This is a genomic window from Chloroflexus sp. (assembly GCF_056331925.1).
Genome location: NZ_JBWGQH010000017.1, coordinates 15,445 through 71,423, shown reverse-complemented (window position 1 = coordinate 71,423; position 55,979 = coordinate 15,445). Strand labels below are relative to the sequence as shown.

The following is a 55,979-nucleotide window of genomic DNA, read 5'->3' as shown; positions in this document are numbered from 1 at the left end:
TTGGCGGCACGTTTGACGGAATTGCATGTACCGTTGTCACCGCGCACAACGTTTAATATCGGGACCATCAGCGGCGGTACGTCGGTTAATACGATTGCCCAACATGCCAGTATGTTGCTCGATCTGCGTTCGGTATCGTCGGCGGCGCTGACCGAGCTGGTGGACGAGGTTTATCGGTTGGTCGAGGAGGCTGCGCTCGAATATCCCGACATCCACGTGCAATTGGTGAAAGTTGGTGACCGACCTTCCGGTGCTATTCCGCGTGAACATCCTTTGGTACAAGCTGCTGTTGCGGCTTACCAGATGGTTGGTGCGCAGGTTTCGTTCCAGCAGAGTAGTACCGATGCGAATATTCCGCTCAGCATGGGTATTCCGGCGGTGTGTGTTGGCTTAACCGATGGCGGTAATGCGCATCGCACCGATGAATATATCATACCGGTGAATCTGAGTCGCGGGTTACAGGCATTGTTGTTGTTACTGCTGGCGGCTGAAGCCATTGAAGATAGGTGATTGCTTTCGTACACTGCTAGGGTTCCGTCTATTCCGTGACACGTGGTCGTTCTGATTAAGGTAAATACGCTACAATACACGTATGCGGCGATTACTTATCCTTTGTCTGATAATATTGCTTCTTAGCCCGTTACCGGTCGCTGCCAATACGGCTGCCGGTCAACCGACCATCTTCCGTGAGACCAGTCATACGTTGGCGTATGCCTTTCGTGAATTCTACGACCGGCAAGGTGGTCTACCGATTTTTGGCTATCCACTCACCGAGGTGTTTATTGAAGATGGCCGTCCGGTGCAGTATTTCGAGCGTGCCCGCTTCGAGTGGCACGCCGATTTGGCGTTGGTGCAGGTCGGGCATCTTGGGCGATGGGCGGCAACGATGTATGCCGATCATCCGGCGTTTGTACCATTGCCGACAGCTCCGGCACATGCCGATTTCTTTCCCGAAACCGGTCATAGTCTGAGCGGGGCTTTTCGTACTTTCTGGTGGCAAAACGGTGGGTTGCCGACGTTCGGTTTCCCGCTATCAGAACCGTTTGAGACCATCGATGAGAATAGTCAGCCGCGTGTGGTCCAGTTCTTTGAGCGGGCACGCTTTGAGTGGCATCCGCAGAACCAACCCCGCTACCAGGTGTTGCTCGGACATTTGGGACGGGCATGGTTGGCTGCACATCCGGCGCCGGAATGGTCACTACAACCGGTGACAAGTGGCGATGCTGCGTGGGCTGCGGTTCGTCCGACGCGCGTGCGGGTACCGCGCATCGGTGTCGATACCGAGGTTGTCAGTGCGGGATTTTCGTTTGGGGTGTGGGACGTTCCACGCTATACGGCCGTCCATTACTGGCCGATCAGTGGCTATCCCGGCACAACCGGCAATATCGTGATTGCCGGCCATGTTGGGTATCGTGGAATTATTTTTAATCAGCTACCGGCAATTACAGTCGGCGATGAAGTATTGGTCACGGCGAACGGTAACGATCGTCGCTATGTGGTGCGTGAGGTTTTGACAGTGCTCCCCGATGCGACGTGGGTGCTCGCACCGACAAGCAGTGAAACGCTCACGCTGATTACCTGTGTCCCGATTGGAGTCTATTCCCATCGGCTCATTGTGCGTGCCGCACCGGTGACCGATTCGTAAGAGAGGGAATGCAATGGAAGGACGCCGTAGTAGATCGGGCTGGATCGGCTGGTTGGTCTTCTTGCTCTTCATTCTAGGGCCCTCAATCTTGCCACCACTGGCCCGCTGGCTGAGCCAGCAGACAGGTTTGGTGATCGGGACGACTGACCTGTTTATTGCGTTGATTGTCCTGATGGTGGTCATTTCTATTGGGAGTAGTATTTTTGGCGCGTTGCGTCGTTCGAGTGAAGACACCAACACCACACGCTTGCCGGAGAATCAACCATTCGATACACCGTCCGCGCAGGGTGAAGTCGTCCGTCAACCAACAACAAAGCTCGAAGACGTGTTTCGTACCCCACCACTACCGCCAGAACCACCCCGAATGCCGGCTTCATCGGCAAATCTGCCCGGTGCACCGCGTTTTGAGCCGATTATCGATCCCCGTATTTTGACTATCGGGATGATCGGGGCTATTGTGATTTTGTTTGTCTTTGGAGTGTTATTTTTACTTTTAAATCCATGAATTTATACGACCCATTTGCCCGTTATTACGATGCTGACTTTCGTCATTTTCACGACGACATCCCCTTTTATCGTGAGTGGGCGCGCCGTACCGGTGATCCGATTCTCGAGCTGATGTGTGGCACCGGACGGGTGTTACTGCCGTTGGCCGCAGCCGGTTATCGTCTCACCGGTGTTGATCTTTCGCCGGCGATGTTGGCGATTGCACGCGAACGGCTGGCTGCCGAGGGCTTGACCGATCAGGTGACACTCATCGAAGCTGATGTACGCGAGGTGGTGTTACCTGAAAACCATTTTACGCTCGCCTTTGTAGCAGTCAATTCATTTATGCATTTAACAACAATTGAAGATCAACTTGCTACCTTGGCAGCGGTACGTCGAACACTGATCCGTAAAGGGATCTTGATTATCGACCTCTTCAATCCCGATCCGTTAACGATAACTCGTGAAGATGGTCGCCTGCAACTGGAACGGAGCTATGAACTCGATGGTTGCCGTGTCCAGAAGTTTGTCGTGATCGAGAGTGATCCCGCCGAACAGATGAGCCACGTGACCTTTATCTACGACGAGACTGCCGGCGATGGGGTGGTCACCCGACGCACAATGCAATTTACAATGCGTTGGCTGTACCGCTTCGAGCTAGAGCATTTACTAGCACGAGCGGGGTTTACGCTGCGTGCAGTCTACGGTAGTTACGATTTAGAGCCGTATACGACGGCAAGCCCGCGCTTGATCGCGGTCGCTGCGCCGCGTCGCTGAGTGCCATTGTTGTGACAGGAGCAATATCCATGCTGTCGATCCAAGAGATTATGGCGCTGATCCCACATCGCTATCCGTTCTTGCTAGTGGACCGGATTGTCGAACTCGAACCGGGGGTGCGCGCAGTCGGCGAGAAGTTGGTATCGGCCAACGAACCCTATTTTCAAGGTCATTTTCCCGGCAACCCGATCATGCCCGGCGTGTTGATACTCGAAGCACTTGCGCAGACCGGTGCAGTTGCAGCGCTCAGTCTCCCCGAACATGCCGGCAAGCTGGTGCTCTTCGCCGGAATTGACGGCGCACGGTTCAAGCGGGTGGTGCGTCCCGGTGATCCCTTACGGCTTGAAGTACAACTCGAGCGTATGCGACGTGGGATTGGGAAGGGTCAGGCACGGGCGACAGTTGCCGATCAATTGGCGTGTGAGGCGGAATTGCTCTTTGCCGTGACCGATCCGACCAAGTAGGTGTTGGGCCGAGCCGCATTATCGACGGCTCGGCGCCGGTTATAGTTTCTGGTCGTCGGCTTGCTCAAAGCCGATGTCGGGTGGCAGATTGGGTTGTTGGGCTGCGGCAGTAGCTAACTGATGGCACCGCTCGTTATCGGGCACGCCGCTGTGGCCCGGTACCCACACGAATTGTACCTGATGGATCGTACATAGCTGCAATAGTTCAGCCCACAGATCGGCATTCTTTGCCGGTTCGGTGGCAGTACGCATCCAATGCTTGGCTTGCCAACGCTGCACCCACCCTTCTTGTACCGCGTCCACCACATACTTCGAGTCACTGTAGATGATAACCCGCATCGGTCGTTTGAGTGCGCGTAGCCCGGCAACACACGCCATCAGTTCCATCCGATTGTTGGTGGTACGCCGAAATCCGCCGGACAGCTCTTTGTAATGCTGATTGTAGCGTAATACCACGCCATATCCACCCGGACCCGGATTGCCGAGCGCACTCCCGTCAGTATACATGACCACAGTATCAGGCGATACCGCCGCTTCCGGTTCGTGATCAAGCTGTGCGGCTAACCACGCCTCCGCCGACAATCGCTCTGATTCCGGCAACGTGGCAACCCACGCTTTCGCGTCAGCAAGGGTAGCAAACCCTTTATAGAGCGCGTTGGAAAAACCTTGTACTTGTTTCGCCGCACCTTCCTCGCCATGCCATTGGCGATATACGCCTGGCCGGCGTCCGCGTATCACGAGATAGTATTGTTTGTGATTACTCATGCCATTGTACTTACCAATACGATCAAAGTGGAGAGTATTGTACCACTTCTGGATCGCGTTAGCATTAAACGACATCTAAAGATCTTGCCAACAACCCTTGACTTTGCTATCAAACTTCGGTATAGTACCAATGTCGGCACTCAAACAGCATAATTGCCGGTCAGGCACGAAGGAGGTGATGCCCATGAGTAGTAAGCGTATGGGTGTCACCGCTGGTGAGGCCCGCTAGGTCTTACCGAACCGGTGACCCCTTCTCCAAACCAGAATCCCCGCCGTAACGGCGGGGATTTTGCTTTATCCTACGTGGTATTGTGGACTAACCGAAACGAACCGGTAGTCTTATCGCAAGCCCGTCTGCTATAATGTAAAGATGATATGCCTACTGCTCACGCGACGTGATTGCCGGTCATACGAAGCAATGCCCGCGCGTCCATGCTATCGGTCAGTCTGCCTGCGGGCGCAAAGGGAGCTGCTATGAATAATTCCCACTCTGTTGCATCATTACGTCGTCGGCAGACGAGCACTGCCGGCGAACCAACCGCGAAAGAACGCGAATACCTTGAGGTTATTTACTATCTCGCTGCGCGTAACGAACCGGTCATTGCGGCCCGTTTGGCGCGCTGGATGAAGGTGCAGCCGCCAACAGTTACTCATATTGTTGCCCGCCTGCTTGAAAAAGGATTCATTGAACGCAATGCCCATGGCGAGATTACCCTGACCCCTACCGGTCTCAAACTAGCCGAAGAGATGGTCCGTCGGCATCGAATCCTCGAACGATTCCTCGTTGATGTTATGGGATTACCGTGGCACCTGATTCACGAGGAAGCAGTGCGACTCGAGCACGCTCTTTCGCCGGTGATGGAAGAACGCATTATGGCACTGGTTGGGCATGCCACGACGTGTCCGCACGGTAATCCGATTCCTGGCCAGTGTGATGTCTACACCGGCGCAGCCCGGCTCGACACGACCCAAGCCGGGCAGTCATTTGTGATTCGGCGCATTGCTGAAGAGGCTGAGGAAGAGACACCGATTGTCGCCTTTCTCGAAGCGAATGGGTTGGTACCGGGGGCCGAATTCGTCATTGTCGATAATATCCCCTCTATTGGTGTGACGTTGCAACGACCGGGTTTGTCGATCACCGTACCGGCTCATATCGCCGAACTGATTTGGGGAGACATCGCCGGTTAGCCGGTAGGTCGGGAGAACATGTATGGCACGGATCACGGTCACTATTCACGGCGAGCAACGCTCGTTCCCAGTTACTGAGCAGGGTATCACCATTGGCCGTCAACTCGATAATGAAATAGTGCTGAACCATGCGATTGTTTCGCGGAAGCATGCCCGTATCGAACTGCGTGGTCGGCGGGCGTGGGTCATCGACTTGAACAGTCGCAATGGTGTGACGGTCAATCGCTTGCGGGTGAAAGAAGAGCTGCTCAACGATGGTGATGTCATCGGGATCGGCCCTTTTGAGCTGATCTTTGAAGACCGTGCCGCCCAGAGTGTCGTACTCGACGATAATCGCTACTTCCCTGTTACCTCGGAGTCGCAGTCAGTTGCAGCCCACGCCCTCCAATTACAGCCATCTGATCTGCAAGCGTTTTATCAGATCAGCATGCGGATCAATCAAGCACTCGATTACCGCGAGCTGCTCGATGTGGTGATGGAGGAGATTATCCGATTGGTGCCGGCACAACGTGGGTTTTTGCTGCTGCGTAAAGGTGATGAGTTAGTACCGCGCGTGATTTTTCCGCCGAGTACCGGTGATGTAGTGATTGCCGGCAGTATTGTGCGCAAAGCCATCGAGCGTGGTGAAGCCGTTCTGACCCACGATGCGCGCCTCGAATTTGCCGGTTCTAAGAGTATTATCGCCGCTAACATCCGTTCGGCACTCTGTGCGCCTTTATTGACCCAAGTCGGTGCGATTGGTGTGATCTTGCTCGATTCGCCCGGTCGTGAGCAGTTTACGGCGCGCGACCGCGATCTCGTGGTGGCAATCGCCAATCTCGCAGCAGTCGCAATCGAGCGGGCACGCCTTACCGAGGAGTTGCGCGTGCAGGGCCAGGTACGACAAAACCTCGAACGCTTCCTTTCGCCGAACGTAGCCCATGCTCTGGCACGCTACGTCGCCCAACACGGAAAGCTATGGGAAGCACAAGAGCAGATCGTTACCGTTCTTTTTGCCGATGTGAAAGGCTTCACCTCCCTCTCCGAACTGTTGTCGCCGCGCGAGGTGCAAGATTTGCTCAATGAGTATTTGCACGAAATGACCGAGGTGATTTTCCGTTACAATGGCACCGTCGATAAGTATATCGGCGATGGGATTATGGCTATCTTTGGTGCACCGCGCTTGCCCGATGACCCACTTGATGAGCAACATGCCTTACGTGCTGTGGCTGCGGCTGTGGAGATGTTGCAAGCCCAACAGCGATTGGTCAGTCGCCTCGAACCTGATAAGGCGTTCACCATTCGGATAGGCGTCAATACCGGACCGGCGTATACCGGCTTTTTCGGCACACGTCACCGGTTGGAATACACGGCTATCGGCGATACCGTCAATACTGCGTCACGGCTGGAGACGGCTGCCGAACCGGGGACGGTGTTTATCGGTGAAGATACGGCCCGACTGGTCGGTGATCAGTTTGAATTGCAAGAGATGGGGGAGCTCCAGTTGAAGGGCAAGCAACAGCGAGTGCGCGCATATAAGGTGCTTGGCCCACGTACTAAATCTAATGGGGCAGCAACGATTGTGTACACCGGACCGTAATCATCTGCCCTTCCTTCGCGCTGTATTCCAGAAAGAGACGTTATGCCTACAGTTGTTGGCATTCGCTTTAAAGATAGTGGGAAAATCTACTACTTTGATCCTGGTGATCTTGACCTGAAGATAGGTGAGCCGGTTATTGTCGAGACAGTTCGCGGGCTAGAACTGGCGAAAGTAGCCCTCGAACGACGTGACGTGAGTGAGGATGCGATCGTCGGTGAGTTGAAGCCGGTGGTACGACGTGCTGAAGATGCCGATTTGGCGCGGATGGCTGAGTTGCAGCAGTACCACGATGAGGCGCTCGCTCGTTGCGCCGAGAAGGTGAAAGAGCACGGGCTGCCGATGAAGTTGGTCAAGGCCGAGTATTCATTCGATGGCTCGCGGCTAACGTTTTACTTTACCGCCGATCAGCGAGTCGATTTTCGCCAGTTAGTGCGTGACTTAGCCCGCACGTTTAAAACACGGATCGAGCTACGCCAGATTGGGCCGCGTGATGAGGCAAAGATGCTCGGCGGCATCGGTCCCTGTGGCCGGATTCTCTGTTGTACCTCATTCTTGCCCGATTATGCCCGCGTCTCGATCAAGATGGCAAAAGACCAAGACCTGCCGCTCAATCCGAGCAAAATTAGTGGGGTCTGTGGTCGCTTGCTCTGCTGTCTTGCGTATGAACACGAACAGTACCTCGAGATGCGCAGCCAGTTGCCCAAACGTGGGACGTGGGTGGTAACGCCGGACGGGCCGGGCGAAGTAGTTGGGCAGAACGTGCTGAAACAGCAAATACTGGTGCAGTTGGCTAGTAGCGGGATGATCGAAACCTACGATCTACCGCAGATCACCCTCGCGACTGAACAGGTGATTGCGTTGGCTAGGGAACGGGCGGCAGAAGGGATTACCCCGGCGCGTTCGGAGAAAACCGAACGTGGCGAACGCCGTATGCTGCGTGATGAGATCGATGCTTTTGCCTGGAACGATGATCTTAGTCTGCTAGAAGATGAAGAACCTTCGGTAGGGTTGATGATACCGGTGTTACCGCCGCCGCTAGAATCAAACCGTGACCCAGAGCAGAAACCGGCAGCACAGCCACGTGTACGTCAACGGAATCGGAACGACAGGAAAGAGGCATCGGCAAAGCAGGTACCGGCGAAGCAGAAGCAGCCACCCGCAGCGAAGGCGAAGTCACCAACGGCACCATCGCCAGCCAAACAACCAGCCTCAGAATCGCCTTCAGCTCCTACCGATGCCAAACGCCGCCGTCGTCGCCGTAATACCGGTAAATAGGACTACTACCGGCTGTGCACTCAGGGTCGCACATGTGCGATAACTGCCGCTCGCTGAGCTGATGGTCATTGGTTGATTCGGTTTAAACAACGGGGGCAGAATGGAAGTCTTCACAGTTGACAATCACATTTGGGCGATTGATCACGAGTTGTTGGGCATTCCCGGTGTCGGCGTGACATATGTTGTGCGCGGTGAAGAAATTGCGCTGGTCGAAACGGGCACGGCACTAACCGTACCTCAGACGCTGGCCGGACTTGACGCCTTGGACATTCCCCGCGAAGCGGTGCGCCATATTCTCTGCACCCACATCCACATGGATCACTGTGGTGGTTCCGGGCATCTCGCTGCAGCGCTACCGAATGCTACTGTGTACATTCACAGCAGCGTAGCCGAGCATTTGGTCAATCCAACTAAACTGATGGCCAGTGTACGCCGGGCCGTGGGTGAAGAGGCATGGCCATTACACGGTGAATTGCTCCCCATTCCCGCCGAGCGGATCCGTCCGGCTGAGCACCTCCATCTCGATCTCGGTCGGGATGTTGTGTTGGAAGCTATCGCTACACCGGGCCATTCACCCGATCACCTCTCATATCGCGATCGCAAAAGCGGAGGCCTCTTCATCGGCGACGCAGCAGGTTTGATCATGGAACGCTGGGGGCTTGTCTTTCCGGTCACACCGGTACCGACCTACAACCTCGAAGCGCACTTACAGACCATCACGATGCTGCGGACCCTCAACCTGCCGCGCATCTACCTCACCCACTACGGTCCCCACGATGATGTTGATCATCAATTAAGCTATGCGGCGGAACGAATAGCAGAATTGGCCGACCTCGTCCAGCGCGCTCTTACCGATGGCGATCCCGATGTCGAGGCATTAGCGGCACGTTGGTTACCCTACCCCGATAACGGCCCCGCCGGCGTCGTCGCCCGGAGCTGGTCACGGATGAGCGTAGCCGGCATAATCCGTTACGAATTGAAACGCCGCCAATCATCCCCGTCATAACGGTAACGCCTCACTGCCGTGCGACGCGCCATCACCCGTACGGCCCCCGCTACGCCGCACGGCGGCGCGTCATCCCAATCCCTGGTATGGTATACTGTACCGACGTATGGCGACCACCGACCTGCTGGCCAACCTGAACCCACAACAACAACGCGCCGTAACTACTGTTACGGGGCCGGTATTGGTGTTGGCCGGGCCAGGTAGTGGCAAAACGCGCGTGCTCACCCACCGCATCGCCTACCTGATTGACGAAGTTGGCGTTGATCCGCTCCAGATTTTGGCCGTCACCTTCACCAACAAAGCGGCCCGCGAAATGCGCGAGCGCCTGATAGCGCTGCTCGGCGAAGCCGTCGCCCACGACCTGACCGTTGGGACCTTCCATTCCATCTGCGCTCGCTGGTTACGCCGTGATATTGTTCATCTGGGTCGTGAACGCGATTTTGTCATCTATGACACCGATGATCAAGAACGCCTGCTAAAACGGGTATTACGAGAGCTAAACCTCAGTGAGAAACAACATCCACCCCGTGCCATTCTTAGTGCTATTTCACATGCCAAGAACGAGCTAGTTGATCCAGAGGAGTTTGCCCGCCACGCACGTACCTATTTCGACGAGATAGTAGCACGTTGCTACGCCCGTTATCAAGCTCTCCTCTCCGAAAGTAACGCACTCGACTTTGACGATCTCCTTGGCGAGACGGTGCGTTTGTTTAGCAACTATCCGGCGGTATTGGCCGAATATCACAAACGCTACCGCTTTTTGCTGGTTGATGAATATCAAGATACCAACCGTGCCCAGTATTTGCTGGTACGCGCATTGGCCGAACGCGACCGTAATCTGTTCGTGGTTGGTGATGAGGCGCAGAGCATCTATGCGTGGCGCGGGGCCGATATTCGCAACATTTTGCAATTCGAGCACGATTACCCTGATGCAACGGTGATCATGCTCGAACAAAATTATCGCAGTACGCAGGCAATCCTCGACGCTGCCCAAGCGCTGATCAACGCTAGTCCACAACGTAAGTATGCGAAACGGCTCTGGACGACAAACGGAACGGGTGATCAGGTCGTGCTGTATGAAGCAGCGAATGATGAAGACGAAGCCGCGTTCGCCGTCGGTGAAATAATGCGCCTCATTGCTGAAGGAACAGCGCGGCCCGGTGATTGTGCAATTATGTACCGAATGAACGCACAATCGCGCCTGGTCGAAGAGGCGTTAATCCAGTCACACCTCCCTTATCAAGTTATCGGTGAGGTGCGCTTCTACGAGCGTAAAGAGGTGAAAGATGTGCTCGCCTACTTACGCCTAGTCGCGAATCCCTACGATAGTGTGAGTCTGCAACGAGTAATCAATTGGCCGGGACGCGGGATTGGCGAACGCACGGTCAACGAATTAATCGTGTGGGCAACTCGGCTTGGTGTCCCACTGTATCAGGCGCTCGCTGAGCTGGTTGATGAGACAACCGAACACCCGTTTGCTGCACGTGCACGAAATGCACTGCTTGACTTTTACCGACTGATCGGCGAGTTTCATAGCCTTCGCCAAAGTATGCCGCTTGGCGAACTGATCGATTACCTATTGATGCGCATCGAAGCTCAAGCGACATTGTATCAAGAGTACGAAGCAGAGGAAGCCGAAGATCGCTGGCGCAACGTGCAAGAGTTGCGCAACGCAGCAATCAATTACGCCAATCTACCGATTGAACATCAATTAGCAGCATTTCTCGAAGATATTGCGTTGGTCGCCGATACCGACACGCTCGACCGCAACAATGATGTGGTGACGTGCATCACCCTCCATCAGGCCAAGGGTCTTGAGTTTCCGTATGTCTTTGTGCTTGGGGTAGAAGAGGGCTTACTTCCGCACAGTCGGTCTACCAATGATCGCAACCAATTGGAAGAAGAACGGCGCTTGCTCTACGTGGGAATGACGCGGGCGCAACGCCGGTTGTATCTCTGCTATGCGGCTCAACGTGCGATGTTTGGCCGTGTAACGGTTTGTACCCGCTCCCGCTTTTTGGCCGATATTCCCTCAACGTCACTCAAACTGTTGCGCCGCCGTGGCTATCGTGCTGTGACCGTCCCCCAGACTACGATGTTCACCCAACGCATGGTGGCTCCTCATCAGCAGGATCAGCGCATGGCACCGCTGCTACCGCGTCAAGCTGCCTTCGTTCCCGGTCAGCGTGTATATCACGCAACCTTTGGTGAAGGTATTGTCGTCAGTAGTCGCCTGATCGAAGGTGATGAAGAAGTGACCGTTCGCTTTGCCGATCGTGAGCGGCGGTTACTGGTCAGCTTTGCCCGTCTCGAACCGCTCACGGACGGATAAGCGTTCCTAGCGGACGTTGCTGTAGTTCGCTCACCAGAAACTCACGGAGTGCGCGCGCAGCAGGTGAAGCGGTGCGATCGCTCCGCCAGACCAGACCCAACGAGCGAGTCAGGGTCTGATCGCGGATAGGCAAACTGACCACGCCGTGAAAACCGGCCACTGCCAGCGCCGGCACAAGAGCAATCCCCAACCCGGCGGCAACAAATCGTACCAGTGTTTCCGTCTCACCACCCTCCATCACTGTATGCGGGGTAAAACCGGCCGCATGGCATGCCTTCAGCGTCGCTTCGCGCAACTCATAGCTTGCCGGCGAGAGAATCCAACGCTCGTTACGTAACTCGGTCATCGCCACCTCGTTGCGCCCGGCCAGCGGGTGATGCGGGCTAACAATCAACACCAGCGGTTCATTGAGCAACGGTGTCACCGTCAACGCTTCATCGCTCACCGGTAACGCCACGACTGCCAGATCGGTCAAACCCGACTCAAGCAGATCGAGCAACGACTGAATCCCAGCCTCATGCAAGCGCAGGGTAATTCCCGGATACCGCTGATGGAACGCAGTCAACAGCGGTGGTAACAAATGCGCACCGACGGTGGGCGGTGCGCCAATCGCGACTCGTCCGGCCTTTAAGCCAACTCGTTCGGCCATCGCGGCGCGTGCCTCTTCGACCTGAGCCAACACCGCTCGTGCATACGGCAACAATGCCTCACCGGCTTCGGTCAAACGAAGGCTGCGCCCCACTCGGTCGAACAGGGTAATACCTAACTCCTGTTCAAGTTGGCTAATCTGCTTGCTCAACGCCGGCTGGGCGATGTGTAGTTCGGCCGCTGCGCGCGTCACGTGTGAATGGCGAGCCACAGCCTCAAAATAACGTAAATGACGAAGTTCCATCGCAAAACCCTCTTGTTTGGCGCGTCATCCTGTATGGTATCATACCAGATACGAGTATCAAAGATATGCATTGCAGCATTATCCACGAACGACTATAATCGGAAGAGCAGATTCGCAGCGGAAGCGTCAGCAGCGCAGGAGAGTTCAGTCGTGGCAGGCGAAGAAGTTCAACAGCAGATAACTACAGCAATCCAAACGTACCGGGAAGAGATCGATCGTATTCGCCGTGAGCTTAACGAGGTTGAATCGTTGCTGCGACAAGGCATGGCTGAAGTTGACAAACTCTCGATGCGCGAAACGTCGATTGCCAATCGCGTGCGCGATCTCGATGTCAATCTAGAACGGTATGAGAAGACCGATATCAAGACGTTTTATACTACATTGATCGAAGTACAAATGCGCTTACAAACCATGCGGGCCCAGGTCGAGCAACTACAAACGCGACGCGAGACGTTACGTGAACGCCAAAGCTTGATCGGCGAATTTGTTGAATTGCTCGAAGCAGCGGCGGCACAGTTAGAGCGTAGCGCCAAAATCGCCGATCTACCGTTTGATCCACAGACGATGATCGCCAACATCATCCAATCCCAAGAGAGTGAACGGCTCCGGATTTCCCTGCAAATGCACGATGGCCCGGCCCAGGCAATGAGTAACCTTGTGTTGCGGGCCGAAATTTGCCAACGTCTACTCGACCGCGATCTCGATCAGGCGCGCGCTGAATTAGTGGCGCTGAAAAATGCAGTCAATAACACATTGCAAGAGACGCGCAAATTTATCTTCGATCTGCGGCCAATGACCCTCGACGATCTTGGACTGGTGCCGACGTTGCGTCGCTACGTTGCGCAAGTCTCCGAGAAACACAAGATCGATCTGCACTTGTTGGTACAAAATCTGGATCAACGCCTGCCCGGCCACTATGAAGTAACCATCTTCCGCTTCATTCAAGAAGCGATTAATAACGTAGTGCGCCATTCTGGGGCGACCCAAGCCCGGATCATGCTCGATAACAGCGATAATATCTTGCACATTCTGATCGAGGATAACGGCAGTGGCTTTGCTGTGCAAGACGTAATTGCTAGCTCCGGTACACGCAAGAATATGGGTCTGGCCAATATGCGCCAGCAAATCGAAGTCTTGCTGCAAGGTGAATTTGGTATTGAGAGTACGATCGGTCGGGGAACGCGGGTCGCAGCGACGATTCCGTTGCCATGAGGAGTGAGGATTCGTGGTGGGTTGATGTGAAATGAAAATAAAAAATGTCCTTAAAGAACGATTAAAGGTGGCAAATATATACATCTTATTACCGATATTTTTGGTACTATGAAATACACTCCTCGATCCACTACGCCGACTTGATCTTTGGTGGTATATCAAAGTCGGCGAAATTATTTTTAACAGTGGTCAAATACTGACAACCGATCTGTTTTTCGTTTACTGAATATAGTAAGGAGTTTACTTATCCTAATTGGTTGGCAGAAGTTGTCTTTTTTGTTGTTTTAAACATTGGTGGGTTAGGATTGTTGATTGTACTTAACACACTTATTATTATCCTAACGTTTATCGTAGTTCTGAAAACTGCCTTTGTTGATAAGGTGACTCCTTGGTTGTTCGCTGTGTTTGTGCTAATCTCTGCAATGTTATTTATAATGTATTCTAATCTTCGGACTCAAACACTTGCTTTTTTGTTTTTAGCCATTTTTATGTTGGTTTTATGGAATTATCGATTCCAAAAAGGTAGAAAATATATCTGGGTTCTGCCAATCCTTATGATCATTTGGGTGAATATTCTATGGATCGTACATTATCGGTCTGGGAGTTGTTGCCGTCTTCTTGGTTGGGGAAAGTTTTCGTTATGTGGTGCGCAGATGGACGAACGATCACGATGTGCTTGATCGATCAGCAATATCTCGTCTAGTTATAGTTTTATTTCTCGTTGTTGTTGCTACGCTTATCAATCCGTATGATGGTGACATATACCGATATGTACAGCAAGTAGGCTCTGATCCATCATCACAAGTGTTTGTTACTGAATGGCAGTCGCCAAAAATTACTAACATTCAACACGTTTTGTCTTTTTTCTCCCCTTTCTTGGTTACAACTCTGATTTTTATCTACAGCCACTCCAAACCGGCTTGGACTGAGATCGTTTTCTTCGGAGTATTCATACTTCTTGGCTTCACTGCGGTGCGTAATGGGATCTGGTTCACCATTATCATGACCCCGATTGCCGCGCGGCATCTTGCCCACGTCCCTGTACCGCTGATAGATTATCGACGCCATGCGACCAATTCCCTACGGCCTGTAGAGGCATCTTTTACTGCCGGTGTGCTCTTCGTACTTGTTGCTATAACTGTGCTGTTCAGCCCTTGGGTGCGTCCTCATCTCGGCGTCGCAGTTCTGCGTCCATCGCTTATCGATAATCAGATTCCACTTAAAGCATTTGCCTATCTTGAACAGCACGGGATTAGTGGATGTATGTTTCATCATCAAGATTTTGGTGACTATATTATTTGGCGGTTGTGGCCACAACAGTATACATTTATTGATGGTAGAGTTCACTTGTTCTCACTCGATGTGGTGCATGACTATTTGAATGCAATTGCCAGTAGGGAATGGGAAAGGATAATGGATAAATATCAAATATCTCATATCTTTTTGCCAAAATCCGATCAACCCCCCTACTAAGCATTGTTCAGCAATCTTCTAATTGGTGAATAATTTTTTGAAGACCGAAAAATAAACTAAATGCCTGTGTTTACTGATTAGCGAAAACTTTGCGCTCTCTCTGAACGGTTAAGACCTACCTACCAGACCGGTCTCACCGCAATAGACACAATGCGTGCAGAGCGGAGCTGCCGTGTGGCTTGCGCAGTACTGGACAAAGCCGGTAGCGTAAGCATAACGTGCGAGGATATGGAGATAACAAACTACAATCTATCGTAGAAATGTTGTCCTTAGCCATGGATTATCGTTGTCAGTCAGTTAGATTTCTGAATGATAAACTTTTTGTGAGGTAAAGTTTGACAAAATTATCATCTCTCCATAGGATAAAGGTCTCGCTAAGAGGCATTTTTTGACTAAAGAGGTACCGGTAGATAATAGTACTCTCTGGCTATTGGTTTTTCATCCCCTAACGGTTATACTAAGAACCGTGGAGAGTTACTCCACGATATAGTTCAACCGCACTAGTCTTTAGGAGGAACACAATGCTTCGCAGCTTTTTCGCCAAGGAAGAGGGTCAGGGTCTGGTCGAGTACGCGCTCATCCTCGTTCTGATCGCCGTCGTTGTTATCGGTGCGTTGACCCTGCTCGGTAATAACATTTCCAATCTGTTTAATAAGCTGTCCAATACTATTAAGTAACTAATTCTTCCAACCCCGGTTCCCCGAACAATCATCAAAACCCAGTGTTTGAATACTTCACCCAGTCGCAACGGCTGGGTGGAGTATTTTTGTGCCTCTAACGCTTTCGCATAAGTCAGAGTGCGGTAGAATGCTAGTGGTGGCGATGCAGTGGTTTCAACGCAAAGACGCAAAGACCGCTATGGAAGAGGGGCATACGGCAGGGTGCCCTCGGGAGGATACCGCAACGGTGCCAAGGGTTGTTGTGCGGTTGCAGGGTGAACTTAGCCGTGGGTGCTGCTCTTGGATATCACGGGGACGATACACGATACCTGGGTGGAGGAGGTACGATGAGTCGTAGTGCATGGCGTATTATCCGCCTGCCGGTCGTGCTGATTGGAACAGGGATACTCTGGCTAGTGTTGCTTAGCCTGAGTGGTTGCACGACTGCACCGTTGCTCGGTGAGGTGTCGGTGAGCGCCGAGCAGTATGAGCTAGGAGTTGGCCCGCCGCTTTCCATTAGATATGAGGTTGGTCGGCCAGCGTTGGTTGATATCTATCTCCTTGATGCTGCCGGCCGGCGTTATCATCTCCGGCGAGCACAGCCGCGGGCGGCGTCCGGTGATCCGTATGTGTTGCGTTTCGATGGGAGCGTACCAACCGATGATCCGCAAGTATTGCGGCGTTTACTCCCACCTGGCCAGTACACGCTTGTTGTCGCAGTGCAGGCTATCGATGCTAATGCGAGTGCTGAACGCCGCTTACCGTTGACAATTGTGGGGACCGCCATCGAACCGCCGGTGATCGAGAACCTGATGGTCTGGCCGCCGGTCATCTCGCCGAATGCCGATGCTATTAACGATGTAGCTGAATTTACCTACCGTCTGCCGGTCAGCGCAACGGTGAATATCGATGTGACTGCGCCCAACGGCGAAGTGATTCCGGTGGTGACCCGTGAGGAAGAGGGGCCTTACGAGCAGCGCCACGTTTGGAACGGTAAGCGTCCGAATGGGTCGCTCCTTGAGGCCGGCGTCTATACGTATACCGTGCAGGCTGAAGATGCGTTTGGGAATGTGGTGCAGCGGCAGGGCCAGATTACCCTCGCCGACGTCGGTCAACCTGAAGCGCGGATTGTCTATTCGATGATTGCCCCGCAGCGGGTGATGTTGGGCGAGGTGATTACGGTTACGATCCGGGTGCGTAACACCGGCACCGTGCCGATTCGCACGTATGGCCCACCGAGCGGGTATGAATACACCACTGATGAGGTCTTTTCTTCGGTGGAAAATGGTGCTTACGCTGCGCAAGCCGGTGGCTTTTGGCGCGTTGGGATGGATTGGGATGCCAACAGTGGTGGCGGGCCAAAGCGCTACCCGTACCGCTGGTCAATTTCGCCGCGCCCGCCTGAAGAGTGGGCTCAACCGTTCGTTGAAGATTTTCTTTACCCCGGTGAAGAAGCAGAAATTATTGGGCGCGTGCGGATTTTGCAGCGGGAAACACGGATGGGTTTCTATGTTGGTCTTATCCAAGATGGGGTAGGTTTTTTTCAAGATCGCACCGGGCGCACGATTATCGATGTCGGATTTTAGACAACAAAATACCGTCGCCACCAATAGTTGGTGGCGACGGTAGCAGGCGATGTAACGGTGGGGATCGATTAATAATCGGCTACCTTAAATGCGACACTACCGATTGAGAGCAGATCACCGTGCTGTAAACGTTGACGGCTGTTAATCCTTTGGCCATTGAGGGCGACCAGCGCACTCGCGTCAAGCGGCGTGATGAACCAGCGATCAAGCGTTTGGGCAATCTCGGCGTGACGATCAAGTACCTGCCGGTCATAGATCACAATATCACACTGACGAGTACTTCCGATCACCATACTGCGCCGATTGACGACGATCTGTTGTCCGGTACACGAACCGGACACTCCGACGAGGGTCAATGCGCGTCCCATACAACCTCCAGCGAAAACAACTATTGCGATACAACTATATAGACATATGATTCTCATCACCATCTCATTTTGTCAAGCCTTACCTTGGGACTATCTAGCGATAACCGGCATACGATAGCGCAGTACGTTGGGGTCGCTATCCATAAGTGATCTACCTCGTGCGTGTGTCATTGTCGGAAATGACGGGGAGTGATGGTATGGCCGAACCAACGGTGCAACGGGTACGCATCTATTTGAACGGCGAAGATAGCGTAAACGGTCAACCGCTCTATAAAGCGGTAATAGACGAATTACGCCAGAGTGGTGCAACTGGTACGACAGTTCTGTTGGCTCTAACCGGCTTCGGACCACGTCGGCAGATGTTAGCAGACGCTATGCGGCAGCCGGTTGTGATTGAGTGGGTTGACAATGCAACGCGTATCCAACGATTACTGCCGTTGCTGAGTCGCCTGATCGGTGATGCGCTAGTAACGCTAGAGCCGGTGACCATCGTGCAGGGTGTACTGCGTCCGACGGGGCCGTTCCGTACCACCCAATTAGTCGCCGATCTGATGCAAGCGGACTCACCGGTGATTGATGCCGCTGCGCCACTGCTCGATGTCCTCGAACCGTTTGTCACCGGTCGGGTGGAAGTATTGGCAGTCGTTGAGCATGATACTGTTATCGGAACCATCTCGCTGCATGAATTAGTGTGGCGTGCCGGTTTACGGGTACCACCGTACCTGCTGAGCATGCTTGAGCCGGCAGAACGAGCGGCAATTCTGACACCGCTCCAAGCAGTAACTGCCGGTGCAATTGCTAATCGTGAGATACGTGGTGTGCATGCGACGATGCCGATTACGCAAGCCCTGACTCGAATGATCGAGTGGGGCTACAATCAACTACCGGTGCTCGATCCACTCGGGCGGTTGGCCGGGATGTTTGGGCAACACGAGGTGTTGCAGGCAGTGGCACACCAATCCGAATCGGGGGATGCTGCCGGTTTGGGGGTGCAGGTAGGGATGGTGATGCAAGCGGCAACAGCACGAGCTACGCTTGGCCAATCATTGGCAACCGCACTCGCCTTGCTGATCACCACACCGGGTCAAAGTTTATTTGTCGTTGATGGCGATGGGCATGTTGTGGGTATCTTGCGGTTAAGTAAGGTGCTATCCAACTTGCAAGACGACGAGCGAACAAGCGTACTGACTGCATTGCAAAGCACTCAACGAGTACAGCCGACGGCGTTGCCCGGGGCACGTCGCACCATCGACGCCTTTCTTGAACCACCACCACCGGTCTTGGCGATCAATGCCTCGCTAGGAGTTGCTGCTCGTCAGTTACTCATGATAAACACCGAACGGTTGCCGGTGGTAGACTCAGAAGGGCGACTGTCGGGTATAATCGCACGTGGCGCCCTCGTGCGCGCATTATTACAACACGAATAGAGGAAAAGACTATGGCTGACCGTGTGTTAATTACCGGTGGTGCCGGATTTCTCGGCATTAATTTAGCGCGTTATTTGTTGGCGCGCGGCTATATCGTGCGTTCACTTGATATTGCCCCTTTTGACTATCCCGAGCGGAATCAAATTGAAGAGCATACCGGCGATATTCGTGATCGAGCTGCCGTTGACCGGGCAATGCAAGGGGTGAAGTTTGTTGTCCATACAGCGGCGGCACTTCCGCTCTATTCACCGGCCGACATCTTCTCAACCGATATTGACGGGACGCGCAACGTCCTCGAATCGGCTCGTGATCACGGGGTCGAGCGGGTAGTCCATATTTCGTCAACGGCAGTGTACGGTATTCCCGACCATCACCCACTGGTAGAAACCGACCCGCTTAGTGGTGTGGGTCCGTATGGCGAGGCTAAAGTCAGAGCTGAGGAGCTATGTCTCGAATTCCGCAAGGCCGGGATGTGCGTACCGATCTTGCGACCAAAGTCGTTTGTCGGCCCTGAGCGACTCGGTATCTTTGCGATGCTGTACGATTGGGCAATGGAAGGGCACAACTTCCCGTTGCCCGGAAACGGCAAGAATCGCTACCAGTTGCTCGATGTCGAAGACCTCTGTGAGGCAATTGTACTTTGTCTGACGTTGGATCGGGATCGGGTCAATGATACCTTCAACATCGGCGCGAAAGAGTTTACCACGATCAAAGAGGATTTTCAGGCGGTGCTCGATGCAGCCGGCTATGGCAAGCGCATTATCACCTTCCCGGCCAAGCCCATGGTGTGGGCACTGGCGATCCTCGAAAAGCTGAAGTTGTCGCCGGTCTACAAGTGGGCGTATGGTACTGTAACCGAAGATTCGTTTGTGTCGGTGGAAAAGGCCGAGCGAGTGTTAGGCTTTACGCCCAAGTATTCCAACAAACAGGCGCTGGTCCGCAACTATCAGTGGTATGTGGCAAACGCCAAGAAATTCGGTCAGCAGACCGGTGTCTCGCACCGGGTGCCGTGGAGTCAAGGAATTTTGCGGCTGGCGAAGCTATTCTTCTAATCGCAGGTTGCCGGGCGAAGGCAGAGAGTGATAGGTAAAACGACACCTATCACTCACTCTTTGCGTCTGCGTATCAGCGGGTTGATCGGATTATCGCTGCGTCGAGCACTGGGAGAGAGATGATTGTTCATCACCAGCGCGATCCCGTCTTGCAGCGTTGCTCTCGTCTCAAATACGCTCAGATCGGCGCCGAGACTCACCAACGTTTGCGCGACTTCTGGACTAATCCCGGTCAAGATTACATGCGCACCGAGCAGCCGGACCGCCCGCGCTGCCCGGATTAGGGCGTCGGCGATAAACGTATCAACCGTATTCACACCGGTAATATCGATAATCACCATCTCGGCGCCGCGATTTGCTACCCCTTCCAACAACGTCTCGATAATCAAGTTTGCCCGGCGCTGATCGATTGACCCGACGAGTGGTAACGCAACTGCCCGATCACTGATCGGCACCAACGGTGTACTCAGCTCGCGCAAGGCCCGCTCTTGTGCAGCAATAATTTCTTCCTGCATTTGCAGGCGCTCAAATTCAATTGCCTTGATTTCGCTGATATTTTGCATCATCCCCACCATCCGTGCCGCTTTGCCATCGGGGCCGGCGAGGAAATAGCCACGGTCGAAGATCCAGACATACGAGCCGTTTTTATGTTGGAAGCGATACTCAACGTCATACTCGCTTAGATTGGCCTCTGCCTCGTTGAGTAGCTTTAACGCCTGTTCGCGGTCATCGGGGTGGATCAAAGCCTCCCACTGCGCGATCCCACCGTCGAGTTCATTCACTTCTCGCCCGCAAACCGCTACGGTTTCGCCGCTCCATACAATTGCACCGGTTGCGACATCGTAGTCATAGATCATGAGCCGTAATGCACGCACCAGCATCGCGTAGCGATGGCGTAGATCGTTGAGTTCACGGAGGATCTGTTGGGGATCAGGAGTCATACCATGCTCCTCTGAAAACACGTCTTAAATAGCTAATCCGACTGTAAGTAGGAAGAGGTGGGTAGTCAAGGTGAATGAACGCTGCCATGCATTCTAGACATCATCTGGATTAGGGTTTGAGGTAGGGATGAGCCGAACACTTCCTTTCTACGCCTTCCCATACACCGGAATCGCGGCGCCACTAATGATACGAGCGGTGGGGCCGACCAGAAAATGTATCACCGCCGCAATCTCTTCCGGTTTGACCCAGCGCTCGTGGTTGGCGTTGGGCATGGCAGCACGATTGGCCGGCGTATCGATGACACTGGGGAGCACGGCGTTTACAGTGATGTTGTGCGGGAGTAGCTCGGCGGCGAGTGCTTCAGTGAGTTGCAAGACGGCTCGTTTGGCTGCGGCGTAGGCGGCGAGGTTGGCGCCGGTTTGGGTAGCGGTACGACTGCTGACGTTGACTATCGCGCCCCCACTGCGTTCGATCATGTGGGGAATGGCCGCTGCGCATGAGATGACTGCTGTCTTGAGGTTGATGTCGAGTTGCGTTTGCCAGAGCGACCATGGCGTCTGATGAACCGGTTGCCCCCCAGCAAAGCCGCCGGCAGCGTTGATCACGATGTCAATCCCGCCATGCATAGCGGCAACGGTATCGTAGGCTGCTTTCGTTGCCGCTTCGTCGGTCAGATCAACCCGCATTCCGATCACGGCGGGAAAGCGTTCATGTAAGGCGTGAAAGGCGGTTTCTTGAGCGTAAGGCGTTACAACAGTAGCGCCGGCAGCAAGCAAACGTTCGACAACGGCTACGCCTAATCCGCCGGTGCCGCCGGTAACAATAGCAATCTTATTAACGAGATCCATAACACTCGGCTCCTTGTGACGAAAGCGACTCCGGCGCACAACAGCACCAGAGTCGCCATATCTTCAGACAAACGGAGAACATTCGTTGCAGGCAACTCCCTCGTCACCCGATTCGGTATGGCCTACTGCATCAGCAGGTCAAAGTGCGGTCGCCCATCGTCGCCACCGAGTCGGCGGAGGCCACGCTGAATTGCGCGCACTGCACCTTCACCGAGCCAGAACGTCAGTACCGAGCCAACGATGAAGCCAAGTGCGCTACCCAAAGCCGCTCCACTGGCGAACAATACAAACCGCTTGCGTCGCGACGCCGCTTTGCGCCGCGTAGTCTCCTTGCCCATAATACTCCTCACTGGACGACAACTACCGGCATTGCTTTACTCCAAAGACGTTCAAGCCGATAGTATTCACGCTGGCTCTGACTGAAGATGTGTACCACGATGTCGCGATAGTCGAGTACAATCCAGCCGGTGTCGGCGCTACCTTCGATGCGTGGGTTTAACCCATGCTCGGTTGAAATCTTTTCGTCGATATGGTCGATAATCGCACGCATTTGTCGATCATTATCGGCGGTGCAAATAATAAAATAGTCGGCAATGGTCGTCTGCGGACGAATGTCGAGCAGGATGATGTCATGAGCCTGCTTGTCTTCGACCAACTCGACAATACGGCGGGCAATCACTGCGGTCTCGATAGTCATATCCTCCTTTGTCACTGTGCGTTATCTGTTAATCTGATCGTATCATATTTGATGCATGTTGTAAAACGGTACATGGCACAAAACCGGTGCAAACAACTCATTCGGTTGCTTATCATACGTCGTTGGCCGGCTTGGGGGTGCTCGGTTTGAGGCGGATGGCGATAGCTCCGTTGTCGAGCCTGAACATCTCAAACATCCCTTTTGCTTCTGTAACACAGGCTTCCATTAATTTCGATAGGGTCTGATACCCGTAGCGTCGATGGTCAAAACTAGGATCGATAGAACGGAGGCGTGAACCGATGACGCTCCCACTAACCCATTTACCGGGATCAGCTTGCGCCGACTCGGCCAGTATGTCTTTGAGGAGTTTCACGGCATCGCGCAGCGGTATAACTATTTGACTATCGAGTTGAGGTCGGTTGGTAAGCTTGGCTGTTGGTTGGGGAATGGGTGAACCGCCGTTGGCACCTGCTGAGGTTGTTGGTGGTAAACTGCTCCTCACCGCAGTTGTTTCGGTTGTGCTGATGAGGGTCGGTGCAGGCGTGTTAGAACTTTGGGTGGTTTGCTCTCTTTCCGTGACAACGGTTGGAGGAACAGATGATGTGCCGGTGTTGGGTTTCGCCAAGGGGATGAACGTACTGCATGCCTCTTTCAAGACTATTGCCGTCTGCTCCATCCCGATCACAATCACGTTAGCGCCGCCGGCGCGGAGTCGTTTGACCAGCGGTGCATAATCACCGTCACCGGTTACTAAACAAAAATCATCGCACACTTGCCGGTAATGCAGATCCATTGCATCAATAGTCAGTACCATATCGATGGTACTTTTACCCGGAGCTATCCCTGCATGGTAGATCGGACGCAAATCGTAGCATGCGACTGCTTCAATCCATTTTTGGTGGGCAGAGAGTGACCAGTTGGCATAGACACGGCGTATGACCAACATGCCTTGCTTGTGAGCTAATTCCATCACTTGGTCGGCATAGGTGGCAGCACAGTTTTCACCCAAGAGGGCAATGCGGCGAGGTGCGGTGGGTGATCGGCATGCGGTGGCTCCGGTAGGCAGCAAGGCGACGTGCGTAGATTGCCATCAGCAGGTTTCTGACCAGTGGAACGCATCGTTGGGTTAAGAATGATAATAGCAGTGATGACATATCATTCCCCAGGCGTGCAAAATCGGTGTGCCTCTCTGAATCTACGTAACCAACCGGTAAAGGTTGCAAAATCGTAAGAGTCTTCGTTGATAAGACGAGAACCATATTCACTATACTGCACTACCTTAGTACCAGTCGTTCTAGGGTTTCCCAAGAATCCGCACCGGATGGTACATATTATGGTAAATCTGCGCGATCTAGGTATTTCAACCCAAGGAGGTAGTGTATGACCGATCTTCCGGCACTTCAGATTGGTCAGGCTCGGATCGAGCTTTGCGAGGGTGATATTGTGACCCAATCAGTGGATGCGATTGTCAATGCGGCCAATGAGCAATTGCGCCAGGGTGGTGGTGTATGTGGAGCGATCTTTCGCGCCGCCGGTGCTGCGGAGTTGCAGCGGGCGTGCGACGCTGTGGCCCCTTGTCCAACCGGCGAAGCACGGATTACGCCCGGTTTTGCCTTGCCGGCTCGGTACGTCATCCACGCTGTAGGCCCGATCTTTGATAGTTACTCGCCGACTGAAGCCGACCGGTTGTTGATCAGCGCTTATCGAGCGAGTCTGGCGCTAGCTCGTCAGTATGGAGTACGTAGCATCGCTTTTCCGAGCATCGCCACCGGTATTTATGGCTTTCCGGTCGAACGGGCGGCTCCATTAGTGATACGTACATTGGTCGGTGAACTTCGTGTGCATCAGTCACCGGCATTAGTGCGGATGGTGTTGTGGCACGATACGTTTCCGGTGTATCGCGCAGCATTGGCACAGCTTGCGGCGACAAGCTAGCGAGGGTCTAGGCGGTGTTGACGCAAGCCTTAAGCTGTTACTCGTCAGCATACCACATCACCGGGATGTAACGTTCACCGATCGGCAGCAGTCTGCTGCAAACCCGTTTAGGCGCTGGAGCCAATTGCAACAATTTGGTAAAACCTTCGTCAAAACACCAGAGCAAGCGTAGGTGGATCGGCCACACCTCGGCCGGAAGGAGCTTTCTATGCAGACTCGACTAACGCGCAGCAGCACCGATAAAATGATCGGCGGCGTGTGTGGTGGATTAGCCCGCTACTTTAGCGTCGATCCGGTTATCGTTCGCCTCATCTTTGTATTGGTCTTTTTCATCAACGGCATTAGTTTGCCGGTCTATCTGGTGTTATGGATCATTATGCCGAAAGACACCCCGCCACAATATCCATCCTTCACGTCAGGGGTAACGCCGCAGCCGCAGGAGATGTTTGTCGGTCAGGGTCAAGTGAGTGGGCAAGCACGGGTAGGCTATGCGCCTGATCCTGGCTATCGGTTCGATCCGCTCACCGGTAAACCAATCGAAGGACCGGCCACTGGCGAAACGGTGCAATTAGTACCACCGACACCGCGCCGGCGCAATTGGAGCTTGTTAGGAATGATTCTGATGGGGGTAGGAGGGATTATTCTGCTCGAGCAAATGGGGATCAATCTCTCGTTACTCTTCCCGATGTTGATGGTTATTGCGGGTTTAGTACTTTTGTGGCGGGCACGGTAGGGGCATTGCGCCGCAATGCCCCTACTGCGCGCCCCCGGCGATCATCGCGATTGTGATCGCGATGATCGCTCCCCCTACCGAGCTGATCAAGTTCACCAGGTCATTATCCATCCAGCGCCAGCCGCGCAAAAAGCGATTGGGTGTGCCATCACGGGCAATGCGGCGCTCGGTTTCACGCCCGTCAGGATACATGTAAATCGCCTGTACCGTTGCACCGAGCAGACTATCGAACAAGGCGCCGCCCAAACCACCGATGACTCCGGCGATGATCATCCACCATGGCGGAGCGCTATCCGGCGTGGCCAGAAGATTGAACAGAAACATCGTTGTCCCGATCAACAACCCGCCGGCTGCTGCGGCTGAGGTACCCATGAGCGTCACGCCACCCGATGTGCCCGGTGGCACCGGTTGGCCGGTGGTAATCAAACGTGGCTGATGAGGACTCAGCACACCTAACTCGGTAGCCCAAGTATCGGCAGTAACGGTAGCCATCAACCCAACAAAAGCGGCCAATAACCACCACGGCTGACCGCTCAGTGCAAATGCTACAGCGCAGATTGCACCCAACCCACCGTTAGCGATGGTCTGGAAGAAATCACGTCGGCCTCCTTTGGAAAACTTCTCGGCAGCCCGCTGCTCTTTAATCGATTCTTTGTAATGCGATAGGACACTACTCGTCACAAAAAACACGATTAATGTCAATCCCCACGGCCAGCCCCCAAAACCAAATGTTAGCGTACCCACTAACACAGCCCCTACCCAACCACTTTCGCTCAGGGAACGACGGGCAAATGCCACACCACCGATAACGATACTGAGCACGAACCCGAGGCCGATCTGTACAAGGTCGATCATACTCTTCCCCGCCTCAGCGCCTAGACGGCAAAAAGATCGCAGAGCACCCACTGGGATGCTCTGCGATTATACCAGAGACAGGAGCGATGATGAGTTAGGCAGCGGCTCGGGCCGACATGGATTGCCGAGTGTGACGAGCAACACCGCGGAGGGCAGTCTCGAGATCGGCGCCCAGCATGTCGGCGACCGTCTTCTCGGGTACAAACGATGCCATCATGCCCAGCATCGGCGTAAGATCAATACCCATGACCACTTGTAAGTCGGTGCCGTTGACCGCTTGGCTGAGAACCCAGCGCGTTTCAACCGGCAATGGTGTGCGCACGGTAAAAACAATTTCCCGGTTGTCTTGCCATGTCAGGTCACCTTCGCAGCGAATGGTACCGAATAAACCACCCATCGACATGTAGGTGACAAGGCGAGCATGACGGGCAATGTCATCGCGATTAAGCAGCTCAGTCTTTTGCACGCGCGGCAAAATCTTGCTGATGAGTTCGGGGTTGGCTAAGGTGGTAAATACTTGCTCTGGGGTAACACCCTCTATGTGACAGCGGCGACCTACTTTAATCATGGAAAACTCCTGTCTCTGTTTTGTCAATACTTTGCACAACTAATCATAGCATCTATGTACAGGAATGTCAATAGTTGTAGAGCGAAATTTGTTGGGAAATCGAACAATCGCGGCAAATGGTCAACAATGGCGGTGTTATTGGATCTTTGGGGACACTGGAGGAATGCGCTACGAAATAGCGAATAGTGGTGTAACGTCAGGTGTCACCTAGAAATGTCGTCCGATCACGCCACCGATTCGGGATCGACCACCCGATGTTGCCGACCATCAGCCCACCGCATCAGACCAAATGCGCTCAACGCCAGTACCGCAAAACCTAGTGCCAGCGGGATAATCGTACCGTTATAGGCCTGACCGATGATGGTGGCAATCGGAATGGCCACAAACGTCGAGAGTGAGCCGACCACCGCAGCGCCAGTACCGGCAACATGACCGAGTGGTTCCATCGCCATCGCATTCATATTGCCAAACAAAATCCCAAGGCAAAAGAAACTCGGCATCAGTGCTGCCATCAATACCCAGAGCGAGGGTTGACCGTGCGTCACCACGGCAATGCCTGCCAGCGTGAGCGTCAGCCCGATCAAGACGAGCAAGGCATTGCCGATGAGCGAACGCATCCCGTAACGCATCACTAATCGCCCGTTGACGAATGACGCTAAACCGATGGCCAGCGCGTTCCCGGCAAAAAACAACGGGAAGAGGGTCCCTAAAGCGTACTGTTCTTGAAAAATCTGCTGGGCAGAGCTTAGATAACTTTGGAGAATCGCCGAAATAACTCCGGCCATTAACGTATACCCAAGCGCTATTGGGTGACTCACCACTGCGCGAAATGCTCGGCCAATTCGCTGCGGCGATAGCGGTGTCCGTTGGGCTGCCGGTAGTGTTTCCGGTTGGCGTAGACCAAACCAGAGCAACGAAACAATACCTAACACGAGAAGCGTGACGAAGAGCATCCGCCAAGCCGCTACAAGCAGGATAGCCTGACCTACTGCCGGCGCGACGATCGGTACAATGATGAACACGACCATAATGAACGACATTACCCGCGCCATTGCGCGCCCGCTGAAACAGTCCCGGATCAGGGCCATTGAGACGACTCGTGGCCCGGCCACGCCTAGACCTTGTAACAGGCGACCGGCCAGCATCATCGGAAAGTTGATAGCGATTATGGTGAGCGCAGAGCCGATAATGAAGACGGTAAAGCCGAGATAGATGGCGGCTTTGCGGCCAATGCTGTCAGAGAGTGGACCGTAGAGCAGTTGGCCGATCGCTAAGCCGACAAACACCATCGTTACCACCAACTGATTGGCATTGGCGTGAGGTGCACCGAGTTCGTGCCCGATACTACTCAGTGCCGGTAACATCAGATCAATCGACATCGCCACCAGCGAAGTCATCAGTGCCATCATCGCGATGAATTCCCCCATCCGTGGGCTAGATTGAGATGGTAACGTTGACATATTCGGCATGACCTGATCGATGAGACATTGCATTACGCTCCATTATCACGGTTTTCGTGGTTTTTGACAAGTCAATCATCGTTTACGCAATGGTTTGGTGAAGACGCCGGCGCAATCGCACTGACCAATCGTCGGCGCCACTGACGGTCTGTATCCAACAGCGGTTGCTATTGTGCAGATGGTCGAACGCCTTTATCATGCATCAGGTTCGCTACACATACGCTACGAGTTGAGAACATCCAATGCAACCTATTGAACTCCGATTGGCACAACCCGGTGATACGCCATTGTTACGACAGATTGCAATCGCGGCGAAAAGCTATTGGGGGTACCCTGCTTCGCTCATTGTCCAATGGGCAACGACCCCCATCATCACCCCGGAAGCGCTGGAACGTGATCGAGTATGCCTTGCTGCGCGTGCGGGAACTCCGATCGGCTGGTACCGGTTAGCCCTTGATCGGTCACCGGCGTGGCTCCACGAAGCGCAGCGAGAAATCTTCCTTGTCTACGCTCCTGTGGTAAGATTTCTCGGTCGCTGACGCTCCCTCGAAATGACAGGGGGGGCTGTCTTTTCTACGCTCCTGTGGTAAGATTTCTCGGTCGCTGACGCTCCCTCGCAATGACAGGGGGGGCTGTCTTTTCTACGCTCCTGTGGTAAGATTTCTCGGTCGCTGACGCTCCCTCGCAATGACAGGGGGGGCTGTCTTTGCGAGAGAGCACCGTTGTTGCGAGCAAATGACTGTCATTGCGAGCGCAGCTCTGTGGGTCATACCGGAGTGGATCGGTCGCGGCGTGGGTCGGTTGCTGTTGTCTGATGCGATTGCGGTTTGTCGCGCTCGTGGTATCGCCCAGATGGAACTCGAAGCCGATCCAAATGCACTCGGTTTTTACCTTCGTATGGGTGGCGTGGTGATTGGTGAGCGGATCTCAGAATGGAATCGACCGGTGCCGTTGGTACGGTTGGATCTACCATCGGATACGTTGAGCTAGACCTGTGTTATGGTCGGTTTGGGTATAAATTACGCAACAACGTCTCAAGTAATGGTCGGCTATGCGGCAGCGGGGCTGGATCGGCGTGCAACCGCTGGAGATCGGCAATGGTATCGATGTCGTACCACGGATCGATCAGGACTGTGCGTAAACCTAGCCGTTCGGCGACAGCAAGGGTATCGCGCAGGACGGTGGATGTGCTCATGAGCACCTCGGTGAAGAGAGATGGAGCAATCCGGCGCAAGCCGACCAGATAGTATCCACCGTCGTCCGCCGGCCCCAAGACCAGATCGACGCCGCGTTCAAGCTCGGCCAAGGCTTGCCCGATCAAGGTTGGTGGTAGGCTGGGGCTATCGCTGCCGATGATCACGACTGCCGATGTACCTTCTGCTAACAGCTCAGTGGTGATTGCTGCCAGGCGCTCACCTAGATTACGACCAACCTGAGGGCGACGGGCGATGTCGGGCGCAAGAGCTGCAAAGTACTCGGCGGCGTCGGTGGGGGCGTAGGCAATCAGCGATCGTGTGTTTGATACTGTGCGCATCATCGCCACCAAATCGCGCAAAAACAGTTCATACAGCGATGCAGCCTGTGTTGCCGTCAACGGCGGGCACAGGCGTGTCTTGACGCGACCCGGTTCAGGGCGCCGGGCCATCATCACGAGGGTTGGTAACATGCTCACGGCGCGTTGATCGCTGTTCGGGTTGGACCGATTGCGTTGATGCATACGTAACCGTGCTCAGGAGTACGAATATTGGATTGCGGTCGATCAGATCGGCGAGCGAGATATTGCCGATGGTTTGTGACAGCACCAGAGAGTGCGCATCTTCGTACAGCCGACATCCTACCATGCCGAGCGGGTTGTTCGGTATAGTCAACCCGTAACCGTTGCCGGCTTAAACGACTGCACCGGTAATTGCGAATAGTCGTTGAGTTGTCCACGCTTGTGCAAAAGCCAGATAAGGACCGATCGGCATATTCATCAGCGTACAAAGCCGGTTGAAGACAATACCGTAGTGTTGGCTCGTTCGTGGCGCCGGTGCGTTTCGAGAACGGCGTGAAGTTCGGCCAGGCGTGAACCGGTCGCGTCGGTGATCACTTGAGTTGCAGTCCGCTGTCGAGTTGACCATAATCCAAAGTATTGCACCTCCCTGGCAGAGACACCTTCGCTGCGTTGACCATCGGTGTTGGCGGGAGCGAGGACGAGTCGGCAGGCGATGATTTCGACATGCGGTTCGGCAAAGAAGCGCGGTGCACATTGCCGAGTTGCAGTGGTCGATCACGTGACGACTTAACTCACCTGCCTGCTGCACCATCTCGGTCGAAGCGCGCGTCATCTTTGGCGTCATCATCGCTCTACGGTTGGGGCCATCGGCGACATTGCAGTGGTGGCAGGGTTGGTTGCCGCGTCGTCCGACATTGATCTGCAACACATCCATCCGATACCCGACACGCCACAGCGCCACCCCATTGGCTGCTTGGGTGGCGATACATAGTGGTACCGGAATGTTGGCAAAGAGACACAATTGCGCGCGGGGGTGGGCGAGCGGATCATTTGGCGTCGGACGAATTGCTGCCATCGGTGTTGAACCTCGCTATGACACGTATAGCATCTTCAGAGGGGACGACGAGATATGATGTCAGGGAAATGATGAGCGTTCGCCACTCCAAAATCTAATGTCTTTTTTATACTATTTTGAATGACGTTTGTCACGTTTTTCACCTACGCACGCAACAGTTCAGCACGAAATTCATCACCCGGTGCCCCGTACAAAGATGTTTGGCCATGGTCGGAAGCGGGTAAAAAAGAGTTCCCGTCGCTCTTGGCCGTTGGCGTCGGTGATAATACGGTAAATCGAGATGTCGCGTCCGTTGCGTGCGACATCGGTTTGCCGGATGGTACCGCGTGGCAACGAGGGATCATCGACATAGACCGGCTCGCTCGGAGCACGTACTTCGTTACTGATGATCGGCTCCTCGATCCGTACCTCGCGTTTGGGTCGGGTACCGTAGAGTTGTACCACCAATACCTGCGCTTGCTCATCAATACTGGTCTGCATCAACAGCCAATACCCTGTGTCATTGACGAATTTCAGGTCTTGGACACCGGTGAAGATAGCGGCATCCAAGCCTTGCCCGTCGCCATTGGGGCCAAGCCCAAACCGGTCATACCAACTGATATAGAACGAGTGCGCGTGGCGCTCGGTGATCGGCAGGCCGGCCCAGAATGCGGCCCGAAAGACGGTGGTGCTAACCTGACAGACACCGCCGCCCCATTCGAGTTGGGTACGGTTGCCGATAATGGCATAACCCTCGACAAAGCCATTTTCGGCATTGACCTCACCAAGCTGACGATTAAACGAAAACTCTTCGCCGGGTGCGATCAGGACACCGTTCATACGGGCAGCGCCGGCTCGAATATTGGTAATACGGTATGGTGCGGAGCCAGCAAAACTACTGCGCCCTTCGGCAACCAATTCGACAATACCGAGGCTATCGAGTGTGGCAGCCGTAATCTGCGGTTCGATACGGTCTATCGGCAACACGAGGGTCCGAGTGATCGGTGAGGGTTGCATCAGCAGATCGGCAATTGCAGTGGCGGCATCGGCCTGCCGTAAGCGCCGGCCTGGCTGACCCTCGGCTACGATCCGTACTCGGCCATCACTGAAGCGGAGACGTGGTTCGGCCGTACCGGTATCGATACTCTGGGCTAAGCCTTCGACTGCGCGGTTGAGCCGGTCTTGATTGACTTGTACCGTCAATTGACCGTCAACCGGCGTCACCTGCAACAACTCGGCGATTCGTTCAGGAGACCAGACGATGGTCTGATCTTCGACCACCAGTTCCAACGGGCTACGCAGCAAGTTGACTGCGATCTGTTGAGCGATCACCAGATCGGTATCATCGATCTGGGGGTCGAGCTGACGGGTTCGCACCGCCACCGTCTGTGGGCGGAGCTGCTGAATGGCAAGCAGCACATCGTTAGCCGTTGCATCGATCAGCAGTTGCGTTCCAGGTTGACTCGGTTGACCGATAACACGGGCATCGGCCAGGCTGAGGACGGCATCGGCGGGCAACTGTTCAATCTGCGGTGCTATCCCCAGTAAGTAACGCTGGGTTTGGCTAAGATCAACCGACATGCGCAGTGGGAGGTCAATTCCTTCTTGCCACAGTATCCACAGATCACGGATGCGGGTGAAGAGATCGCCACTGCGACCAAGCGCAAATGCACTGTTGACTACCCGTTCCAGGTCAAATGTTACCCCCAATTCGGTCAATGAGGGCTGCCAGGCGTAATCACGGAAAGTGAGTGTTACCGGTTGCTGTTCAAATGCGCGATACCGCTGACGCAACGCAATGATGACCTCGGTGCGATTACGTCCGCCGATTGGTTCACCGTTGAGTGAGATACCGGGCAAAATGGTATTGGGGTAGATGAGGTCAACGGCATAGATCACACCAACCGGCCCAATGATCAGGACGAATAGCGCGAGTGCCAGCCACATCCAGCCGTGAGACCGGCGACGCAATGGACGGCGCGAACGTGGTCGACGCGTCTCAGTAGCGGGTGAGTTCTCGTGAGGGGTGAACCCACCCTTTGCCGCGCGACGGCGATAAATCGGCCCATATTCTGGATAGTAGCGATGATCAGGCATAATGAAGCGACGTTCCCCGATGAATCACTATGCGCATTGTACAAAACCTCGCCGTTGACGACAAGTTGACAATTTGGGGTGGTTGTTGTATATTTTCAGCGGGCCTCTAGCTCAATTGGCAGAGCAGTTGACTCTTAATCAATCGGTTGTGGGTTCGAGTCCCACGGGGCCCACCACTAAAGCACCGGTACAAACCGGTGTTTTTCGTTGATCATCATCAGCGTCGTATCGCTTCCAAGTGCCGGTAGATACCCGACCGTACCGTCGGCAAGTCGAACAAAAAGAGCGACGTTGCGTTACAACGTCGCTCGGCCTGTCTTACAATTATTGAATACTTTCGCCCAACGACACAGTTGCACGGGCTACACCGGCGCGTTGTGAGCGGGCCGTAATAGCAACACTACTTCCCGCCGGGGCCCGGATTGTCCATGTCAGACGGCGCAGGTGGTCGGTGGGAAAACTACCACCCCACAATGCCCGTTTGTTTGCCCGCCCCTCCAGTTGACCGATCTCTGTCCGCTGTTCACCACTCACCAGCATACCGTCCGTCGGCAGAGTTACCTCGACGGCAATCGGTTGGACTGCTTTCATCTCTTGTGCCTTGCTGCTGCCGTAGGTTGGCAAGTAGCCGCTATTAACCACCACCGCTTGCAGTCGGTAGAGGTCGTTACCGAGCGGTTCGGCCTGCACGTGCCGCAGCTCAAGTCGTGGCCCCGTTTGGGCAAGAGCCAGTACGAAACGGGTGTTCGGTTCAAGGGTGCGCAATAAGAATTTCTCCGGTGGGTTCCCGAACGTGCGTCGTTCAATCCAGCCACCAATCTCAACCCGGCCGAGTTGCGGATGATCAAAGGGGCGCCAATTGACGAATCCTGCGCCGTCAAGTTGTTCGTCGTTCCAACGCAGCAGCTTTAGATCGTCTTCTTCGGGATGATCGCGGAACCACTCGATAAAATCGCGTTCTTTGATACCGGCTTCGCCGATCATATCCCACAGCTCAACGGTAAAAGCGTAGATACCGAGTTGCTCGTAAGCCCAGTCATCGAACGCACCCCGCATCACGTCGCGTGGGTGATACCGAAAGCCGTGATAGACCGAGACATGCTTGTAGCCGGTGATCTCCTCACCGCGCCGGCCCAGCTCTTTGTACGTCCACAGATCGTTGATCGGCATCTGATCGTCAGGTTTATCGGAATACGGGCGCAAGATCGCACCCGAATACGTGTGGTACGAGATGGCACTGCTCACATTAAGGTGAGATGTGAGGAACTCAACAATCGCCCGAATCTCCGGTTCAGATGTCGGATATGGCCCGGCGCCGCGCTGGACACCCTCAGGGGCCCAAATGTAAGGAAAGTTGCGATTGAAATCTAATCCTTGAGCGGGTGGGGCAATCTTAACCTCGTAGCCGTCGAAGTTGCGGATGTAGCCCTCGGTATACACGCGGTAGTAGGTGCCGCCGCGCTCATCGGGTAATCGCGGACGCATCAAGCGCGGATCACGTTCACTCACCTTCCAGCCACCATCGGGATCAACCACCCGCATTTGCAGGATGAGACCATCGCCATCGATGTCGGCGGGGTAGAGTCCATCGCGATCATCGGTGAAGGGGTAGCGACGTGTACCCGAACGCACGTAGACCGGTGAAGTGAGCGCTTGCTCCATCCCGTCAGGATTGACGCATGGAACGACGTAAAGCGCTCGCTCATCGAGTAAAGCGGTAATGTTGGGATCACGCCCATACTGCTCGAGCACGGTCTGGATCACGTGGAGCGCGCCCATACAACCGGTGACTTCGGTGGCGTGAATGTTGGCATCGAGCCAAAATGCCGGTTTCTCGTCGTCAGGACCGGTTGCCTGATTGGTGAGGGTCATGAGCCAGATCGGACGCCCTTCGTAACTCGTGCCGATGCTACGCAAAGCACAGAGGTTGGGGTGCTCGGTAGCCCACGCTTGGAGGGCAGCTTCGACTTCGTGTGGACGATAATAGCGGGTAAAGTCGATGGTCGGCATTGTTCAATTCCTTGCTTTATCAACCATTCTTTATCGTAATAGTACCACGAAATCAAAGGGTGTGTGGCAGGCTTAGGTAACGAACATCGGCCAAGGGGAAGCACGATCATCACGCTCGTTTCCATAAGTTCAGATCGGGTGTCGTGTCGGTGGCTGTATGGTATACTGCGGTCAACGAGTGAGGAGGCGAGAGGTCGGCCATGCGTGTAAGGTACAGTGCCCGGACGGATGCCGGTCAACGGCGCGCGATCAATCAAGATGCCTACGGTAATGCTGAGGTCGGGCAAGGAACCCTGCTCGTCGTGTGTGATGGTATGGGTGGACACTTGTCAGGTGAGGTCGCCAGTAAATTGGCAGCTGAGACCATTCTGACCACGTTTCAGCCGAATGATGATCCGGCTGAAGGCCTCCGTCAAGCTTTTGTAATGGCCAACCGGCGCGTCTATGAAGAGGGCCGCGGCACAATGGGTACAACCGCCGTCGCTGCATTTTTCTGCCGTAATATGCTGTATGTTGCGAATGTCGGCGATAGTCGGGCTTATCTCGTGCGCGAAGGCCGGATCAGGCAATTGACCCTCGATCATTCCCTGATCGGCGATCAGGTAGCTGCCGGTTTACTCACCGTCGAACAGGCTCGTCAATCAACGATCCGGAACATTATCACCCGCGCTATTGGTCATCTCGCCCATGTTGAGGTTGATCTGTTCCGCGAGCCGCTCTTGCCCGGCGATACGATAGTGCTGTCAACCGATGGCATGCATGGGTTACTTTCCGATGATGAGATTGCAGCAATCGCCAGCATGCATCCGATAGAGGTAGCGGCACAGCGGTTGGTCGATGAGGCGAACGCGCGTGGTGGTCCCGATAACATTACCGTGATTATCGCCCACGTTGATGGTCTCGATCCGACGATAAGTAGTCAGACTACGACCGGTGAACCGGTGGTGAAACCGGCGACGATCACCCCGCCGTCGGTTAAACCGCTCTCGCGGGTTGGGATGATCGTCGCGATTCTGTTGCTCGTCGCTTTAGTTGGGTTGGGGATCACCGTTATGGTTACCGACCAACGTAACCCGCCACCATTGCTCAGTTCACCGACCGCCGTGATCTCGCCAACGCCGGCTGTTACAATGACGGTGACGCCATCACCGGTGGTAACACCGTGATATACTGTTGTTGAACATTTGTTTGACAAACGTGGCCGATTGGGTGGAAGGCTATGCCGATCCGTCTGCTCGATGAAACGATTGCTGCCCAGATTGCTGCCGGCGAAGTGGTCGAACGTCCGGCTTCCGTTGCCAAGGAGCTGGTCGAGAATGCACTCGATGCCGGTGCGCGCCGGATTGTGGTCGAAGTGCGTGGTGGTGGGCTGCGTGAAATTCGTGTGCAAGATGATGGCTGTGGTATTCCTGCCGAGGAGGTTGAGTTGGCATTTGCTCGTCATGCGACGAGTAAGTTGCACGCTGCCGACGATTTATGGTCCATTCGCACGCTTGGTTTTCGTGGTGAGGCATTGCCAAGCATTGCGAGCGTTGCCCAGGTGATCTGTGTGACCCGCGTCGCCGATGCCGAGTTGGGGGTTGAACTGCGGATCGCCGGTGGTGAAGTGCAGTCACGCTTGCTGTGTGGTTGCCCTGTCGGCACGACAATTACGGTACGCAATCTGTTCTACAATACGCCGGTACGGCGCGAGTATCTCCGTTCGGAAGCTACCGAAACCGGTGCCATCAGTGCAATCGTTCAGCAGTACGCTCTTGCCTACCCCGAAGTGAGTTTTAGCCTCGTGATCGATGGGCGGTTGGCGTTTCAAACGACCGGTGATGGCGACCTGCGTGCGGTGGTAGTTGAGCTGTACGGTCTTGAGGTCGGACGAGCCTTGGTGCCGGTGCAGGCCGAAGTCGGTGATGGTGAGTTGTGGGTGGCGGTGATCGGTCTGATCTCGCCGCCCGACCTGACTCGTAGCTCGCGCAGTTATCTTTCGTTCTTTGCTAATCGGCGCGCATTGCAACCGCGCGGGGCCTTGGCCGCCGTGGTAGAGAGTGCATACCATACGATGCTGATGAAGGGTCGTTTCCCCATCGCGATTATCGATCTGCGAGTGCATCCTGCTGCCATTGATGTGAATGTTCATCCAACCAAGAGCGAGGTCAAGTTTCGCTATCCGGCCCATGTCCATAGTGTGTTGGGGCAGGCAATTCGCGATGCACTGATCAAGGGGAGCGATATTCCGGTGTGGGAAGCTCCCGATCCGGCAACTGCACAACGTCGATTTGAGCTGCGCCGTCTTGGTCAGGAACCGGCAAATTTACCGGCAACGTGGGGAGTAGGCGCTGCGGCATGGGATCGGGCACGTGCGCACTGGGATGTCGGTACACCGAATTCGCGATATGAGCCGTCGCTGCTGTTTTCACCGGTTGCAACACCCACGTCGAATACTTCTGCGCCTGCACCAGATGCTTCATTTGCAACCTCATCATCGGCCTTACCGCCGTTGCGCGTGGTTGGGCAAGTCGGGTTGACGTATATCGTGGCAGAAGCACCAGAGGGGATGTATCTGATCGATCAGCACGCTGCCCACGAGCGAATTACCTATGAGAAGTTGATGAACCAGTATGCGCAACGTGCAGTTGAGTCGCAGCAGTTGCTGATTCCGCAAGCGGTCGAGTTAAGCCCGGAAGCGAGCGCACTTCTGCTAGGCAATGCCGAGAAGTTGGCCGAATGGGGGTTTGTGCTGGAGCCTTGGGGAACCGGAGTGCTGGTGCGGTCAATACCGGCAACCCTGCCACCCGACGAGCTAACGCAGGCATTGCACGAGGTGGCCGAGCGGCTAGCTGGGCGTGGCGGGAGTAGTCCGCGCGAATGGCGTGAAGCGATGTTGATTACGTTGGCTTGCCATACTTCGGTGCGTGCCGGGCAACCGCTCTCGCACGATGAGATGCGTCATCTGCTGCGCCAACTTGAACAGTGCGTGAGCCCGCGCACGTGTCCGCATGGTCGCCCAACTATGATCCTGATGACACCGGCTCAGCTCGAACGTCAGTTCGGGCGACGGTAACGCAAAGGGTGCAAAGATCGCAGAGAACGCAAAGATTGTCTTCGTGGCGTCCTTCGCGTCTTTGCGTTTGCCCCCCCTTGCTCTTTTTGTACTTTGCGTTTCTATATTGATACCGGAACGAACGGTACCTGACACGGTAGGTTAGCCGCTATGTGCATTGTTTGGGTTGTCACATCAATAATTACACCGCACACACTCTCGTTACGATCAACTGCGGCGATCCGCGGATCAGGGTGACGACAGATACAGCGTGGCGCACCTTCGTGATCACGCAAAATGTTCTGCAACACCACAAGATCGATCTGACCGGCAGCGACTTGCAGCAGATCCCACGCCCGACCGTACCGGTCCCGACTCGTTGAGGTAGGTTCCAACGCACATTCACCGGCAGCCGCGTTGGCGTCAAGGCAATGGTTGGCGTGGGCTAGGAGACCTTCACGCGCCGGTAACTCGGCGACTCCGCCCGGTGTGATTTCTAGCGCCAGCAATTCGCCGGTGGCACCGGCCAGAGTAATGCACGACGAACCACCGGACGGAAGGAGTTCGGCCAACCGACGAGCGACAGCTACACTTGTACTCTGCAACATCAGCCGTAATAAGACATGGACCGGCATCCCTTGGTGTTGACCATCCGCTCGCGAGCGTAGTAAGTTTAAGCCGACTGCAACCCCAGCCCCGTTTAGCCCGATTTTGGCGACCATCCCTGCCTCGGTCAGGGTCAAGATCGGCGGATGACCGGGAGTGTCGATGCGGAGCAGGATACACGCCGCCCGTTGATCACCTTGCCAATCCCACGTCTGTGCCAGCCAGACTCTTCCGTTGATCGTCGCCGGTGGAGCAGCCGCAGCGGTGGTGCATTCACCGTCTTCGCCCACCATACCATAATCGTTCAGTGGTAATTCATTGTGGAAGGGGACGCCCGCTGCACGGTTCCGGGCCAGTGCAACGGTAGCTTCCGGGTGATGCACGCCCACACCTACACCGGCCAGCAACTCGGTACGGACATTGAGCGCAATAATTTCGGCGGGGGTGCAGCCGGCCCCCTCAGCAATGCCGTACATCTCGTTCAGTAAGTCGGGAGCGATTTCGGCAAGGAGTGGCTCGTAAGCAAGCGCCTCACGCTGTACCGCAGCCCAATCAAGACCGCGCCGATAGGCAAAGAGACGGGCATAACTGGCAATGCTGTGCCGCACCTGTCTGGCGGTGGAGGCACCATACTGACGACCTCGCTCAAACGGCTCGCCGGCGATGGTGATCACGGGAAACATTAGTCACTTTCCTCTCTTCAACAAGAAATGGATGACCATATGCAACAATATCATCGAGTAACCGGTCTGCCAACCATTTTGTGCCGGTGGGTGCGCTCTTTTTGGCGATACCTTCACGCACACGGTGCTACTGCGCGCAATTGCGCGACAAGATCGGGCAACAGTTCGAGCAAGGTCTCGATCTGTTCGGCGGTGGTATGACGACCCAGCGAAAATCGGATCGAGCCATTCGCTTCTTCGGGCGAAAGCCCCATCGCCAACAGGACGTGTGAGGGTTCCAGTGAACCAGATGTACAGGCGCTGCCTGAGCTAGCGCAGATGCCGCGCTGGTCGAGTAAGAGTAAGAGACTCTCGGTCTCGATACACGCAAAGCCGAGATTGACGATACTCGGCAATCGATAGGTTCGGTCGCCGTTGAGCCACGAGTGCGGAATACGCTGCAATACGCCATCGATCAGTCGCTCACTGAGTGTACGTACCTGATGGACATACTGTGCTCGCTCACGCTCGGCAATCGTTAACGCCGTTGCTAATCCGACAATGCCGGCAATGTTCTCTGTCCCGGCTCGCCGTCGGCGTTCTTGAGCACCACCGTTGATCTGCGGCACCAGTGGTGTGCCACGGCGCATGTAGAGTACTCCCACTCCCTGTGGCCCGTAGAACTTATGGGCTGTCAGACTGAGTAAATCAACACCAAGCGCTTGCACATCAAGCGGCAATTGGCCGGGGGCCTGCACCGCATCGGTATGGAATAACACCCCATGCTCGTGACAGATGGCGGCCAGTTCGGCAATCGGCTGGATCACTCCCGTCTCGTTATTAGCGTACATCACCGATACCAATGCCGTTTCGGGACGGATAGCAGCACTGAGATCGGCAGGGTTGACCCGGCCACTCCAGTCGACGGGGAGGAGGGTCGCACGAAACCCTTCATACTCCACAAGGTAATCGATAGCGTGCAAGACAGCGTGATGCTCAATGGCACTACTGATCACGTGCGTCTTCCCCTGCGCACGTAGTGCCATAGCGACACCCTTGATCGCCAGATTAATGCTCTCACTGCCGCCACCCGTAAAGACGATCTCCTTCGGTTGGCAGCCCAAGACGAACGCTACTTGTTCACGGGCATCGTCGAGCGCTTGCAATGCCGCTCGCCCTACTTGATGGATACTCGAGGCATTTCCGCTTATCCCGCTCAAAAACGGCATCATTGCCTCGAGCACACGCGGGTCGAGCGGTGTCGTTGCGGCATAGTCTAAATACAGGAGGTGCTCAGGCATACACGACTCTCTACCGTGTGCGACGGGCACGAGCTTCGTCGCGTAAGACTTGCAGGTTTAATATTTCGGCTACTTCAAAACGGGGTGGTAATGCCCCTGCAATTGGTCGTAAGCGTAACACCGGCGGAAAGTACCCCATACGACCATGGAGTTCTGCCAACAGGGCGGCTGCACTAAAATTTAAAGACGGCAGATTGACCAAAATTTCTTCACTTTGCCACTGCTGCGGCGTCAATCCGGCAGCGTCGGCAAGAGCGATGATTTGCGGTTCGAGCGGTTGCTGCTGATCGATTTGACTGTTGATGTCGATTAGTTGAGCGATAGATTGACCGGTTAACGCGACTATTTGCTCTTGCTGAGCAGTTGTAATCGGATGCGCGTAGTTTAAGACGATCATATCCAAAAAAACCTTTCATTATGAAAATCTATTCTAACCTAACCAGATGAGCGCCGGCGTATACCAACTGCCGGCGCTGCATTACCCTAGTTCCATAGCTCATTTGTGAACAGAGCAAGGTATGTATCTGGTGCTAACGGGATGCGCTGTCCATCGCGATCCACAATCAGACCTTGTTGGTCGAGCCACGTCACAAAGGCTTGCCACCGCTGGTCATCCATCACCCCCCACCGACCATCAGCGGTCAGCAGAGCAGGGGCGAGTTCATGCAAACTTTCGGTCACAAAATCGCGATCCTGCAAGCTCGGGTGCTTGGCTTCCGTGATAAGTGCTGCCACGGCTTCATCGGGATGATGAACGGCGAAGCGGTAGCCCTCGGCAGTTGCATTCAATAATGCGCGCAGGGCATCTGGATGGGTGCGGAGTGCATCCGGGTGGGCCAACAATATCGGCGTGTAGCCGTAAGGAATACCGTAGTCGTCGAGGTGGAAGGCGTTGAGAGCGATCCCGGCTCGACGGGCTTGCACCCCTTCCCACGGCATAAAGACCCATGTTGCATCGGCAACGCCGGTGAGCAATGTTTCCCAGATGCCGAGTTTGGGTGGAAAGATCTCATCGAATTCACCCTTCCCTCCGTCGTTTCGGATCATCTGCGCTACGATTGCGCGCTCAAATCGCGCATTGTACGAAGCATAGCGACGACCATCAAGTTTGGCCGGTCGATCAATGCCGCTGTTGGCTAATGTCACAATCGCACTTGTGTCGCGTTGTGCTAGCGCTGCGATGGCAACCAACGATGGTTTGGTGGGGTGAAGATGGTAGCTCAAAGCACTCTCCGAGGGAGCAATTGCCAATAACGCTCTTCCCGCTGCCACCTTCGCAGCCGGTGTCGTCTGATAATTGTCCTCTTCTGGGGATAGCAAAATCAGTTCGATTCCGGCGTCACGGTACCATCCCTTGGCAATGGCTACGTAGAACCCAATATGATTTGTGTTAGGTGTCCAATCGAGGGCTAAAGTAATAGGTGTTGCCATACGTAGTCTCCTTTTCAGGTTGATTGTTCGGTTATCACCGTCTTACCAACACCCGTGAGACGTGCAATCAGCCAACCAAGTGTGAAGACCGGGATAGGCTGAGTGAAAGGGATGAGTGCCTCAATCGCGGCTTTGTTGCGTAGCCCACATAACCCTAGTCGGTCAAGGATGAGCCAACTGACCGGCATTGCCAGTATATCCAAACCAAAATCGAGCAGGTCGAGCACAATCGGTAGTGCGATTGGGATGTAGTGCATTGTTGTGAAGAAACCGGCATCTGGCGGTACCTGCAAGCTGCGCAAGCGCCGCCATATCAACCAGAGCACGATCCCTGCCAGTATCAAGCCGCTCAGCATAGCAATGAGCAGCCACCCCACAATTGTCATTAACTGGTCACTCATCCTGATTTCCTTGGCCCTAGCCCAACCCAGAGCAGCGCTGTAACACTTACGATGAGGAGCAAGGTGGTAAGAGTACTAAACTCTAACACAGCTCCAAAGCGCGGTTGCGAGCGGTCGATGATGGTCAATGGTGTTACGAGCGGCTCTGTTAGCCCGTAGAGCCACGCTACGGTCGGACTATCAGGGCGCGCAGCTAACAGCTTCAGCACCAATCGCACGATCAGTAGCCCGCAGAGCGTACCACCAAGGATGGCGATTATTTCGCGCCACTGAGCTGTCGAGCCAAACTTCATGCTTACGCTCCTTGTGGAACTGTTGGCTGTTATTGTACGTCTCTTTTATTGTACAAGAACACAAGCGATAGTTGCGATTGCTAGATGAGAGGTGTTGAGCAACTGTGTCTACACCATAATCCTCGGTGTCGGGAATTGTTGTCAGATAATGTTAACCATTTTCAGCGAAATATGACCGAAGACCTATGGTGTTTGTCATTGTCTTTTGTTACACTATAAGCTACCCTTACTCGTCGGCGTCAGGTCACGGGGTCAACTAAACAGGCACGATCGAAGGCAACCGGTATGATTAAGCCAATAGTATCAGCTAGAACAAAGCACCCTATGACGATGACCGGAATGTCCCGGTTGCGTCGATTCAGCCTGTTTACACTCATGATCGGGATCGAGCTATGCTTGTTGGTGAGTGCAGTTGGTTGGTTGCTCAGTGCAACTCCGTCGCGTACACCATTGTCGGCAAACCCCGATTTGACGCCCCTCGTCGATGAGATTCGAGGTCGAATGAGTGGGGAAATTATCGATCCGCTGATTGAGGTGAAACCGGGGATTACCATTCGGGTCAGCAATATCCGTGGTTTTCGGTATGCTGGCTCGATCTACTATTACTATATCGAAGGTGCGCCCAACTACGATCCGCTCTCCCGCGGCATCATTCGGCCCGATCAAGTTGAAATTGTCCTGCGTGAGACGAGTGGTACGCAGACGATTGTCCTTTATCGGGTGCATTAAAACCGACGCCGGCCTTCATCCCAATCACCCCAATCACGCTCTTCAGCGGCGCGAATAGCACGTCGCTTGAGCGCCCGTCGTGCAATCGGTATTACCTCTTGCAAGACAACCCACAGTTGCTCTTCAAGCTGGGGCTGCGTTGCCAACGCTGCTTCAATGGCCACCGCATCGATGCCACGGGCGTGTAAAGCCGTCGCAATCGTTTTTGCCCGCTCGCGATCACCGCTAGCCAATGCCGCGATCAATTCCTCTTCGAGCGTCATCGGTACCTCCCATTGCATGTTGTGGCGTGTTAGGCGGTTAAAATGATCGGTCCCTCATCGGTAATAGCAAGCGTATGCTCAAACTGGGCCGACCGCTTGCCATCAGCCGTCCGTACCGTCCAACCGTCACGGTCGACTTTGGTTGCCGCCGTACCGACATTAATCATCGGCTCAATGGTAAAGACCATCCCGGCCACGATTTTACGGGTCTGGCGAGGGTCGTCGTAGTGCAAAATAGTTGGCTCCTCGTGCAGATCACGACCCAAGCCGTGACCGGTATATTCGCGCACCACAGCAAAACCGTTGGCTTCTGCATAGCGTTGAATAGCTGCGCCGATCAACCGCAACGGATTACCGACGCGCGCCTGCTCAATTCCCAGCTCAAGGCAACGACGGGTAACATCGAGGAGACGCTGTGTCTCTTCATCAACCTCGCCTACGGCGAAGGTCTCGCAAGCGTCACCGATCCAACCGTTGAGACGCAAGCCGATGTCGATTCCAACAATATCACCTTGCCGTAGCCGGTCGCGCTTGCTCGGAATACCGTGGCAGATCACATCGTTAATTGAAGCACAGATGGTACCAGGGAACGGAGGCACGTAGTTGCGGCGACCCGCCGGTACATACCCTTTATAGACAGGTTCGGCACCGTGTGAACGGATAAACTCTTCAGCAATCGCGTCCAGTTCAGCCGTGGTTACGCCCGGACGGATATGTTCGCGCAGCACGTTGAACGTCTGCCGCACCAGTTGCCCGGCGGCACGTAACAGTTCAATCTGTGCAGGAGATTTCAGAATAATTGGCATGATACCCTCACTTCAAACCGTTTTGTCGGTGATGAACGTTTTGGTACCTCTAAGACAAACAGTTCGATCACGTATCAGTGAGACCGCACGACCGATAGCCTTACGATGCGGGATGGATGATACACGATCCCATCACCCATCCGCTACGCCTCATCCACCAATGCCTCTGGCACCGGCGGGCGTGGCAGCAAGCCGGCCCGCTCCACGACCCGCGGGATGGCGCGTGTCCAGTCAACCGACATCAGATGCACACCGGCTACACCTTCGATACTGAGCAGCTCGGTGACTAACTCGGCAGCCAGCACAATGCCTTCGGCTTCACTATCGGTGGCGCGCTGCATCCGCTCAACAATCGCATCAGGCATGAGGGTGCCGGGGAGATGATCGCGGAGATAGATCGCCGATTGTGGCCGACGCAAAATCATCACACCGGCCAGAATGTAGGCCTGTTGGTGCAAACCGGCAGCACGCACATCTGCCATCCATTGCCGGAAACGGTTGACATCGAAGATCAACTGGGTCTGCACAAACTCAGCGCCAGCCTCGATCTTTTTTTCCAGCCGCGCTGCTCGTTCGACGTTTGGGTTTGCGACACTACCGATAAAAAAACGCGGTGCCTCCTTCAATGGCGTACCCGATTGGAACGTGCCCTGATCGCGGAGGGTGCGCAGCATCCGGATCAGTTGGAACGAGTTAAGATCGAGCACATTTTTGGCTTCGGGATGATCACCAATGCGCGGATGGTCGCCGGTCATTGCCAAAAGATTGCGCACACCGAGCGCCGATGCACTGAGTGCATCGGCTTGGAGGGCGATCCGATTACGGTGCTGGCACGTCATTTGCATAATCGGCTCAATGCCGAGCTGGTGCAAAATGACGCTACCGCCAAGCGATGACATGCGAGCGATTCCGCGCTGATTATCGGTCAGGTTCACCGCATCGACGTAGGTGCGAAGGTTTTGCGCCAGGGTTTCTAGATGAGCGCGTGCCGCCCCCTTTGGCGGTGCAATCTCACCGGTAACAACCGTTTGCCCGGCGGCGAGTCGGCGTTGCAGGGTCGAGTGCATAACTATTCGTCGGCAAGGGCCTGTTGCAGATCGGCGATCAGATCATCAGCATCTTCAATCCCGCATGAGAGTCGGATCAAGTTGTCGCGAATACCAACCGCCAAGCGTTCTTCACTGCTTAGTTCATAGTAACTCATGAGTGCCGGTTGTTCAACCAGGCTTTCGACACCGCCGAAGCTAGGGGCAATATACGGTAGCCGGAGCCGGTCGACAACGGCCATCGCGCCGGTCAGATCACCTGCAACCTCGAACGACACTACGCCGCCAAAGCCGCGCATCTGGGCGCGGGCAATCGCGTGATCGGGATGATCGGGCAGGCCGGGGTAATGTACCCGCGTCACCCGTGGGTGGTGGGCGAGAAACTCGGCGACGGCTTGCCCATTCTGATTGTGGCGCTCCATCCGCAAGGCAAAGGTCTTGAGGCCACGACCGAGCAGATAGGCCGCGTGCGGATCACAGATTCCACCAAGGATTCCCTGCGTTTCCCGGAGTGCTTTGATGATCGGCGGACGGCCAATAATGACTCCGGCCAAAAGATCGTTGTGTCCGGCTAAATATTTGCTACAACTGTGTACCACCAGATCGATCCCGTATTCAAGCGGACGCATGTTGTAGGGGGTGGCAAATGTAGCATCGATCACCGTTTTGATCCGGTGCTCGCGCGCTATCTTCGCCACTGCGGTCAGATCGATCACGCGCAGGTACGGATTCGTCGGCGCTTCGGTGACAATCAAGCGCGTGCGCCCCGGTTCGATTGCCGCCGCAATAGCTGCCGGGTCGGCAGCGGCGACCACGCTATGACGCACCCCGAGACGGGCCAGCATGGTGCTGACAAATTGACGGGTACGGCGGTAGCCGTCGTCGGTTAGGATCACGTGACTACCGGCGGGAAGCATCGCAAGCATCACTGTAGTCAGCGCATTCATCCCGGAGGCGCAGAGAAGTGCCTCGGCGGGGGCATGCGGTGACTCCAGCGCAGCGAGACGGGCTTCAACAGCGCGCACGGTTGGATTTCCGTACCGACCATACTCTTCGCGCTCCAGTTCGCCCGACTGAAAGGCTATCAGCTCGGCGCTGTCACGGAATGTGTACGTAGCGCTATGGACGACAGGGGGTGTAATCGCGTCAAACGCGCGCCGGCGTGGTTCGCCTGCGTGGACGGCGGCCGTACCGAGGCCAGGAGATTGGTTTGTGGGCATAAAAAACCTCTCATCAGGGCGATGAGAGTGCAGTTGACGTACTCTTGCTATCGGCAAGATGACGCCGCTCTCCTCTCATCTGCCAGCCTTATGCTGCCGGAGTTGCCACCCGTCAGGCGTTGATCCGCCGGGTTGGCGCGGTTTCATCGGGCCGGTCCCTCCACCGCTCTGGATGAGTGCAGCGTTCTGCAATTGTACGAAGTATAACAGGTGATCTTGAGGATTGTCAATCAGACGGGATGACGTCCCGCTCTTGGCATCTCATCCTCCGCGTGTGCAATAGTAAATCTCGCCACTCGCGGCTGTCAATCCCATCTGCAACGCTGTCTCGTGATCAGGAACCATATCGGTTACAGTCGTAACTGTTACAGTAAACCCTGCTTCACGCAACCGATCGATATAATCCCGACCATACCTACGCACATGATCTTCTTGACCAAATGCAATCAGCCGTTCCTGCGGGTCAATGATAGTCGGATCTTCAAAAGTCACTTCAGCCGTAATCGGTACCAATAGGATAGTCCAGCCGTTTGGCTTAAGCGTGCGCCAAAATTCGCGCATTGCTTTGCGATCATCAGGCACATGTTCAAGTACATGACTGCATAAAATGACATCGAAATATGCATCAGGATATTGAATATTTGTAATATCCATCTTAACCATAGCACGCGGATCGAGTAAATCGGCGGTAAGATAGCCGGTGCCGATGAGGCGCCGGAAGTTCGGTTCAAAGCACGGTTCAGGAGCGACGTGGAGCACATTTTTATGCAGCCCATCGAAAAGATTCGTCCGATGAATGAGATACAACCACAACAACCGGTGGCGTTCTAACGAACCGCAATAGACACACATTGCACTTCTGCGCTTTGGACGACCGTATGGCGCAAACGCTCGCGATTCGCGTTGGCAAACCGGGCAGAAGACCCCACTGCCACGATATTGAATAAGGTTTATCATCCTCTGTAGTCTATTGCGGACGCTTCGCAGCGGCCTTTTGACAGCCTCAGGGAGTTTTCGCAAAAGGTTTGGTATAGCGTATATCAAATCATTGGGGAGTGACCCTGTCGCAACTCATCTTGATATATCATCACACTCGTAAGAAGGCCGACATAATCACCACATCGTGCAACTCACCGTTGCGGTCGATCGCGTGACGGGCCAATTGGCCTTCGACTGCAAAACCGAGACGCGAGAAGATGGCTTGACCGGCTTTTAACGCGGCGAGCATCGCTACTGTCACCTTCTGAGCACCAAGATCACGAGCTGTATCAACAATAGCTTGGGCCATATAGGTACCAAGCCCGCTCCGTCGCCAACCCGGCTTCACAATTAACCGCAGCTCGGCCACGTGGTTTGACCAACCCGGTATACGCCGCGCCGACGTGTAGGCGACAATCGAGCCGTCATCAGCGACTGCGACAATCTGTCGCCAATTCTCGGCATATGAGGCGTTGACGAGCCGAGCAATAATTTCCGGGTTAGTAAAGTCTTCTTCAAGATACAGCAGATCGTCTTTTGGTAAACTCAAACCAAAATCGGCTAATGCTGCTCGATCATTTTCTACCAGTGGCCGAATGGTTACTTGTCGGCCATCTTTCAATGCTACATTGCTAATCGCATCGCTGCGTAGGGCCATGCCCAGCCTCCTGCGGTGTGCCGATGAGGGATCCGATGCTCCATTCAAGTATGTGAAATATACCACATGAAGTTACAGCTCGGTTACGTTTCCGAATCCCAACTTGATTGAACATGAAGGTGTTTCTTTACGATAAGTGTGGTTGAAGCTGGTATAATGATAATCGTTCCGTGAAAGAGGCAGCAACCGGCGGAGTCGCCGACGACCCGTCGTAAGGAGGTTGTGATGAGCGAAAAGCGTGAAGTCGTCGTACTGAGTGGCGTGCGCACGGCTATTGGCACGTTTGGTGGCACTCTCAAAGACACCCCCCCAACCGAACTTGCGGCACTGGTAACGCGCGAGGCAGTAGCTCGCGCCGGTGTTCAACCGGACGAAATCGGCCACGTGGTATTTGGTCATGTGATCAATACTGAGCCACACGATATGTACATGGCCCGTTATGCAGCGGTGCGTGGCGGTTTACCGGTTGAGACGCCGGCACTCACCCTCAACCGATTATGTGGGAGTGGCCTGCAGGCGATTGTCTCTGCTGCTCAGTATATTCTGCAAGGTGATATTGACGCGGCAGTGGCCGGTGGCGCCGAATGTATGAGCCGTGGTCCCTATAGCTTGCCGGCAATGCGGTTTGGTGCTCGGATGAACGATACCAAAGTTGTCGATATGATGGTCGGTGCACTGACCGATCCGTTTGACGATTGCCATATGGGGGTCACGGCTGAGCATGTCGCGGCAAAGTGGGGGATTAGCCGCGAAGATCAAGACCAACTCGCCTACGAAAGCCATATGCGTGCGGCGCGTGCTATTGACGAAGGACGCTTCGCTAGCCAAATCGTGCCGGTTGAGATCGAGACCAAAGGTGGAACTACCCAGTTTATGGTCGATGAGGGCGTGCGTCGTGATACCACCATTGAGAAGCTGGCCAAGCTACGCCCTGTCTTTCTCAAGGATGGGACGGTTACCGCCGGGAATGCCTCGAGTATCAACGATGCTGCGGCTGCCGTTGTCTTGATGGATCGGGCAACGGCTGAGCGGCGTGGCTACAAACCCTTGGCACGCTTGGTCGGTTATAGCAACGCTGCTGTTGAGCCGAAGTATATGGGGATTGGCCCGGTGCCGGCGGTGCGTCGTCTGCTTGAGCGCACCGGTCTGCGGATCGACGATATCGATCTCTTCGAGGTCAACGAGGCCTTCGCTGCCCAAGCGTTGGCCGTGATCCGCGATCTGGGCCTGCCCATGGATCGCACCAATCCGAATGGCAGCGGTATTTCGCTTGGTCACCCGATTGGCGCTACCGGTTGTATCCTGACCGTCAAGGCAATTCACGAGCTGCACCGTACCGGTGGCCGTTATGCGCTGGTGACGATGTGTATCGGTGGCGGACAAGGTATCGCTGCGATTTTTGAGCGGATGTAGGTGTGCTACAATTGTTGGGGAGCGAGCGGGCAATCCTGGGCACGAGGTTGCCCGCTCAAAGAACACAAATAAAATTTGGTTGTGGTGGAGGCAGGAATGGGTAAGTTAACCAACCGGGTGGCGATCGTCACCGGTGCTTCGCGTGGGATTGGGCGGGCTATTGCATTGGCGTTGGCAGCCGAAGGCGCAAAGGTAGCCGTCAATTACAATAGTAGTGCAGCCGCCGCGCAAGAAGTGGTAGATACTATTATTGCACAGGGCGGTGAGGCGATACCGATCCGTGCGAATGTCGGTCAAGCTGATGAAGCACGGTCAATGGTGCAGCAGGTGATTGAGCGATGGGGAAGGGTCGATATTCTGGTGAATAATGCCGGTATCACCCGTGATCGCACGCTTCGTAAGCTTACCGATGAGGATTGGAGTACGGTCATCCAGAATAACCTCAACAGTGTCTATTACTGTACGACTGCCGTGATGCCGTACATGATCGAACAGAAGTACGGACGGATTATCAATATTAGCTCGTTTGTGGGGCAAGCCGGGAACTTCGGCCAAGCCAACTACGCTGCTTCAAAAGGTGGAATTATCGCCTTTACCAAAACGGCAGCGCTTGAGCTGGCCAAATACAATATCACCGTCAACGCACTTGCGCCCGGTTTTACCATCACCGATATGTTGTCCAAAGTACCTGAGCAGATTCAAGAACAGATCAAGGCCCGTATCCCAATGGGTCGCTTCGGTTTACCCGAAGAGATTGCAAAGGCTATCGTCTTTCTTGCTGCTGACGGCGATTACATAACCGGCCAACAGATCAACGTTAACGGTGGCGTATATATGTAACCGTTCTTTCGGCTACGATTTGCGCATCCGTTCGATAATCGATTGGATATCGCCGACGTATCCTTGCCATGCCTGCAACATCTCTTGACTCAGACGTTGCTGTGTACGGATTGCGTCGGCCACGGCTTGTTCAGTCGAATGGCGTAAACTACGGCTGTAGTCCCAATTCTTCAGCACCAAATCGAACGCCATATCAGTGCTGGCAGTGAGTAACTCGTTCCAAACCCGCAACGATTGAAACATCGGATCGGTCAGATCGGGTATAGCTGACCGTGGGGTGTTCGTGGATTGGCGGTCGTGTTCTTCGTTGTTCTGCATTGTATCTGGCCCCATGTACAATACAATCACGTTGACATTACGCTGAGTAATTGTTGCAACGTAGTACGTTGCTCGCGAAACTGATCCCTGCTATCCTCATGGTATCACAAGCGGTTACAGGTGAGTATAACGAACATCTGTTGCGGCCTCGCCTATTGCCACCCCCACCACCGTTGCACCGCATCCGTCGGGTGCGGGTCGAGCAGCGGCTGGCGGTAGCTGTCGATGCTCCCTTGACTATTGTAGTGGCACCACCCGGTAGTGGGAAGACGGTTGCCTTAGCCGCACTCGCAACCCATGGTGGCTGGCCCGCTGCATGGTGTCGTGCCGATGCCGACGATGATCCGCCGCGCCTGCTCGCCCACCTTGCTGCTGCCCTGAGTCGGGTGACATCCCTCGATCCCAATCGTCTACCACGAACGATTGATGGTTTGATTAACGCACTAACCGGTGAGCTTGATGATGAAACGCTGTTGATTATCGATGATGCGCATCTGATCGATGAGCAGCCAGAACTGCGTGCCCTTATTGAACGGTTTATCATGGCTCAGCCTCCACGATTACATCTCATCCTCGCCGGATGGCACGAACCCGATTCTCCCCTGATCGCGACAGCTCGTTTGCGTGGTGAAGCGTTGTTGATCGAAACCGCTGATTTGCTTTTTACATCCGATGAAGCTGCTCAGCTTTGGCAGCAGGCCGGCAAAACGTTACCGGTTGATTTCGATGAGTTAATGTCGTTCAGCGCCGGATGGCCACTCGCTTTACGGATTGCACTCGATGCGACCAATTGGCGGAGTGCGCTTGGGCTGCGTGAACAGAAGAGTAAGCCAGCCCTTGACGATTATCTGGAACGAGAAGTGTTTGCACGGCTGCCCACACCGTTGCAACGTTGCCTACAACGCAGCGCAGGTCTGCGCTGGATCACCCCCGATCTGTGTGCAGCCATCGATCCAACCTTCAATTCATCTGAACTCATTGCCGAATTACGTCGCCGCCGCCTCTTTGTCGAACCATTTGGTGAGCATGGTGTCCGGTTTCAGCCACTGATCGCGGCGTGGCTGTCTCGCCGAGCGGCTGCCGATCCGGAATGGGTGCATCTGCACCGCAAGGCTGCGGTATACTTTCAGCAGCACGGTGATCACGAAAGTGCGTTGTACCATCAGATTGCTGCCGGTGATCCTGCCGCAGTAACCACCTTCCTCCCACTGGCCCGCACGCTGCTAGCCGAGCGTCGCGCCGAAGCTGTGCTCGATTGGATGCGACGGTTAGCGTTGACCGGTGATGAAACCCCAGAATTGATCGAGATTCAAGCCGCTGCACTTCACCAGCTCAATCGGCTTGAAGCTGCCTTGGCCACCTACCGCCGGGCCGAGCGGGCTTTTGCCGCGAGCGGTGATCGACTTGGTCAGTCGCGTTGTCTGCGTGGGCAGGCTGCAATCTACCTTGATACAGTTCAACCGGCTCCGGCTACCGATCTGTTACGTCGGGCTTTGAAGTTGTTGCCACGTCAATGTGGTGCGGAACGGATCGAGTTGTTGCTGATGCAGGCCGAGAATTGGGCCAATCGCGGACGAGCCGATATCGGGTTGCGACTTGAGCAGACGGCGCGTCAGTTGGCGAAAGCCCACGGGTTGTCCACGCAGTACGATCCGCAGGCTGAAGTGCTCCGGCCTCGCTTGTTGTTGCGGGCCGGACGTCTGCGTGAAGCACGGCAGTTGCTCGAAGAACGGCTTTGGTCCGAACAGTCGTTTACGCGAGCAACGGGCCATCGTGAACCACTTTTATTGCTGGCGCTGATTAACGCAATGCTCGGCATGGGGCCACAAGCACTAGCCTTTGCCCATCGCATGTTGATCGAAGCGCAACAGAGTAGCAATGTAGTTACGGAGGCTTTGGCCGAGTTGCGCCTTGGTCATGCTTATCAACTCATCACTCGTGGCGATGATCAAGCGGCGCTCCAACACTATAGCCGTGGTTTGCGTCTGTTGCAACAGGTGACAGTGCCGCGGACTCGTGCCGAGGGGTATCTGGGTCTGACGCTGCTTCACGGTCATGCCGGCGATTTGGCCCGTGCTGAGGCCAACGCTCGTGAAGGTCTATTGCTGGCCGCTTCAGCCGGCGATGAGTGGGTTGCCGCTCTCATGTTGCTCGCCCTTGGCAGTGTTACCCTTGTGGCCGATGATCCGCGCGGTTACGAATGGCTCGATCAGGCCGAACAACGATTTCAAGCCGGTCATGATACCTTTGGTTTGTTTCTTGTGCATCTCTGGCGAGCATTAGCAGCCCTGCGCGCCGGTCGGACTACTGCGGTCGATCCGTTGGTCGATCAGGTCATGCGCGAAGCGGCGGAGTATGGCTACGAGAATGTCTTGATCGGACCGAGTCTGTTTGGACCGCGCGATATTGCGGCGTTGGTGCCGCTACTCCTACGCGCCCGCACGATGCCGGCCCACCGCGATACCGCTATTCGTCTGCTGCGGCAGGGTTTTCCCTCGATTGCCACCGATGACACGGTCGATGATTACCATCCCGGTTTTACGCTACGGGTGCAGATGTTGGGGGCATTCCGGGTTTGGCGGGGGAATCAAGAGATTCAAGCGCGTGAGTGGCAGCGCGAGAAGGCGCGTCAGCTTTTCCAGTTGCTGCTGACGATGCGTGGTAATTGGGTACAACGCGAGCAGATCTGCGCATGGCTGTGGCCTGATGCCGACCTCGAAGCGGCCGAACGTCAGTTTAAGGTAACCTTGAACACGCTTAACACAGCGCTTGAGCCACACCGTCCGCCGCGCGTACCCCCGTTCTTTATCCGTCGGCAAGGGTTAGCGTATAGCTTTGCCCCTTCCTTCGGTGTATGGATCGATGTTGACGAGTTTGAACTGCGTGCCAGTAGTGCATTGACGGCAACCGACCCCGATTTTGCGCGCCGCAGCGCCCAAGCTGCGCTCCAACTCTACCGCGGTGATTATCTCGCCGAATCACTGTATGATCCATGGACAACCGAAGAGCGTGAGCGTTTGTTGGCCCGTTATCTGGCAACGGCTGTTGCATATGCCGAACAACTGAGTGCCGAAGGAAATCACAACGAGGCGATCCAGATCGCCGAACAGGTGTTGCGTCGTGATCGCTGTTACGAGGAGGCGTACCAATTGCTGATGCGTGCCCATGCCCGCGCCGGCAGCCGTTCGCAGGCGATGCGCGCCTATACACGTTGTGTCCAAGCGTTACGTGAGGAATTAGGTATTGAGCCGTTGGCTGAAACGGAAGCGCTCTACCTGCGTATCCGCCTGAATGAGCCGATTTGACTTTTATTGTGAAAATTTGTACGATGAGAGTGATAAATGTTCGGCGTTTGTCGCGTGGGCAGCATATGCCAATAGCACGGCTGCATTGCTCGGTTTAGCCCGCGAACGCTACGCTTAGCGTACTGCCGGCATACAGAGTACTGAGGTGCATCGTTCTGTCTTAGACGGAGTAACGTATGGATCCCATCTTTACCACTATTCGTCAAATTCACGCCATTTTTGGGCGTGAAGTCATGTCGGTCTTAATCGTTGTGGCTGCCATCTACCTGGCCTTTACCTATCGGCCCAACACACCGCGTAGCCCGGTGGCGCGAATCTTTCCGGTGTTGGTGGACATCCAAGCCACGTTGGGTTTAATCTACTGGTTAGTCGGTATCTTTAGCGGTATCACCTATTTTCTCACGTTCCCCTTTATTCTCCATCCGTTACTAGGCTTAGCGACGGCGGTAGTCGGCCATATCTTTTTCGGATCGCGTAATCCCTTTGCCAAACTTGGGCGGTGGTCAGCACCGGCGGCGCTTGGAATTATGCTGGTATTAGTGTTGAGTAATGTGATGATTGCAACAATGGCCTGATGATCTTATCCAATGGCACCGGCTTGCGCCAACAGTTCACCGCTCTCGTCATCTTCCGGGCCGGCGGCGAGCCATGCCGCTTGCTCGGCCAGCGCTGCATACGCTGTAGCCAGATCGGTAGCCGCGAACACCAGCCGGTCACTAGGCAAGAGTTGGGCCGCTAGCGGGAGATCGGCGCCGATGACGACAGCAATCACCGGATAACCGCCGGTCGTTTGGGCATCGGCCATCAACAGGATCGGTCGGCCATCGGGTGGTAACTGGATCGCTCCCGGTACGATTCCGAATGAAGCTAGCGAGTGGGTAAACGAAGGTAAGATGGCACCGGCCAGTCGATAGCCTTGCCGGCTGGCCGCTTGTTCGATCTGCCATGTAGCGGATAGTAGCCCGATCCAAGCCATCGGCAATTGATCCGCATGAGGGCCAGGAATGACTCGCAAGCGTGGTTGAGGGCCGTAGGGTGGACGCCGGTTCGACGGCCACCAACGCATCCCGTCGGCTGCCATCGCGGATCGAGCGTGGACGATAATCCGATCACCGGCACGTAAAGCCCGCCCTTGATAACCACCAAACCCACCGGCCAAACAGGTGCCTGCACCACCGATCGCCCACTCCACGGCTAGTTCGCCGGCTACCGCCAGATACGCACGGCCGCCCCAGCCGCCACGTCGTCCGCCAAAGGTGATGGTACTGCCGGCCGGAGCGACGGCGCTATACCACGGGACAAGCGGTGTATCGTTGAGCCGCGCTTGCAAATCGGCGCCGGCCAGACCAATGGTGATAGCTGTGCTGCAACGGAGCTGGGTTCCACCAGCAGTGATCTCGAACGCCGGTGCGTGAGGCTGGTTACCGGCTAAGCGGTTAGCTACAGCTAACGCAAACCGATCCATCGCTCCACCCGGCGGTACCCCGTAGCGCCGCGCTGCTGGCCGCCCCCCGTCTTGGATTGTCAATAGCGGCCCGGCCGCGATGATGTCGAGAAATGTAGCCACGTGCGTGTTCGATTCGGATCAATAGGACACGGATTCACACGGCTTGGGGACGAATATGCACGGATCAGAAAAAACCGTGTGTATCCGTTCTCCTGCCCCCATCATCAAACCTCTTTGCGTCCTCTGCGCCCGTCGCGTCTTTGCGTTCAAACCTCTTTGCGTCCTCTGCGCCCGTCGCGTCTTTGCGTTCAAACCTCTTTGCGTCCTCTGCGCCCGTCGCGTCTTTGC

At 54.9% G+C, this 55,979-nt stretch carries 56 protein-coding genes, 1 tRNA gene and 1 riboswitch (1 of these 58 running past the window's edge); of the genes, 28 read left to right on the top strand and 29 right to left on the bottom strand.

Annotated features, from left to right (window positions below):
• The 5 genes from AC01ZF_RS10580 to fabZ all read left to right on the top strand — a co-directional run.
• A protein-coding gene (locus tag AC01ZF_RS10580; RefSeq protein ID WP_428111664.1) for a M20/M25/M40 family metallo-hydrolase crosses the window boundary here: on the top strand, positions 1 to 510 show its 3' portion. Its footprint begins 660 nt before the window's first position; 510 of the gene's 1,170 nt are visible here — the last part of the coding sequence; its start codon lies off the left edge, out of view; the stop codon is at positions 508 to 510.
• An 82-nt stretch (positions 511 to 592) separates the two neighbouring features.
• Positions 593 to 1,645, top strand: a complete 1,053-nt coding sequence (locus tag AC01ZF_RS10575; protein ID WP_424676889.1) for a sortase — start codon at positions 593 to 595, stop codon at positions 1,643 to 1,645.
• Between the two features lie 13 nt (positions 1,646 to 1,658).
• Entirely contained in the window at positions 1,659 to 2,150 is a 492-nt protein-coding gene (locus tag AC01ZF_RS10570) for a hypothetical protein (RefSeq protein WP_424676890.1), read from the top strand.
• On the top strand, positions 2,147 to 2,908 hold the full coding sequence (locus tag AC01ZF_RS10565) for a class I SAM-dependent methyltransferase (protein ID WP_424676891.1): 762 nt from the start codon (positions 2,147 to 2,149) through the stop codon (positions 2,906 to 2,908). Before AC01ZF_RS10570 ends, AC01ZF_RS10565 begins: the two co-directional genes overlap by 4 nt.
• Positions 2,909 to 2,937: 29 nt before the next feature.
• Positions 2,938 to 3,372 carry a 3-hydroxyacyl-ACP dehydratase FabZ gene (gene fabZ / locus AC01ZF_RS10560; protein WP_424676892.1) on the top strand — a complete coding sequence of 145 codons (435 nt, stop codon included), beginning with the start codon at positions 2,938 to 2,940 and terminating at the stop codon, positions 3,370 to 3,372.
• Between the two features lie 39 nt (positions 3,373 to 3,411).
• Here the strand turns inward: fabZ and rnhA are convergent, their stop codons facing one another.
• Positions 3,412 to 4,137, bottom strand: coding sequence for a ribonuclease HI (gene rnhA, locus AC01ZF_RS10555; RefSeq protein ID WP_424676893.1), 726 nt, complete (start codon positions 4,135 to 4,137; stop codon positions 3,412 to 3,414).
• A gap of 474 nt (positions 4,138 to 4,611) precedes the next feature.
• On the opposite strand from rnhA, the gene AC01ZF_RS10550 reads away from it, so the two are divergent.
• The 5 genes from AC01ZF_RS10550 (at position 4,612) to AC01ZF_RS10530 (ending at position 11,517) form a co-directional block, all read left to right on the top strand.
• Positions 4,612 to 5,325, top strand: coding sequence for a metal-dependent transcriptional regulator (locus tag AC01ZF_RS10550; protein ID WP_424676894.1), 714 nt, complete (start codon positions 4,612 to 4,614; stop codon positions 5,323 to 5,325).
• A 22-nt stretch (positions 5,326 to 5,347) separates the two neighbouring features.
• The gene (locus AC01ZF_RS10545; protein WP_424676895.1) at positions 5,348 to 6,904 is read left to right on the top strand and encodes an adenylate/guanylate cyclase domain-containing protein; all 1,557 of its coding nucleotides are present in this window, start codon (positions 5,348 to 5,350) and stop codon (positions 6,902 to 6,904) included.
• Positions 6,905 to 6,946: 42 nt separating this feature from the next.
• Positions 6,947 to 8,179, top strand: a complete 1,233-nt coding sequence (locus tag AC01ZF_RS10540) for a PSP1 domain-containing protein (protein ID WP_424676896.1) — start codon at positions 6,947 to 6,949, stop codon at positions 8,177 to 8,179.
• 100 nt (positions 8,180 to 8,279) lie between these two features.
• Positions 8,280 to 9,185, top strand: a complete 906-nt coding sequence (locus tag AC01ZF_RS10535; RefSeq protein ID WP_428132614.1) for an MBL fold metallo-hydrolase — start codon at positions 8,280 to 8,282, stop codon at positions 9,183 to 9,185.
• 106 nt (positions 9,186 to 9,291) lie between these two features.
• Positions 9,292 to 11,517 carry an ATP-dependent helicase gene (locus AC01ZF_RS10530; RefSeq protein ID WP_424676898.1) on the top strand — a complete coding sequence of 742 codons (2,226 nt, stop codon included), beginning with the start codon at positions 9,292 to 9,294 and terminating at the stop codon, positions 11,515 to 11,517.
• Here AC01ZF_RS10530 and AC01ZF_RS10525 read toward each other — a convergent pair.
• Positions 11,504 to 12,409: a LysR family transcriptional regulator gene (locus AC01ZF_RS10525; protein WP_424676899.1), complete on the bottom strand. Its 906-nt coding sequence runs from the start codon at positions 12,407 to 12,409 to the stop codon at positions 11,504 to 11,506. The two genes, AC01ZF_RS10530 and AC01ZF_RS10525, sit on opposite strands and share 14 nt — an antisense overlap.
• Before the next feature lie 150 nt (positions 12,410 to 12,559).
• On the opposite strand from AC01ZF_RS10525, the gene AC01ZF_RS10520 reads away from it, so the two are divergent.
• The 4 genes from AC01ZF_RS10520 (at position 12,560) to AC01ZF_RS10505 (ending at position 17,339) form a co-directional block, all read left to right on the top strand.
• The gene (locus AC01ZF_RS10520; protein ID WP_428111673.1) at positions 12,560 to 13,621 is read left to right on the top strand and encodes a sensor histidine kinase; all 1,062 of its coding nucleotides are present in this window, start codon (positions 12,560 to 12,562) and stop codon (positions 13,619 to 13,621) included.
• A gap of 672 nt (positions 13,622 to 14,293) precedes the next feature.
• Positions 14,294 to 15,094 carry a hypothetical protein gene (locus AC01ZF_RS10515; protein ID WP_428132610.1) on the top strand — a complete coding sequence of 267 codons (801 nt, stop codon included), beginning with the start codon at positions 14,294 to 14,296 and terminating at the stop codon, positions 15,092 to 15,094.
• Positions 15,095 to 15,615: 521 nt separating this feature from the next.
• Entirely contained in the window at positions 15,616 to 15,771 is a 156-nt protein-coding gene (locus AC01ZF_RS10510; protein WP_428132608.1) for a Flp family type IVb pilin, read from the top strand.
• A 329-nt stretch (positions 15,772 to 16,100) separates the two neighbouring features.
• Positions 16,101 to 17,339 (top strand): hypothetical protein, encoded by a 1,239-nt coding sequence (locus AC01ZF_RS10505; RefSeq protein WP_424676903.1) that lies wholly within the window; start codon positions 16,101 to 16,103, stop codon positions 17,337 to 17,339.
• 68 nt (positions 17,340 to 17,407) lie between these two features.
• Here the strand turns inward: AC01ZF_RS10505 and AC01ZF_RS10500 are convergent, their stop codons facing one another.
• Positions 17,408 to 17,707: an FHA domain-containing protein gene (locus AC01ZF_RS10500; protein WP_424676904.1), complete on the bottom strand. Its 300-nt coding sequence runs from the start codon at positions 17,705 to 17,707 to the stop codon at positions 17,408 to 17,410.
• Between the two features lie 197 nt (positions 17,708 to 17,904).
• Between AC01ZF_RS10500 and AC01ZF_RS10495 the strand changes: the two genes are divergently transcribed.
• On the top strand, positions 17,905 to 19,134 hold the full coding sequence (locus AC01ZF_RS10495; protein ID WP_428111679.1) for a DUF190 domain-containing protein: 1,230 nt from the start codon (positions 17,905 to 17,907) through the stop codon (positions 19,132 to 19,134).
• Positions 19,135 to 19,145: 11 nt separating this feature from the next.
• Positions 19,146 to 20,186, top strand: coding sequence for an NAD-dependent epimerase/dehydratase family protein (locus AC01ZF_RS10490; RefSeq protein WP_424676906.1), 1,041 nt, complete (start codon positions 19,146 to 19,148; stop codon positions 20,184 to 20,186).
• Positions 20,187 to 20,239: 53 nt separating this feature from the next.
• Here the strand turns inward: AC01ZF_RS10490 and AC01ZF_RS10485 are convergent, their stop codons facing one another.
• The 5 genes from AC01ZF_RS10485 to AC01ZF_RS10465 all read right to left on the bottom strand — a co-directional run bounded on the left by AC01ZF_RS10485 (position 20,240) and on the right by AC01ZF_RS10465 (position 23,682).
• On the bottom strand, positions 20,240 to 21,127 hold the full coding sequence (locus tag AC01ZF_RS10485; protein ID WP_428132604.1) for a PAS domain-containing protein: 888 nt from the start codon (positions 21,125 to 21,127) through the stop codon (positions 20,240 to 20,242).
• A 147-nt stretch (positions 21,128 to 21,274) separates the two neighbouring features.
• On the bottom strand, positions 21,275 to 21,976 hold the full coding sequence (locus AC01ZF_RS10480) for an SDR family NAD(P)-dependent oxidoreductase (protein WP_424676908.1): 702 nt from the start codon (positions 21,974 to 21,976) through the stop codon (positions 21,275 to 21,277).
• A gap of 122 nt (positions 21,977 to 22,098) precedes the next feature.
• Complete coding sequence (locus AC01ZF_RS10475; RefSeq protein WP_287911348.1) at positions 22,099 to 22,314, bottom strand: hypothetical protein; 216 nt, start codon at positions 22,312 to 22,314, stop codon at positions 22,099 to 22,101.
• Between the two features lie 8 nt (positions 22,315 to 22,322).
• Entirely contained in the window at positions 22,323 to 22,673 is a 351-nt protein-coding gene (gene rsfS / locus AC01ZF_RS10470) for a ribosome silencing factor (RefSeq protein ID WP_424676909.1), read from the bottom strand.
• A gap of 112 nt (positions 22,674 to 22,785) precedes the next feature.
• Positions 22,786 to 23,682, bottom strand: coding sequence for an NYN domain-containing protein (locus AC01ZF_RS10465; protein ID WP_476575349.1), 897 nt, complete (start codon positions 23,680 to 23,682; stop codon positions 22,786 to 22,788).
• A 371-nt stretch (positions 23,683 to 24,053) separates the two neighbouring features.
• Here AC01ZF_RS10465 and AC01ZF_RS10460 point away from each other — a divergent pair, with 371 nt between their 5' ends.
• Both AC01ZF_RS10460 and AC01ZF_RS10455 read left to right on the top strand, forming a co-directional pair.
• Complete coding sequence (locus AC01ZF_RS10460; RefSeq protein ID WP_424676911.1) at positions 24,054 to 24,608, top strand: macro domain-containing protein; 555 nt, start codon at positions 24,054 to 24,056, stop codon at positions 24,606 to 24,608.
• A gap of 208 nt (positions 24,609 to 24,816) precedes the next feature.
• Positions 24,817 to 25,341: a PspC domain-containing protein gene (locus AC01ZF_RS10455; protein ID WP_424676912.1), complete on the top strand. Its 525-nt coding sequence runs from the start codon at positions 24,817 to 24,819 to the stop codon at positions 25,339 to 25,341.
• A gap of 21 nt (positions 25,342 to 25,362) precedes the next feature.
• Here the strand turns inward: AC01ZF_RS10455 and AC01ZF_RS10450 are convergent, their stop codons facing one another.
• The 3 genes from AC01ZF_RS10450 to AC01ZF_RS10440 form a co-directional block, all read right to left on the bottom strand.
• Positions 25,363 to 26,196 (bottom strand): DUF92 domain-containing protein, encoded by an 834-nt coding sequence (locus AC01ZF_RS10450; RefSeq protein WP_428111683.1) that lies wholly within the window; start codon positions 26,194 to 26,196, stop codon positions 25,363 to 25,365.
• Positions 26,197 to 26,290: 94 nt separating this feature from the next.
• The gene (locus tag AC01ZF_RS10445) at positions 26,291 to 26,764 is read right to left on the bottom strand and encodes an SRPBCC family protein (RefSeq protein ID WP_424677569.1); all 474 of its coding nucleotides are present in this window, start codon (positions 26,762 to 26,764) and stop codon (positions 26,291 to 26,293) included.
• 224 nt (positions 26,765 to 26,988) lie between these two features.
• Positions 26,989 to 28,257, bottom strand: coding sequence for a multidrug effflux MFS transporter (locus tag AC01ZF_RS10440; protein WP_428132600.1), 1,269 nt, complete (start codon positions 28,255 to 28,257; stop codon positions 26,989 to 26,991).
• A gap of 209 nt (positions 28,258 to 28,466) precedes the next feature.
• Here AC01ZF_RS10440 and AC01ZF_RS10435 point away from each other — a divergent pair, with 209 nt between their 5' ends.
• Positions 28,467 to 28,763, top strand: coding sequence for a hypothetical protein (locus AC01ZF_RS10435; RefSeq protein ID WP_424677567.1), 297 nt, complete (start codon positions 28,467 to 28,469; stop codon positions 28,761 to 28,763).
• A 196-nt stretch (positions 28,764 to 28,959) separates the two neighbouring features.
• Complete coding sequence (locus AC01ZF_RS10430; protein ID WP_424676179.1) at positions 28,960 to 29,214, top strand: GNAT family N-acetyltransferase; 255 nt, start codon at positions 28,960 to 28,962, stop codon at positions 29,212 to 29,214.
• Between the two features lie 7 nt (positions 29,215 to 29,221).
• Here AC01ZF_RS10430 and AC01ZF_RS10425 read toward each other — a convergent pair whose 3' ends face one another.
• The 3 genes from AC01ZF_RS10425 to AC01ZF_RS10415 all read right to left on the bottom strand — a co-directional run bounded on the left by AC01ZF_RS10425 (position 29,222) and on the right by AC01ZF_RS10415 (position 32,870).
• Positions 29,222 to 29,941 (bottom strand): TIGR04282 family arsenosugar biosynthesis glycosyltransferase, encoded by a 720-nt coding sequence (locus AC01ZF_RS10425; protein WP_424676180.1) that lies wholly within the window; start codon positions 29,939 to 29,941, stop codon positions 29,222 to 29,224.
• A gap of 169 nt (positions 29,942 to 30,110) precedes the next feature.
• Positions 30,111 to 30,794 carry a hypothetical protein gene (locus tag AC01ZF_RS10420; protein ID WP_424676181.1) on the bottom strand — a complete coding sequence of 228 codons (684 nt, stop codon included), beginning with the start codon at positions 30,792 to 30,794 and terminating at the stop codon, positions 30,111 to 30,113.
• A 174-nt stretch (positions 30,795 to 30,968) separates the two neighbouring features.
• On the bottom strand, positions 30,969 to 32,870 hold the full coding sequence (locus AC01ZF_RS10415) for a VanW family protein (protein ID WP_428132646.1): 1,902 nt from the start codon (positions 32,868 to 32,870) through the stop codon (positions 30,969 to 30,971).
• Positions 32,871 to 32,970: 100 nt separating this feature from the next.
• Here AC01ZF_RS10415 and AC01ZF_RS10410 point away from each other — a divergent pair.
• Positions 32,971 to 33,046 (top strand) — tRNA-Lys (locus tag AC01ZF_RS10410).
• Between the two features lie 148 nt (positions 33,047 to 33,194).
• Here AC01ZF_RS10410 and AC01ZF_RS10405 read toward each other — a convergent pair.
• A complete protein-coding gene (locus AC01ZF_RS10405) occupies positions 33,195 to 34,880 on the bottom strand; it encodes a M14 family metallopeptidase (RefSeq protein ID WP_424676183.1) in 1,686 nt (561 codons plus the stop codon).
• A gap of 200 nt (positions 34,881 to 35,080) precedes the next feature.
• Between AC01ZF_RS10405 and AC01ZF_RS10400 the strand changes: the two genes are divergently transcribed.
• Together AC01ZF_RS10400 and mutL are read left to right on the top strand one after the other, a co-directional pair.
• The gene (locus tag AC01ZF_RS10400) at positions 35,081 to 36,046 is read left to right on the top strand and encodes a PP2C family protein-serine/threonine phosphatase (RefSeq protein ID WP_424676184.1); all 966 of its coding nucleotides are present in this window, start codon (positions 35,081 to 35,083) and stop codon (positions 36,044 to 36,046) included.
• Between the two features lie 53 nt (positions 36,047 to 36,099).
• Positions 36,100 to 37,935 carry a DNA mismatch repair endonuclease MutL gene (gene mutL / locus AC01ZF_RS10395; protein ID WP_428132649.1) on the top strand — a complete coding sequence of 612 codons (1,836 nt, stop codon included), beginning with the start codon at positions 36,100 to 36,102 and terminating at the stop codon, positions 37,933 to 37,935.
• A gap of 101 nt (positions 37,936 to 38,036) precedes the next feature.
• Here mutL and AC01ZF_RS10390 read toward each other — a convergent pair whose 3' ends face one another.
• The 6 genes from AC01ZF_RS10390 to AC01ZF_RS10365 form a co-directional block, all read right to left on the bottom strand.
• Complete coding sequence (locus tag AC01ZF_RS10390; protein ID WP_424676186.1) at positions 38,037 to 39,203, bottom strand: C45 family autoproteolytic acyltransferase/hydolase; 1,167 nt, start codon at positions 39,201 to 39,203, stop codon at positions 38,037 to 38,039.
• 113 nt (positions 39,204 to 39,316) lie between these two features.
• Positions 39,317 to 40,483, bottom strand: a complete 1,167-nt coding sequence (locus AC01ZF_RS10385; RefSeq protein WP_424676187.1) for a cysteine desulfurase family protein — start codon at positions 40,481 to 40,483, stop codon at positions 39,317 to 39,319.
• A 10-nt stretch (positions 40,484 to 40,493) separates the two neighbouring features.
• The gene (gene csx15, locus AC01ZF_RS10380; protein ID WP_287911395.1) at positions 40,494 to 40,880 is read right to left on the bottom strand and encodes a CRISPR-associated protein Csx15; all 387 of its coding nucleotides are present in this window, start codon (positions 40,878 to 40,880) and stop codon (positions 40,494 to 40,496) included.
• A gap of 86 nt (positions 40,881 to 40,966) precedes the next feature.
• Positions 40,967 to 41,914, bottom strand: a complete 948-nt coding sequence (locus tag AC01ZF_RS10375; RefSeq protein ID WP_424676188.1) for an ABC transporter substrate-binding protein — start codon at positions 41,912 to 41,914, stop codon at positions 40,967 to 40,969.
• Between the two features lie 14 nt (positions 41,915 to 41,928).
• On the bottom strand, positions 41,929 to 42,315 hold the full coding sequence (locus AC01ZF_RS10370; RefSeq protein ID WP_424676189.1) for a hypothetical protein: 387 nt from the start codon (positions 42,313 to 42,315) through the stop codon (positions 41,929 to 41,931).
• Entirely contained in the window at positions 42,312 to 42,608 is a 297-nt protein-coding gene (locus tag AC01ZF_RS10365; protein ID WP_424676190.1) for a YggT family protein, read from the bottom strand. Before AC01ZF_RS10365 ends, AC01ZF_RS10370 begins: the two co-directional genes overlap by 4 nt.
• Before the next feature lie 339 nt (positions 42,609 to 42,947).
• Between AC01ZF_RS10365 and AC01ZF_RS10360 the strand changes: the two genes are divergently transcribed.
• On the top strand, positions 42,948 to 43,337 hold the full coding sequence (locus tag AC01ZF_RS10360) for a hypothetical protein (RefSeq protein WP_428111846.1): 390 nt from the start codon (positions 42,948 to 42,950) through the stop codon (positions 43,335 to 43,337).
• Here the strand turns inward: AC01ZF_RS10360 and AC01ZF_RS10355 are convergent.
• The 6 genes from AC01ZF_RS10355 to AC01ZF_RS10330 form a co-directional block, all read right to left on the bottom strand.
• On the bottom strand, positions 43,334 to 43,600 hold the full coding sequence (locus AC01ZF_RS10355; protein WP_424676192.1) for a hypothetical protein: 267 nt from the start codon (positions 43,598 to 43,600) through the stop codon (positions 43,334 to 43,336). The genes AC01ZF_RS10360 and AC01ZF_RS10355 overlap by 4 nt on opposite strands.
• Positions 43,601 to 43,629: 29 nt before the next feature.
• Complete coding sequence (gene map, locus AC01ZF_RS10350) at positions 43,630 to 44,406, bottom strand: type I methionyl aminopeptidase (RefSeq protein WP_424676193.1); 777 nt, start codon at positions 44,404 to 44,406, stop codon at positions 43,630 to 43,632.
• 143 nt (positions 44,407 to 44,549) lie between these two features.
• Entirely contained in the window at positions 44,550 to 45,473 is a 924-nt protein-coding gene (locus tag AC01ZF_RS10345) for a methylenetetrahydrofolate reductase (protein ID WP_428111850.1), read from the bottom strand.
• Between the two features lie 2 nt (positions 45,474 to 45,475).
• On the bottom strand, positions 45,476 to 46,672 hold the full coding sequence (locus tag AC01ZF_RS10340; RefSeq protein ID WP_424676195.1) for a trans-sulfuration enzyme family protein: 1,197 nt from the start codon (positions 46,670 to 46,672) through the stop codon (positions 45,476 to 45,478).
• 72 nt (positions 46,673 to 46,744) lie between these two features.
• Positions 46,745 to 46,851: riboswitch (SAM riboswitch) on the bottom strand.
• Between the two features lie 82 nt (positions 46,852 to 46,933).
• Positions 46,934 to 47,524, bottom strand: coding sequence for a class I SAM-dependent methyltransferase (locus AC01ZF_RS10335; RefSeq protein WP_424676196.1), 591 nt, complete (start codon positions 47,522 to 47,524; stop codon positions 46,934 to 46,936).
• Positions 47,525 to 47,759: 235 nt separating this feature from the next.
• Positions 47,760 to 48,308 (bottom strand): GNAT family N-acetyltransferase, encoded by a 549-nt coding sequence (locus tag AC01ZF_RS10330; protein WP_424676197.1) that lies wholly within the window; start codon positions 48,306 to 48,308, stop codon positions 47,760 to 47,762.
• 225 nt (positions 48,309 to 48,533) lie between these two features.
• On the opposite strand from AC01ZF_RS10330, the gene AC01ZF_RS10325 reads away from it, so the two are divergent.
• Positions 48,534 to 49,721, top strand: a complete 1,188-nt coding sequence (locus AC01ZF_RS10325; protein WP_428111853.1) for an acetyl-CoA C-acyltransferase family protein — start codon at positions 48,534 to 48,536, stop codon at positions 49,719 to 49,721.
• A gap of 96 nt (positions 49,722 to 49,817) precedes the next feature.
• Entirely contained in the window at positions 49,818 to 50,561 is a 744-nt protein-coding gene (gene fabG / locus AC01ZF_RS10320) for a 3-oxoacyl-[acyl-carrier-protein] reductase (protein WP_424676199.1), read from the top strand.
• 12 nt (positions 50,562 to 50,573) lie between these two features.
• On the opposite strand, the gene AC01ZF_RS10315 is transcribed toward fabG, so the two are convergent.
• Positions 50,574 to 50,879: a hypothetical protein gene (locus AC01ZF_RS10315; RefSeq protein WP_424676200.1), complete on the bottom strand. Its 306-nt coding sequence runs from the start codon at positions 50,877 to 50,879 to the stop codon at positions 50,574 to 50,576.
• 53 nt (positions 50,880 to 50,932) lie between these two features.
• Between AC01ZF_RS10315 and AC01ZF_RS10310 the strand changes: the two genes are divergently transcribed.
• Complete coding sequence (locus AC01ZF_RS10310) at positions 50,933 to 54,184, top strand: BTAD domain-containing putative transcriptional regulator (protein ID WP_476575343.1); 3,252 nt, start codon at positions 50,933 to 50,935, stop codon at positions 54,182 to 54,184.
• Between the two features lie 176 nt (positions 54,185 to 54,360).
• The gene (locus AC01ZF_RS10305) at positions 54,361 to 54,759 is read left to right on the top strand and encodes a hypothetical protein (protein ID WP_428111858.1); all 399 of its coding nucleotides are present in this window, start codon (positions 54,361 to 54,363) and stop codon (positions 54,757 to 54,759) included.
• Between the two features lie 5 nt (positions 54,760 to 54,764).
• Here the strand turns inward: AC01ZF_RS10305 and AC01ZF_RS10300 are convergent, their stop codons facing one another.
• Complete coding sequence (locus tag AC01ZF_RS10300; protein WP_424676203.1) at positions 54,765 to 55,751, bottom strand: 5-oxoprolinase subunit C family protein; 987 nt, start codon at positions 55,749 to 55,751, stop codon at positions 54,765 to 54,767.
• Positions 55,752 to 55,979: the final 228 nt, after the last annotated feature.

What these genes read in the sequence shown, in the direction of transcription:
- AC01ZF_RS10575 (WP_424676889.1), top strand. Translation starts at nt 593, where the DNA reads ATGCGGCGATTACTTATCCTTTGTCTGATAATATTGCTTCTTAGCCCG.
- AC01ZF_RS10570 (WP_424676890.1), top strand. Translation starts at nt 1,659, where the DNA reads ATGGAAGGACGCCGTAGTAGATCGGGCTGGATCGGCTGGTTGGTCTTC.
- AC01ZF_RS10565 (WP_424676891.1), top strand. Translation starts at nt 2,147, where the DNA reads ATGAATTTATACGACCCATTTGCCCGTTATTACGATGCTGACTTTCGT.
- fabZ (WP_424676892.1), top strand. Translation starts at nt 2,938, where the DNA reads ATGCTGTCGATCCAAGAGATTATGGCGCTGATCCCACATCGCTATCCG.
- rnhA (WP_424676893.1), bottom strand. Translation starts at nt 4,137, where the DNA reads ATGAGTAATCACAAACAATACTATCTCGTGATACGCGGACGCCGGCCA.
- AC01ZF_RS10550 (WP_424676894.1), top strand. Translation starts at nt 4,612, where the DNA reads ATGAATAATTCCCACTCTGTTGCATCATTACGTCGTCGGCAGACGAGC.
- AC01ZF_RS10545 (WP_424676895.1), top strand. Translation starts at nt 5,348, where the DNA reads ATGGCACGGATCACGGTCACTATTCACGGCGAGCAACGCTCGTTCCCA.
- AC01ZF_RS10540 (WP_424676896.1), top strand. Translation starts at nt 6,947, where the DNA reads ATGCCTACAGTTGTTGGCATTCGCTTTAAAGATAGTGGGAAAATCTAC.
- AC01ZF_RS10535 (WP_428132614.1), top strand. Translation starts at nt 8,280, where the DNA reads ATGGAAGTCTTCACAGTTGACAATCACATTTGGGCGATTGATCACGAG.
- AC01ZF_RS10530 (WP_424676898.1), top strand. Translation starts at nt 9,292, where the DNA reads ATGGCGACCACCGACCTGCTGGCCAACCTGAACCCACAACAACAACGC.
- AC01ZF_RS10525 (WP_424676899.1), bottom strand. Translation starts at nt 12,409, where the DNA reads ATGGAACTTCGTCATTTACGTTATTTTGAGGCTGTGGCTCGCCATTCA.
- AC01ZF_RS10510 (WP_428132608.1), top strand. Translation starts at nt 15,616, where the DNA reads ATGCTTCGCAGCTTTTTCGCCAAGGAAGAGGGTCAGGGTCTGGTCGAG.
- AC01ZF_RS10505 (WP_424676903.1), top strand. Translation starts at nt 16,101, where the DNA reads ATGAGTCGTAGTGCATGGCGTATTATCCGCCTGCCGGTCGTGCTGATT.
- AC01ZF_RS10500 (WP_424676904.1), bottom strand. Translation starts at nt 17,707, where the DNA reads ATGGGACGCGCATTGACCCTCGTCGGAGTGTCCGGTTCGTGTACCGGA.
- AC01ZF_RS10495 (WP_428111679.1), top strand. Translation starts at nt 17,905, where the DNA reads ATGGCCGAACCAACGGTGCAACGGGTACGCATCTATTTGAACGGCGAA.
- AC01ZF_RS10490 (WP_424676906.1), top strand. Translation starts at nt 19,146, where the DNA reads ATGGCTGACCGTGTGTTAATTACCGGTGGTGCCGGATTTCTCGGCATT.
- AC01ZF_RS10485 (WP_428132604.1), bottom strand. Translation starts at nt 21,127, where the DNA reads ATGACTCCTGATCCCCAACAGATCCTCCGTGAACTCAACGATCTACGC.
- AC01ZF_RS10480 (WP_424676908.1), bottom strand. Translation starts at nt 21,976, where the DNA reads ATGGATCTCGTTAATAAGATTGCTATTGTTACCGGCGGCACCGGCGGA.
- AC01ZF_RS10475 (WP_287911348.1), bottom strand. Translation starts at nt 22,314, where the DNA reads ATGGGCAAGGAGACTACGCGGCGCAAAGCGGCGTCGCGACGCAAGCGG.
- rsfS (WP_424676909.1), bottom strand. Translation starts at nt 22,673, where the DNA reads ATGACTATCGAGACCGCAGTGATTGCCCGCCGTATTGTCGAGTTGGTC.
- AC01ZF_RS10460 (WP_424676911.1), top strand. Translation starts at nt 24,054, where the DNA reads ATGACCGATCTTCCGGCACTTCAGATTGGTCAGGCTCGGATCGAGCTT.
- AC01ZF_RS10455 (WP_424676912.1), top strand. Translation starts at nt 24,817, where the DNA reads ATGCAGACTCGACTAACGCGCAGCAGCACCGATAAAATGATCGGCGGC.
- AC01ZF_RS10450 (WP_428111683.1), bottom strand. Translation starts at nt 26,196, where the DNA reads ATGATCGACCTTGTACAGATCGGCCTCGGGTTCGTGCTCAGTATCGTT.
- AC01ZF_RS10445 (WP_424677569.1), bottom strand. Translation starts at nt 26,764, where the DNA reads ATGATTAAAGTAGGTCGCCGCTGTCACATAGAGGGTGTTACCCCAGAG.
- AC01ZF_RS10440 (WP_428132600.1), bottom strand. Translation starts at nt 28,257, where the DNA reads ATGCAATGTCTCATCGATCAGGTCATGCCGAATATGTCAACGTTACCA.
- AC01ZF_RS10435 (WP_424677567.1), top strand. Translation starts at nt 28,467, where the DNA reads ATGCAACCTATTGAACTCCGATTGGCACAACCCGGTGATACGCCATTG.
- AC01ZF_RS10430 (WP_424676179.1), top strand. Translation starts at nt 28,960, where the DNA reads ATGACTGTCATTGCGAGCGCAGCTCTGTGGGTCATACCGGAGTGGATC.
- AC01ZF_RS10425 (WP_424676180.1), bottom strand. Translation starts at nt 29,941, where the DNA reads ATGCATCAACGCAATCGGTCCAACCCGAACAGCGATCAACGCGCCGTG.
- AC01ZF_RS10420 (WP_424676181.1), bottom strand. Translation starts at nt 30,794, where the DNA reads ATGGCAGCAATTCGTCCGACGCCAAATGATCCGCTCGCCCACCCCCGC.
- AC01ZF_RS10415 (WP_428132646.1), bottom strand. Translation starts at nt 32,870, where the DNA reads ATGCCTGATCATCGCTACTATCCAGAATATGGGCCGATTTATCGCCGT.
- AC01ZF_RS10405 (WP_424676183.1), bottom strand. Translation starts at nt 34,880, where the DNA reads ATGCCGACCATCGACTTTACCCGCTATTATCGTCCACACGAAGTCGAA.
- AC01ZF_RS10400 (WP_424676184.1), top strand. Translation starts at nt 35,081, where the DNA reads ATGCGTGTAAGGTACAGTGCCCGGACGGATGCCGGTCAACGGCGCGCG.
- mutL (WP_428132649.1), top strand. Translation starts at nt 36,100, where the DNA reads ATGCCGATCCGTCTGCTCGATGAAACGATTGCTGCCCAGATTGCTGCC.
- AC01ZF_RS10390 (WP_424676186.1), bottom strand. Translation starts at nt 39,203, where the DNA reads ATGTTTCCCGTGATCACCATCGCCGGCGAGCCGTTTGAGCGAGGTCGT.
- AC01ZF_RS10385 (WP_424676187.1), bottom strand. Translation starts at nt 40,483, where the DNA reads ATGCCTGAGCACCTCCTGTATTTAGACTATGCCGCAACGACACCGCTC.
- csx15 (WP_287911395.1), bottom strand. Translation starts at nt 40,880, where the DNA reads ATGATCGTCTTAAACTACGCGCATCCGATTACAACTGCTCAGCAAGAG.
- AC01ZF_RS10375 (WP_424676188.1), bottom strand. Translation starts at nt 41,914, where the DNA reads ATGGCAACACCTATTACTTTAGCCCTCGATTGGACACCTAACACAAAT.
- AC01ZF_RS10370 (WP_424676189.1), bottom strand. Translation starts at nt 42,315, where the DNA reads ATGAGTGACCAGTTAATGACAATTGTGGGGTGGCTGCTCATTGCTATG.
- AC01ZF_RS10365 (WP_424676190.1), bottom strand. Translation starts at nt 42,608, where the DNA reads ATGAAGTTTGGCTCGACAGCTCAGTGGCGCGAAATAATCGCCATCCTT.
- AC01ZF_RS10360 (WP_428111846.1), top strand. Translation starts at nt 42,948, where the DNA reads ATGTCCCGGTTGCGTCGATTCAGCCTGTTTACACTCATGATCGGGATC.
- AC01ZF_RS10355 (WP_424676192.1), bottom strand. Translation starts at nt 43,600, where the DNA reads ATGACGCTCGAAGAGGAATTGATCGCGGCATTGGCTAGCGGTGATCGC.
- map (WP_424676193.1), bottom strand. Translation starts at nt 44,406, where the DNA reads ATGCCAATTATTCTGAAATCTCCTGCACAGATTGAACTGTTACGTGCC.
- AC01ZF_RS10345 (WP_428111850.1), bottom strand. Translation starts at nt 45,473, where the DNA reads ATGCACTCGACCCTGCAACGCCGACTCGCCGCCGGGCAAACGGTTGTT.
- AC01ZF_RS10340 (WP_424676195.1), bottom strand. Translation starts at nt 46,672, where the DNA reads ATGCCCACAAACCAATCTCCTGGCCTCGGTACGGCCGCCGTCCACGCA.
- AC01ZF_RS10335 (WP_424676196.1), bottom strand. Translation starts at nt 47,524, where the DNA reads ATGTGTGTCTATTGCGGTTCGTTAGAACGCCACCGGTTGTTGTGGTTG.
- AC01ZF_RS10330 (WP_424676197.1), bottom strand. Translation starts at nt 48,308, where the DNA reads ATGGCCCTACGCAGCGATGCGATTAGCAATGTAGCATTGAAAGATGGC.
- AC01ZF_RS10325 (WP_428111853.1), top strand. Translation starts at nt 48,534, where the DNA reads ATGAGCGAAAAGCGTGAAGTCGTCGTACTGAGTGGCGTGCGCACGGCT.
- fabG (WP_424676199.1), top strand. Translation starts at nt 49,818, where the DNA reads ATGGGTAAGTTAACCAACCGGGTGGCGATCGTCACCGGTGCTTCGCGT.
- AC01ZF_RS10315 (WP_424676200.1), bottom strand. Translation starts at nt 50,879, where the DNA reads ATGCAGAACAACGAAGAACACGACCGCCAATCCACGAACACCCCACGG.
- AC01ZF_RS10305 (WP_428111858.1), top strand. Translation starts at nt 54,361, where the DNA reads ATGGATCCCATCTTTACCACTATTCGTCAAATTCACGCCATTTTTGGG.